Raw genomic sequence first — 57671 nt, 5'->3', positions numbered from 1 at the left:
GCGGAACGGCTGATATATTTTTCGATTTTAATCCACCAATTACGACGAATACAGTAAATACTGAAGTTGTTGAAACTTTGAGGATTGGTGAGTTTAATACACAAACTATTCAACTATATCCAAATCCGACAAACAACAAATTAGTAATCGCATCAAATAAAATTATTGATAGATTAGCTGTTATTGATATTAATGGTAGAACGTTAAATGAAATTGAATTATCTAACCTAGAATACAGTTTAGATGTTTCAAGTTTAATAAAAGGAGTTTATTTCTTAGAGATTCAATCTGGTGATACAAAAATGACTAAAAAGTTTATTAAAAATTAAGTCTAAATATTTTAATAGAACACAAAACCTTTCAAGATATAATTTTGAAAGGCTTTTTTATTGCGCTGATTTTCTTACTTTTAAGAAAACTAATCGTTTATGCTAAAAAAAGTATTCGCAAGTGCTGTCTTCGGTGTAGAGGCCTCAACTATAACTGTTGAGGTAAATGTAGATAAAGGTGTTGGTTACCATTTAGTAGGACTTCCTGATAATGCCATAAAGGAAAGTAATTATAGAATAGCAGCAGCACTTCAAAATAACGGTTACCGAATTCCAGGAAAAAAGATTACCATTAATATGGCTCCTGCCGATTTAAGAAAAGAAGGCTCGGCTTACGATTTAACTTTAGCCATAGGGATTTTAGCAGCATCTAATCAAATTAAAGCGGAAAACTTAGAGGATTATCTTATTATGGGGGAATTGTCCTTAGATGGAAGTTTGCAGCCATTTAAAGGTGCGCTACCCATCGCTGTAAAAGCGAGAGAAGAAGGGTTTAAGCATATTATCCTTCCCGTTCAGAATGCCAAAGAAGCTGCTATTGTTGATGAGATTGAGGTTTTTGGAGTTGAAAACATAATGCAGGTCATTAATCATTTTGATAAAGGCGAAACACTAGAGCAAACTATAATTAACACGCGAGAAGAATTTTATAAAAGTTTAGATTTTCCTGAGTTCGATTTTGCAGATGTCAAAGGTCAAGAATCTATAAAACGCTGTATGGAAATCGCAGCAGCAGGCGGACATAATATTATTTTAATAGGTCCACCTGGTTCGGGAAAAACCATGTTAGCAAAACGCTTACCGAGTATTTTACCACCAATGACCTTACACGAAGCTTTAGAAACAACAAAAATACATTCCGTGGTTGGAAGAGTAAAAGCGCATACGGGTTTAATGGCACAACGACCGTTTAGAAGTCCGCATCACACCATATCAAATGTAGCCTTAGTTGGCGGCGGAAGTTACCCACAGCCAGGTGAAATTTCCCTATCACATAACGGTGTGTTGTTTTTAGATGAATTGCCAGAATTTAAACGTGAGGTTTTAGAAGTCATGCGTCAACCTCTTGAAGATCGTGAAGTAACCATTTCTAGAGCAAAATTCACGGTGACGTATCCATCATCTTTTATGTTGGTAGCCAGTATGAATCCAAGTCCAAGCGGCTTTTTTAACGATCCTGATGCGCCAATAACATCATCTCCTGCCGAAATGCAACGTTATATGGGAAAAATCTCTGGGCCACTTTTAGACCGTATTGATATTCATATTGAAGTCACACCTGTGCCTTTTGAAAAATTAGCTGATGAGGGTAATGGTGAATCGTCTGTAGAGATTAGAAAACGCGTGACCAAAGCAAGGGAGCGACAAACCGAACGATTTATAGGTTTAGATAATATCCATTACAATGCGCAGATGAGTACAAAGCAAATTCGAAACTATTGTAAGCTAGATGAAGCGTCAATGTTGCTTTTAAAATCAGCAATGGAGCGCTTAAACTTGTCAGCGAGAGCTTATGATAGAATTCTGAAAGTAGCGAGAACTATAGCCGATTTAGAGGGTGCGGATGACCTTTCTGGTGCTCATATTAGTGAGGCGATTCAGTATCGTAGTTTAGATCGTGAGGGGTGGTTAGGTTGATCAATTCCTGTAGGCACAGGAATCTCTAATTTAATAAGCCAGTAAATCATTTTAGGCAATAGCTAAAGCAAAACATTTTTTTATTTTAGCTTGAGAAGCATTTGTCTTCAAAATAGCTTTATTTTTAATACATAAATAACACATGAAAAAATTATACACATTAGCCTTTATTCTTTTAGCATTCAGTTGTAATAATCCAAAAGAAAAACAAACTACAGAAGAATCAACTATTCAAGAGGTTGAAATCGTAGAAACTCCGACTTTAAATTTGGCTCAAGCGAATCATTTAGCGCAGTTGCCAATAAACTGTATTAACGTAGAATACCCAAATAAGCTTGGTCAAACTATTGGTAGTGCTGCAGATTTAAAATCACCAAAAGAATTGCATCCTGTGTTTTATGGTTGTTTCGATTGGCATTCGGCAGTGCATGGTCATTGGAGTTTGGTGAGTTTACTAAAACAGTTTCCAGAGTTGGAGCAAAGAGAAGCTATTGAACAACAGTTGCTTCAAAATATTTCAAAAGAAAACATCGAACAGGAAATACTGTACTTTAAAGGCGAACACAACGCGTCTTATGAGCGGACTTACGGTTGGGCGTGGTTATTAAAATTGGCGGAAGAATTGCATACTTGGGATAGCGATATTGCTCGAGAATTAGAAGGAAATCTTATGCCTTTAACAAATTTAATAATAGCAAATTACATTGAATTTTTGCCAAAACTAAAGTATCCAATACGTGTTGGTGAGCATACAAATACGGCGTTTGGATTGAGTTTTGCCTACGATTATGCGGTTGCAGTGGAGCAAACAGAATTAAAAACTGTAATTGAAAATAGAGCAAAAGACTTTTATTATAACGATCAGGATTGCCCTATAGCTTGGGAGCCAAGTGGATTCGATTTTTTATCCCCTTGTTTGGAAGAAGCGGCATTAATGAAGCGTGTTTTAGAAAAAGAGGATTTTAAAGACTGGCTAAATGATTTTCTACCAGAATTAAAGGCTAAAGATTTCGATTGGTCGGTTGGAGAAGTGTCTGATAGAACGGATGGTAAATTAGTGCATTTGGATGGTGTTAATTTTTCGAGAGCATGGAGTTTAAACTATGTGGCTAAAGATTTGCCAGAATATCAGCATCTTCAGAATTTGGCAAACAAGCACATTAATCATTCACTGCCAGGAATTGTTGAAGATAGTTACGAAGGTGGACATTGGTTAGGGAGTTTTGCTATTTACGCGCTAAATTCAATAGATAAAGAATGATAAAATTCTTCAAGAATATTGGGCCAGGACCATTAGTTGCAGCGGCTTTTATTGGTCCAGGGACAGTAACGGTTTGCACCTTGGCAGGTGTGAATTTTGGTTTCGCATTATTGTGGGCAATGGTATTGTCGATATTTGCAACTATTGTATTGCAAGAAATGGCAGCGCGATTAGGCATTGTTTCTCAAAAAGGTTTGTCTGAAATTATTAGAGAAGAAATAAAACATCCAATTGTAAAAGGAATTGCTTTGCTTCTAATTGTCAGTGCCATTGTTATTGGAAATGCAGCTTATGAAGCAGGAAACATTAGTGGAGGTGCTTTAGGGTTAGAAGCGATAGTTGGTGACGTAACTTGGAAAATAGGGCAGTTAAATCTCAATATTATAAGTTTAATAATTGGAGTTATTGCTTTTGTGTTGTTGTATATTGGAAATTATAAAGTATTAGAAAAAGCCTTTGTGTTTCTGGTGATTCTGATGAGTGTTGCCTTTATAACGACTGCAATTCTAACAAAACCTAATATTTTAGACATTCTTAAAGGTATAGTTATTCCTGTTGCGCCTGAAGATGGTATATTAACCGTAATCGCTTTGATTGGTACAACCGTTGTGCCATATAACCTCTTTCTGCATGCGTCATTAGCAAAAACGAAATGGAAGTCTAAGGAAGATTTACCAATAGCAAAGAAAGATACCCTAGTTGCTGTAATTTTAGGAGGAACAGTGTCTATGTGTATTATCATTGCGGCTTCAGCTATTCAGAAGCAAACGATTACAAATACAGCTGACTTAGCCTTAGGTTTAGAACCGTTATTTGGAAGTTTTGCGAAATACTTCTTGGCTATAGGTCTGTTTGCGGCTGGTATTACAAGTGCGATTACAGCACCTTTGGCTGCAGCATTTGTGGCTAGTGGTTGTTTGGGTTGGGAAGCGGATTTAAAATCTAAAAAGTTCAAATCGGTTTGGATGATTATTGTGGTTTTGGGAGTTGTGTTTTCGAGTATTGGATTTAAATCAATCGAAATTATAAAATTTGCCCAAGTAGCTAATGGGCTGTTGTTACCTGTTATTGCTGGTTTTCTGTTATGGGTAATGAATAAGTCTACTGTTTTAGGTGCTTATGTGAATTCTAAACTTCAGAATGTTTTAGGTCTTATAATTCTAGTAATTACCATCTTTTTAGGATTGAAAGGGATTCTGAGTGTTTTTAACGTTTTATAAAATGAAAAATGTAATTCAAATAGACATCAATGCAGATGTCGGCGAAGGAATAGGTAACGAAGCCGATCTTATGCCGTATTTATCGTCTTGTAATATAGCTTGTGGTGGACATGCAGGTGATCTTGCGAGTATGAGGGCTATAGTGAAACTTGCTATTCGAGATAACGTAAAGATTGGTGCGCATCCTTCGTTTCCTGATAAACTGAATTTTGGAAGAGAAATTATGGAGCTATCTGCTACAGATTTATACGCAAGTCTAAAGCACCAAATAAGGTCTTTACAAGCAGTATTGCAAAATGAAGGTGCGTGTTTGAATCATATAAAACCACATGGTGCACTTTATAATTTGGCAGCTAAAGATGAAAAAACAGCACGTGTAATTATTGAAGTGATTAACAGTATTGCGTCACCAATTAAGCTGTATGCGCCTTTTAATTCTGTTTTAGCTAAAGTAGCCAAACAGGCAGAAGTTGAAGTCTTGTTTGAAGCCTTTGCAGATAGAAATTACAATGAAGACTTGTCATTGGTTTCTCGTAAAAATAAAGACGCTATTTTGCATGAAAAAGAGGCTGTTTTAAATCATATTTTAAATATGATAAAACACCAAAAAGTGAAGTCCGTGAGTGGAGTAGAAGTGCCTATAAAAGCATCGACAATATGTGTGCATGGTGATACCGATAATGCTATTGAAATAGTGAGATATTTATCCGATAATTTGAAGAAATATAATATTCAAATTCAATAAAAAAAGTATGAGTTTTAAACTTCGATATTCGCAATATAATGAACGTTCTATTTTAATAGAATGGCCGGCAAGTATTGATGAAAGTATCCTTCAAGACGTGTTGTGTTTTAAAGGAATTATTGAAAAGGAATATGTTAAACAGAAAGTTTACATAATATCTGCATACAATTCATTGTTAGTAATATATAATTCAGCTATTGATAATGTCAATAGTGAATTTGAAGCGTTAAAAAGTCTATATGTAAGTCTAAAGGAGATCTATGAAATAGATTCTAATATTTTTAAAATACCTGTTTGTTATGAGGATGAATTTGCCATAGATTTAGTCTCATATTCTAAAAAAATAAAACGACCTAAAGACCATATTATAAGATTACATTCAGAACCAATTTACACCGTATTTTTTATTGGTTTTTTACCTGGCTTTTTATACTTAGGAGGACTGAATTCAGACTTGCATTTAGACCGAAAAACAACACCTAATCTCAACGTAAAAAAAGGCTCAGTTGGCATCGGTGGAAAACAAACCGGAATCTATCCGCAAGATAGTCCAGGAGGATGGCATATAATTGGAAATTCGCCGTTGGAATTATTCAACCCAAAACATAATCCACCATGTTTTTTAAAAGCAGGTGATAAGGTGAAATTTCATCCTATTTCAAAATCTGAATACGCAATGTTTCAAGAGCAGATTAAACATTCAAACTTCGATTTAAAAACCCTTTTAATTGATGATTAAAGTTTTAAAATCAGGATTCTTTTCTACAATCCAAGATGAAGGACGCTTTGGACACTTAGCATATGGTGTGCCTGTTTCTGGTGCAATGGACTCTTATTCGAGTCAATTTGCTAATGAGCTCATTGACAACACTATTGATGCCGCAGTTTTAGAAATGACCATGACAGGTGCAGAACTACTATTTTTAAAATCCACAACTATTGCAATTACAGGTGCTGATATGAATCCTGTTTTAAATGGTAACGCTATTGATATGTATAAATCAATTACCGTGAAACCAGATGATACATTGTCTTTTGGACGGTTAATTAATGGCTTTAGAACGTATATTGCCGTCAAAGGAGGTTTTTTATCTGAATCAGTTCTGGGAAGTAGGAGCATGTTAAAAGGAATTACAGACAACTCCCGAATTCACAAAGGGGATTATTTAGAAATCAATACAACTTCAAATGTCGTCCGCTCTAAAAATGCAAAATTAAAATTTAATCCTTCTCATTTGAATGCGGATATTTTGGATGTCACAAAGGGGCCTGAGTTCGATAGATTAACTAAATCCCAACAAACTTTACTTTTTAGTAAAACGTTTCAAGTTTCTAAAAACAACAATAGAATGGCTTACCAGCTAGATGCTTTAGTTCATAATAAGTTAGCGTCTATTTTAACATCACCAGTTTTACCAGGAACAGTGCAACTTACTCCGTCTGGACAACTCATTGTGTTAATGCGCGATTGTCAAACCACAGGCGGCTATCCCAGAATATTACAGTTACCAGAAAAATCAATTAATATGTTGAGTCAGAAAACCGCTAGAAGTAGCTTCAAACTAAGACAAAGTGTATTTTAAAGTGAGAAAACATTTAATATATTAAATAAAATTAATAATTTACACACAGTATTAACTAACCAACCTTTAATCATGAAAAAACTCGTTTTACTTGTCTTGGGAATACTGTTAGGAGCATTAGCAATGTATTTTTTCAATAACAACAATCATCAAGACATGTCAACAAAACCACCGAATATTAAGCCTCCTAAAGGTTTAATTTCACCAGAACAAATTAAAACTTTAGACCAAGCTTATAATGAGCGTTATAACATTATAAATGATTCTTTATTTAAAGGTTCTAAGACTGGAGATAATAGATCGTCTTGGTATAGTTTAGAAGATATTGAAAACTATATAGCTCACGCAAAAAAACAAGCAAATGACAATGGCAACACCTTAGACGGATTACGCCTGTATTTAGGTGCAAATCCAGATACGAACAAAGAAAAAGGGTTAACCACTTTGTTTTTTGTGCCTACAGGTTATAAAAACACATCCGAAGGTGGTCTGTTTTCGTTGCAGGATGGAGGTAATGATTTAGGTGATTCTGATGGATTGGATATGGCTAAAAGTGGAATGCCACCTGGAGCTAATTATCCTCAATAAACATAATTAAATGCATGAGTTTTTTAAAGAATATTATTCCGTAATTTCACATTCAATAGAATTTTTGGCTGCTTTAACAGGGGTTTTGTATTATAAAAAGTTCAAATTTACAGTAGCCAAATATTTAATCTTTTTTTTGATTTATGCCTTTTTAGTCGATTTAATTGGTAGTTATCCAGAGTATTTATATAATCTGGATTTGTATTATTTAATTGAAGGTACACTAATTGAAATCAATTATTGGTGGTTTACGATATTTTGGTTTTTTGGTATTGTAACGTTTATCTCATTTATTAACTACAACATCTTAAAAAAGAATATTTATAAAAAAACAGTGAAATATGTGTTTTATATCTACACGAGTTTATTTCTCATTTACTGTATTGTAAATTTTGAAAAGGTATTTTTAATGTTAGACCCTTTTTTAATGACATTGAGCCTTTGGGCCATTTTTGTCTGTGTCTGCGTTTATTTAGTAGAAATACTGCAAAGCACTAAGATTATTTATTTTTATAAATCTATTTACTTCTATATAAATGCCGCATTTTTATTTTGGATTTTACTCTTAGGACCAATGGTCTTTTATGAAATATATTTTTCAACAGCAGATTGGAGTTATATTATTTTAAAATATCAAATTTATTTAGGAGTTAATGTTCTTTTTTATTTAACCCTTACTATAGCCATAATATGTTGCGAACCAGAGACCATTTAGTTACTTCAGATGCAGAACGTTATCTGTTAGTTTATATGATTAGTGTCTTATTAGTTGTAGTTGCGCTAGTTATTATTTTCTTTGTGGTTTTTCAGAAACGAAAAAACCAACTACTCATAGATAAAGTTAATCAACAACGAAAGTTTGATGAAGAGCTTGTTAAAACCCAACAAGAAATTCAAGAAGAAACTTTAAAGCATGTTGGTAGAGAGTTGCATGATAATGTGGGGCAAATGTTGATTTTGTCAACTATGCAAATGAATGCAGCTGCAAGTGTGGTTAAAGACGACGCAAAAGCTAAGGTAGAAAATGCAGCTAGTGCCTTAAGGGATTCATTAGAAGAAGTTAGAGCGCTTTCAAAATCATTGAATAGTGACGTTATTTTTAATCTAGGTTTCGATAGTACGGTTAAAAATGAGGTTGCACGGTTAAATAAATCAGGATTAATTGAATCTAAATTATTAATACAAGGTGAAAAGGTGAATTTTGAAAATAAAAAAGATGAAATTATTCTATTCCGAATTCTTCAAGAGTTTTTCTCAAATACCTTAAAATATGCCGAAGCTGAACAATTAGTGGTGTCTTTAGATTACGAAGAACAATTCTTAAATATTATTGTAGAAGATAATGGAAAAGGCTTTGATGTTGATAAAGCAGAAAAAGGATCTGGATTACTTAATATGGAAAAAAGAGCTGAATTACTGAACGCAACATTTCAATTAACCTCACAGTCGGAAAACGGTACAGTCTTAACATTACAATATCCGTATAAGAATAGTTTTAGCTAAGGGTTGCAGGCATTCCAAAGTGGGTCTTCAGGTAAAGGCGCGGTAATAAAAACGTCTTCTTTTTTTACAGGATGTATAAAACGTAACGTTCGGGCATGCAAACTAATACTTGCGTCTTTGTTGCTACGATCAAAACCGTATTTTAAATCCCCTTTTATAGAACAACCTATGGAGGCCAATTGTACTCGAATTTGGTGATGTCTGCCGGTTTCTAAATCAACTTCCAATAGATAAAAATTATCTAGTTTTTGAATGACTTTATAATGTAGAATCGCTTTTTTACTACCTTCAACTTCCTTTTTAAACGCTGTAGATTTATTGTTTTTAGGATTCTTTTTTAGCCAATGAATTAATGTGTCTTCAGTTTTAGGTGGTTGTTTTTTAACTAAAGCCCAGTACGTTTTTTTAGCAGATTTTTCAGCAAATAATTTGTTTAGTCGCGGTAATGCTTTGCTCGTTTTAGAGAACATAACAATACCTGTGGTTGGTCGGTCTAAACGATGAACAACACCCAAATAAACATTACCTTCTTTGTTGTATTTGTCTTTTAAAAACGATTTAACGACCTCACTCAAGGGTTTGTCACCTGTTTTGTCACCTTGTACAATATCACCTGCACGTTTATTAACGACGATGATGTGATTGTCTTCATGAATGACTTGAAGGTTGTTTTTATTTGAAAGGATTTTATTAGACATTTTAGATCTTTAGAAAATATTAGATTAATTTAAATTTTGAAATCATTTTGATAATTTCATCTGATTCAGAAAGGCATGATTGGAGTTCTTTATCTAAAATAAAATTTAAATCAGGGGAAATAAGAAGCTGAGTTTCTATTTCGTAAGTTGAACCTATTGATATTTGTGAAAACCGAGCGAAATCTTTATTAGAATTTCTGGAAGATCCTTCAGCTATATTTGAAGGAATTGAAACTGATGCTCTTCTCAATTGATTGGTTAGACCAAATTTTTCTGAATCTGGAAACTTTGAAGTAATAGCATAAATTTCAGAGCAGAATAACCTACTTCTTTTCCAAATCAGCAATTCTTTAAATTTATGAGCCATACTCTAGGTTCAGTTATCTAACAATCTAATAATGTCTAGATATCTAACAATTTAAATTAATACTGTTCCTCATCATTCGGAAAATCTTCAGACTTAACGTCATCTACATATTGACCAATAGCCGTTGTCATTTCCTCATAAAGATTCATATAGCGACGTAAAAAACGTGGATTAAACTCATGCGTCATTCCTAGCATATCATGTAATACTAAAACCTGACCATCAACATCTGCACCAGCGCCAATTCCGATAACAGGAATAGAAACGCTTTCTGCCACTTCTTTAGCTAATGCTGCAGGAATTTTTTCTAAAACAATCCCAAAGCAACCTGCTTTTTCAAGCATTTGGGCATCTTGTTTTAATTGTTGTGCCTCAACTTCCTCTTTTGCTCTTACCGTATAAGTACCGAATTTATATATAGACTGAGGTGTTAATCCTAAGTGTCCCATAACAGGAATTCCAGCGTTCAATATACGTTTTATGGAATCTTTGACTTCTTTACCACCTTCCATTTTAACAGCATGGCCTCCAGATTCTTTCATAATTCTTATGGCAGAACGTAAGGCTTCTTTAGGATCACTTTGGTAACTTCCAAAAGGTAAATCAACCACAACTAAAGAGCGATCAATACCTCTAACTACAGAAGAGGCATGATAAATCATTTGATCTAAGGTGATGGGTAACGTTGTTTCATGACCAGCCATTACATTACTCGCAGAATCACCAACTAATATAACATCAATTCCGGCACCATCAACGATTTTTGCCATGGTATAATCATAGGCGGTAAGCATGGATATTTTTTCGCCTTTAGACTTCATATCTACTAAAGTCTTAACCGTAATTCTTTTGTATTCTTTTTTTGCTACTGACATTGTGTTTTTATTAGTTGAATGTAAAAATAATGAGATTTGTTAAGTTTCTAATTGATTTACACCATAAAATTCTAGAATCAGTATTTTATCTTCATAAATTTTATTGAATTCTAAAAACAAGAGAATTGTATTACACCTTCAAAAATGACATTTTAAATATAGGTAAATGGTGTGACGTTAACAGTCCGTCAAATGCACTCCAACAGCCAAGCCTCCTTCTGAAGTTTCTTTGTACTTAGAGCTCATATCTTTTGCGGTTTCCCACATGGTCTGTACTACTTTATCTAGAGGTACTTTTACATTCTTCGGATCCGTATCTAATGCTAATTCTGCAGCGTTAATGGCTTTAATCGCTCCCATAGAATTTCGTTCAATACATGGAATCTGTACTAAGCCACCAATGGGGTCACAGGTTAAACCTAAGTGATGTTCCATCGCGATTTCAGCGGCTACTAAAACTTGTTCTGGTGTGCCGCCAAGTAATTCACATAAAGCACCTGCAGCCATAGCTGAAGAGACTCCGATTTCGGCTTGGCAACCTCCCATTGCAGCACTAATAGTCGCATTCTTTTTAAAGATACTACCAATTTCGCTTGCGACTAAAAGGAATTTTTTAATATGCTCAAAATCGGCATCATGGTTTTCTATCACCAAATAATACATTAATACCGAAGGAATAACACCAGCACTTCCGTTGGTAGGCGCAGTGACCACACGACCTAAAGAGGCGTTTACTTCGTTTACAGCCAAAGCAAAACAACTCACCCATTTTAAAATCTGTCGGAATTTAACTTCAGTCTGTCTTATGGTTTCTAACCATTCTTCAGGACTGTCATACGAACTATTGACATCAATTATATTTTTGTGCATGTCGTAAGCACGTCGTCTTACATTAAGTCCGCCAGGTAAATTACCTTCCGTATGGCAACCCGTGTACATACATTCTAACATGGTGTTCCAGATGCGTTTTAATTCAAAATCTATTTCAGTTTCATCTCTTATAGATTTTTCATTTTCTAAAACCACACCAGAAATTGGGAGTTGTAGTTGGTCACAAAATTTCAATAGCTCTTCACCGTAAGCTACAGGATAAGGAAATGTGCAATAGAATATAATCTTATTGGCCTTAGACTTTTTTCGTTCTTCTTGCACTACAAATCCGCCACCAATAGAGTAGTAGGTGTATTTATAATTTCTACCATTGATTAACGCTGTAAAAACCATGCCGTTAGAATGAAAAGGAAGCGATTTACGATTAAAGACAATATTTGATTTAAAATCGAAAGGAATCGTTCTTTCATTATTGAACATTAAAACGTTGTTTGTTTTAACATCATTAATTATAGTATCAATGTCTTCAATAGGCATGCGTTCTGGGTCAGCACCAGTTAAGCCTAAGATTACAGCTAAATCAGTAGCATGCCCTTTTCCTGTTAAAGATAAAGAGCCATAAAGGTCTACGGTTATTTTGTCTACTTTATCGAATCGTTTTTTATCCTTTAACTCTTTAATCCAACGTTCTGCTGCTCGCCAAGGGCCTAAAGTATGAGAACTCGATGGTCCTACACCAATTTTTAGCATGTCGAAAACTGAAATACACTCCATTTACGAAATCGTTTTTGTTGGTTGCAAATATAGGCAGATGTTCATTCAAAGCTGAAAATTTCGACAATAAAAAAAGCTTGAAATTGGTTTCAAGCTTTTTAATATATTTCATGTTAATTTCAAGGTTTTATTGAACGTATTCCATGACATCATCATAATTTGTAATATCTAAATTATTACTACTAATATATTCGATAGGTAGCACAACAACTCGAAACACCTGGTTTAAAGTGTCACCAGATAATAGCGTGTTAAAATCAAAATCTGAAGGCGCATCAAGAAAAATTGTTACATCAGTGAAATTATCTTGGAAGTTGTACTGAAACTCACCACTATCCGTGTAAATTGTTTGAGGTAATAGTCTCCATGTATCAGGGTTTTCATCCCAAAGCAAATATACTAACACCATGTCATCGTCATCTATTTCTATGTTTTCAGGAAAAAGAACTGATTGTTCAAAGCTATTGTTAGCGGTAAAATCAAGCGGTAAAGTTTCAAACGACTGTCCGACAAAATTGACTCCATCTTGTCCGTCAAATCCAGGAGGGCCTTGTTCGCCTTCGCAAGAAATTATTAAAAATGTAAGTGCAAATACTAAAGAGGCTATTTTTCTCATGATGATATAAATTTTAATTAATTACTAATGTATTGCTATTTATTATCAAACAGTATGCCTTTTTATAATTTAACTTTCAAAATGATAAAAATTAATCTTCATAAAATTAAAAAAAGCACCTTTAGTTAAAGGTGCTTTTCAGGAAAATAAATTAGCAGATTTATTTGATTAAAAGCTTAAAGCTTCCTCCATTTTTTGTTTTCAAGATATAAGTGCCAGCAGTTAAAGTTGGCAATTGAAAATCCAGAGCATCTATTTTTGAGGCTATTTCACGACCTTGAAGATCATACAAAGTAACCGAAACCGCTTGATTAAAGTGTACCGTCTGATTAGATGTTGTTGGATTTGGGTACATCTTAAATTCAGTTACTGTATTGAATTCATCCGTACTTAAAGTGTTATTATTAAGTGCATAGAAACTTAATGTAGAACTTACTTCGTTAGCCATAATTACTAAACCTTTGTTGTTAGGACTGTCTTCTGGCTTTACATAAATAATGCCTTCAGGACCTAAATCTCCACCTTCATCTTCACCTAAATCTCTATTGTTAATGTATTTTTCAAAAACAGCATTATTAGGATCTGTAATGTTATAGGTCATGAAACCACCAACACGCTCTAAAGTTAGAAAGGCATAAAATTCACCGTTAATTTCTGCGATAGTTACACCTTCTGGCTCAGGACCTTTATTATCACTTCTGTTTTTAAATTTGTTATTACTATTACTCACGTTAAATAAATCCCCATAAGTTGGGTCATTTGCAGTAAGACGTTCAAAATCATCACCACTATCAAATACCAAAGCTCCAGTCACTGTATTCCATATACTGAAAGAACGAGATCCAAATACGTGAATTTCATCAATATCTCCATCATTGTCTAAATCACCTGTGGCAGTTGTAGCTGTTAATCGACCTAAATTGCTATCTAACTGTAAGAATTCAGCATTAGGAAAAACGGTAGAATCTAAGTTTAAATCACTAACACGTTCTTCTTCCTCAAACGTGGCGTATTCTCTAGCGTCACCTTCGTTAGCAGTTACTAAATAGGTGACTCCACCAACTTCATAAGACGCCATGGCATCTGGCATATACATCCCTTTGATTGGCCAATTAGCTAGAAAAATGAAATCTGTCTTATCAGAAGCATCTAAAGTGTTTCCTGCTAAAGCATGATCTTTTAAGCCTAAAGGTAAAATATCGGTAATCGTATTTGTTGTTAAATCAATAATTCCAATGGCATTGTTTTCTTGAAGCGTCACATAAGCTGTTTGAGAATCGTTAGAAAACGTAATGTATTCTGGTTCCATATCTTGAGAAACGGTTGCATTAGGACCAAAGACTCTAATGCCTTCTTCTTGTAAAGTCGCTAGTTGACTATCAAAACTATTAAAGTTAATACTTAAAACATCAGCTTGAGAAATATGTCCTAATCCGCCAGTAACGTCAATAACAGAAATACTTCCTTCTGGATCAACAGAATAATCGTCATTTGGTTGTCCTTCGTTAGCCACTAAAAGTTTGGTGCCATCTGGTGTAAAACCAACCATATCAGGAAGATTTCCTGCAGTAACCACAGATAGGTTTGCACCATCAATATCGCAAAATACAACAACGCCATCTTCTAATGGTCCTTTTGAAATCCCTAGAGCAACTATATTATTCATATAAGCCACACTTGTTGGATCACCATATGTAGATAAATCAATAGAGCTAATTGTTGAAATCGCATTGATATTAGAGAAATCTATAATCTCTAATTTTTGACCTGTTGAATTCAATACAAATAAACGTTCTGAAACCGGATCGTGAGCAACTATTTCTGCAGAACCAGCACCATCCACTAAATAGCTAGAGAGGTATTCAATATCTAATACATCTGTTGGTACAGGAATTATATTGTCGTCATCTAAAATGTAAACTCCAGTAGTTTCATAAGCACCAAGTACTGCATTAACCGGATTAGAAATTTCTAAAATAAAAAGTTCATCCATTTCTGCTAAAGCATCATTTACAACAGGAATAGTTATTGTAATTGCATCAGTAGCATTTGCAGGGAAATCTAAGGTTTGATTTGTAAACGTGAAATCATCAGTCTCAGTCGCAGTTAGTAATTCAGTTACTAAGCTCACATCAATTGAAACAGCTGCATTGGGTACAGCAGATAATTCAACAGTAACGTCTATTGATGTTCCATCTTCATTAACAGCATAAGTGCTTTCTGAAAAACTTATTTGTGGTATAACGTTCGTTATTGGTGTAAAACTTCCTGGAGATGCAAATACATCGTCACCTAAAGATTGTCCAACTAAGTTGGTTGCTGGTGTCCAATTTGTGCCGTCATTAAAATTAGCATCAGGATTTAATAACTCTAAAGATGGACCATCACCATCTGCAGACGTTGGCCAAGGTACATCATCACTATATTCAACTTGTGAAATAACACCCCCATTAGAATTTTTAATTTCTAATAATTCTCCACCATTTCCTAAAGCATTAGAGATAGCCTGTGGCATATCTAAAAATGTTTCACCATAAAAAGCTTCAGCAGCGGTTTTGTCAGTTGCTAATAATACAATTTCACCGGTAGCAAGTGTCATTTCAGGAAATGTAAAGATAAAATTCCCTTCGTCGTTAACCGTAACTCCTCCTAAATTAATAGAAGCTGAACTGCTATTATAAATTTCTAAAAATTCAAGAGCATTAGAATCATCAGAAGGTGCATTATACATTATTTCTGTGATCATTAATCCAGAGGTTAAGGCATTGTAAAATAAATCTTCACTGATATAAGCCGTTGTCTGTGTGTTAGAAAATACATCTTCTAGATTATTAATAGAGACATTATATGCTAACCCTTCAGTAAAACCTGAATGTGTTACAGTTGCTGTTAAAGTCGCATTATCATATGTCACTGAATTGATGGCTAAAGCAGGAGAGAACGCATAATTAGCAGTAGCTTCTGCCGTAGCAGGTGTTACCGCTTCAGTAAAGATAACTTCTAAAGTCGTTTGATCTATTGAATTAATATTAGCAACACTTGGAGGATTAGTATCTGTAGTTGAGATTACAAATGGAGTCGTATCAAAAGGTAAACTAGCATCATCCTCAAAAATGTAGTTGCTCATAGTGTTTAATGCTACGATATAGCCATTAGCAGTAAAACCAGTTCTTGGACCATTATATGTGGCTAAAGATGTTCCGTTGGCATAGGTGATTGCTGTAGAGCCTTCAGTTAATCCAGTACCTGCAAGTCCAGTGCCAGCACCATCATCATAAGCAGACGATGAATTTGCAACGGCAGTAATAAAAGTAGTTGGTGAATCTACATCTGGTCCTTGATAAACAAATATGGCTTCAGATGAAGCGGAAATTCCACCAGGCTCACCAACTATATTACCATGTGATACACTTGGTGTTGCGCTAATAGTGTAAAACGTAATAATTGTTCCTGCGGAAATTATTGAAGTACCTGTCTGCCATTCATAATTAGCTTCACCAGAATTAAATTCGGTTTCTTCCCATTCTTTATCAGAAAAATAAATGCTGCTATTTGCAGGAATATCAACAAATGTTACCATAGCAAAATCGTCATCATCATTGGCATGGAAAGCTGTAAATGCCATGTCTCCAGTATTCAATTGAGCACTGATTGTACATGTGAAAAAGATAAATAATAATTGTAAAATGTGTTTCATAATATTTGATTGTTTTTAGTTGATGTAAAACTATCACGGCTGTGTTCCTTTATTATATACTGAGTATTATGAAAGCATGAAGAATTTTTTAAAAACGTTAAGCTGAAGTTTTCTTAATGTTGTGGGATATATTATGACTTAACAATTTGTTAAAGTGACATCATGTCATATTTTTTGTCATGGCATAATCATTGACTTATACAAACCGAGTATAAAAATAATAATAGTATAATTTCCGTGTAGACGGAAAACGATTAACAAATAAAAATTATGAGTAAGATTATTGGAATTGATTTAGGTACAACCAACTCTTGTGTTTCCGTAATGGAAGGTAATGAGCCCGTTGTAATCCCAAACGCTGAAGGTAAAAGAACAACACCTTCGGTTATCGCTTTCGTAGAAGGTGGTGAAATTAAAGTTGGAGATCCAGCAAAAAGACAAGCAGTAACTAACCCAGAAAAAACGGTTTATTCTATTAAGCGTTTTATGGGGAATAAGTATTCTGAGTCTAAAAACGAAGCAGAACGTGTACCATATAAAGTGGTTAAAGGTGATAATGATACACCACGTGTAGATATTGATGGTCGTTTATATACACCACAAGAATTATCTGCAATGATTCTTCAAAAAATGAAGAAAACTGCTGAAGACTATTTAGGTCAAGATGTATCTGAGGCTGTAATTACAGTACCAGCATATTTTAATGATGCACAACGTCAGGCTACAAAAGAAGCTGGTGAGATTGCAGGACTTAAAGTTCGTAGAATTATTAACGAACCAACGGCTGCAGCATTAGCTTATGGTATGGATAAAAAAGGTACAGACCAAAAAATCGTAGTATTTGATTTTGGTGGTGGTACACATGATGTCTCTGTATTAGAATTAGGTGATGGTGTTTTTGAAGTATTATCTACAGAAGGAGATACACACTTAGGTGGTGATGATGTTGATCAACGTATTATCGATTGGTTAGCTGAAGAATTTATCGCTGATGAAGATATGGACTTACGTAAAGACCCAATGGCTTTACAACGTTTAAGAGAAGCAGCTGAAAAAGCGAAGATAGAGTTATCATCTTCTGCGCAAACAGAAGTTAACTTACCTTACGTTACAGCAACAGCTAGTGGACCTAAGCACTTAGTACGTACATTATCGCGTTCTAAATTTGAACAATTAATAGACGATTTAGTAAAACGTACTATTGAGCCTTGCCAAACTGCATTAAAAGCAGCAGGTATAACTAAGAGTGATATTGATCAAGTTATTTTAGTAGGTGGATCAACACGTATTCCTGCAGTACAAGAAGCTGTAGAGAAATTCTTCGGAAAAGCACCAAGTAAAGGTGTAAATCCTGATGAAGTTGTGTCTTTAGGAGCAGGTATCCAAGGTGGTGTATTAACAGGTGATGTAAAAGACGTTCTTTTATTAGACGTAACACCATTATCTCTTGGTATTGAAACGATGGGTAATGTAATGACCAAGTTAATTGAGGCTAATACAACGATTCCAACTAAGAAATCGCAAGTATTCTCAACAGCAGCAGACAATCAGCCATCAGTAGAGATTCACGTATTACAAGGTGAACGTCCAATGGCAGCAGATAACAAAACAATTGGTCGTTTCCATTTAGATGGAATTCCACCAGCAAAACGAGGAACACCTCAAATTGAAGTTACCTTTGATATTGATGCCAATGGTATCATTAAAGTATCTGCTACAGATAAAGCGACTAACAAGTCTCAAGATATCCGTATTGAAGCATCATCTGGATTAACAGAAGAAGAAATCCAAAAGATGAAAGCAGAAGCAGAAGCTAATGCAGAATCTGATGCAAAAGCAAAAGAAACAGCTGATAAATTAAATGAAGCTGATGCTATGATTTTCCAAACGGAGAGTCAGTTGAAAGAATTTGGTGATAAATTATCTGATGATAAAAAAGCACCAATTGAGTCAGCACTTGAAGAGTTGAAAAAAGCATACGAAACAAAAGATATCGCAGTTATTACACCAGCTTTAGAGAAAATCAATGAAGCATGGAAAGTAGCAAGCGAAGAAATGTACAAAGCACAAGCAGAAGCTCAAGGTGGTGCACCAGAAGGTGGTCCAACTGATGCAGGAGCAGGTGCAAAAGGACAAGCTGCAGATGAAGGCAGTGATGTTGAAGATGTAGATTTTGAAGAAGTGAAGTAAGCAGAGAACCAACTTTAGCTTTTTGCTAAAGTTGTGTGAATCGCTTATGCCAACGCAGGTGGGCATCTCAAATTAAATACCTTATTCCGAACTTAATTCGGAATCTCTTTAAGAGATTCTTCACGATGTTCAGAATGACAAATAAAAAAACGCAATCATTAATTTGGTTGCGTTTTTTGTGTTTTACAAATATTTTAAACTTTTTTTTTAATTCTCATCCAACCCTTTTTGTTTTAAAAGCGTTTTTACTAATAGAAGCGAAAACCTAGGAAAGTTTCAATTAGAAAAAATAACCTTTTAAAAACAAGAATCATGAAAAAAGTAAACTACATTTTAATGTTAGTCTTAATTTTAAGTGTCAATTTAGTTGCAGCACAAGACGAAGAAACCAATAGGTCAAAGTTTTCGATTGGATTTACATTAAGCGAACAGTTGGTCGGTAAAGACTCAGGAGAAAACATCGAAGGAACTTTAGGGTATGCTATAAATTCTAATATGAGCTTATATTTATCAGCCGCAAATGCTACCATGAGGAGTGATGCGTTAGATACCAATTATAAATTAGATAAATATGCAATTCAAGTGGCCTATGATTTTTTAAAATCTGAAAATACCAAACTCGAATCTATAGCTGGATTTTCATTTATAAATTTTGAAAAAAAGATACTTGAAGACGATAATAATGGGTTAGGGGTAGATTTAGGAATTCAAACCACCTTTAATTTAAGTGGACGACTTAATTATGGATTACGAATAGTGTCTACGTACAGCAGTTTTTCGCCAGGTGGAATTTTAAATGCGGGCATCAATTTTACGTACAGAATATAAAATCACTTTTAAAGTAGTCGTTTGTAACCAACTTTACTAAATTACAAGTATAAAACCATGTCAAAACTAGTATCTATAAACCAAAACGTGAGTGATTTGGTTGGATTAGCACAAGCATCCAACCAAAAAGCACAGCTGGCACTTTATGATATGTTTTCGGCAAAGATGCTTGGTGTGTGTAGGCAATATATTAAAGATTTACAATTTGCTGAAGATGTAATGATCACAGCATTTCATAAAGCTCTTCAGAATATTCATAAATACGAACCTTATGGTAGTTTTGAAGGTTGGTTACGGCGTATTATGGTCCGTGAATGTATTTCGTATTTACGTATTCAGAAAAACAAATTTAATGTGGTAGAAATAGGCGATTACTATTTCTCACAGGCAGCGACCACTTCTGATTATTCTACCTCAGAGCTTATACAAAATGCCATAGATCAACTTCCGGTGGGATGTAAAACCATATTTAATCTTTATGTGATTGAAGGTTATAAGCATCGTGAAATAGCAGGCTTACTAAATGTTAGTATTGGGACATCAAAATCACAACTAGCACATGCTAAAAAATTGTTGAAAAATAGGCTTTCGCAATTAAATTTAAAAGACAATGGAACCAGATAATATAGAAAAAATAATTCAGGATACCTTTAAAGAACGGGAGATTTCACCTTCTTCGGAAGCTAGAGAGCGCTTAATTGTGGCCTTGAATACGAAACCTAAAAAGAAACGAAAATTGTGGTTGCGTTATGCAGTAGCAGCTTCTTTATTATTAGGATTCTTTGTTGTAGCTAGCCAATTTGTATTAAAAACGGACAGCAACGAGCAACCTTTACAAATAGGTTATGATAATGAGACTTCAGTAGAACCAGATGAGGTGAACCAAAATGTAACACCCAAACCTAAAATAACTAAGGAGGTTTTAGTTTCTGAAACAGAAGAAGACTCACGGAATACTGTTCAATCGAAGAAAGAGGAGCAACAGCCCATATTAAATTCTAAAGTTAAACCTTCTAATCAGCAACTGGCCGAAGCATCAAATGGTATTAAAGCAAAAAAAGAATCACTTTCTGTTGAAGAACTTAATGATAAAAGCGCTACGGATGAGCTGAGGACAACAGACAATAAAGAACAATTAGCAAATGCTAATACGTTAAATCCGATGCCATATATCACCGCAGAAGAACTTTTAAATCAGACGGTAACAGAGCGTTCAATAGAACAGCAAAAAAATAAAAAAGCGCAATCAAAACCCTATTTAGAATCCGATGCACTTTTAGTAGAAATGGAAAAGGAATTATTTGATGAAAAAAACAAGAGTATTTTTAAGCGAGCATCCAAACAGCTAAAAGGATTTAAGGAGGCTGTTGCGAATAGAAATTACAAACCTAACCACTAATTATTAATCATTAGTTTATTATGAAACATTACATTTTAATTGTCGTCCTGCTATGCTGTACAACATATACAATGGGACAGACTAACACTTTTGAAGCTCAGGCAGCACTTATCGCTTCCAGAATTGACTCTATTACTACGGTTGAAAAGAGCACCTTAAAAAAAGCACTTCAGAAGCTTGATGAACAGGTTGAAAAAAAGGAAATGACTTTTGAAGCTGCTGAGGTTGAAAAAAAGAAACTCGCAAGCTACCACGCAAAACGAATTAATGATGCTGTGTCTAATGAAGAGCAAAAATTACAAGCTTTAATTAGAAATAAAGTCAGCGGTAAATTTGATTTGTATGCCGAAGAAAACGAACAGAATAGACCATTTATATCGGTTTTTGAAGATGAGAATTTTTACAATGATTCTATAAGTGGGTTAAAAGTAGAAAAACGATTAACCACACAATTTGTAGTCGCTTTTGGTATGAATACAATTCTAAACGATGATAGTGGTTATTATGGTGATGGCTTTAAATCGAATCTTCTTGGAAATAGCGAATTGGGTTTCACTTTTAAATATAAACTTAAAGAAGAGTCAATCTTCTGGAACTTAAAATTTGGACTTTCTATGATGGTTGATTCTTACAAGCCGAAAGAAGATAATTTAATATTGGTTAAAAATGATGATGAAACCACGCTTCAAGATAGTGGTTATGAGCTTAAACGTTCTCGGTTAGATAACATGGCAATTGCGCTTCCAATACATATAGAAATAGACCTATCAAAACCACAATACCACAGTAAAACTGAGCAAACTTATTTGCGTTCGCAACGTGGTTTTAGAATGGGATTAGGAGGTTATTTTGCCGTTAGAATTTATACCTCGCAATTTATAAGATTTGACGATGAAAATGGTTTAAACACACAAGTAACACAGCAAAATAATTTTAATTTGAACAATATTAATTTTGGACCAAGTGCTTATATTGGTTATCGAGATGTGAGCTTTTATGCAAAATATGACGTAAATCCAATTTTTAAAAATAATCCTGATGATATTAATACAATTTCTTTTGGACTGCGATTAGACCTAAATTAAAGCACATAAAACGATATAATAAGAAAACGCAACCTCAATTAATTCAGGTTGCGTTTTTAATTTAGAGTATTTGGATTTAATCGGCTATAAATCAAAATTTAATTAATTTTACAGAAACGCATTAAATTGAATTTGAGACGACAGATATTTTGGCTGCTAGATGTTCTTAAAGGTAGTCCACTAAAAAAGATATATCAATACACCATAACTATTTTAGAAGCTAAAGATAGGAGTTGGGTTGCAGGTCAAAATTCCAAACGACTAGATGAACTTTTAATGCATGCTACTAAAACCACGCCTTTTTATAGGGACAAAGCATTTAAAACTTTAGAAGATTTTCCGGTGGTGAATAAAAATATGATCCGAGATAATTTTGAGGACTTCTTTTCGGATAAGTTTCAAAAAAACGCTTGTAAATTAGTGGCCACTAGTGGATCAACGGGATCGCCATTTCGTTTGTATCAAAATAAGGAAAAGGTCCGAAAAATTCAGGCCGATAATCTCTATTTCTCTTCAAAATCAAATTATGAATTGGGGCAATATTTGGTGTTTATTAGAATATGGCCAAAATTATTTTCTGTTAAAGCAAAGTTGAATTTTTTAATTAAGAATTTTAAGCCATGGAATATCCTAAATTTATCAGATGAAGCTATTGCGAAACTAATTGTGGAACTGAACCAGAAAGAGAAAACAATTAGTTTTTTGTGTTATCCGACAGCTCTAGAAAAAATGTGTGACTATATCGCTACTTTAGAGGAAAATCCCATCCGATTTAAGTCCCAATCTATTATTACTATTTCCGAAAGTTTAAAAGCAACTACTAAAGCTGAGGTGAAAAAATATTTTGGTGTTACGCCCTTATCGCGTTACTCTAATAATGAAACCGGGATTATGGCACAGCAAATTCAGGATAATACTTCTAAATATCGAATTAACGATTCTAGCTATGTAATAGAAATTCTAGACTTGTACGAAGATCGGGTTTTGCCCTATGGTGAGCGTGGTCGTATTGTTATCACTGATTTATACAATAAGGCTACCTTATTAATTAGATATGACACCGGAGATATTGGAAGTATGGAACGAGATGAAAATGGCGTCCCATATTTTACCGAAATTTCTGGACGAAAAATAGATCAGCTTTACAATACGAAAGGGATGTTAATTTCATCACATTTGTCTTTAAGAGTTTTAGATTATGGATCATTTAAACAATACCAATTGGTACAGAAAAGTAAAAAAGAATACCATTTTAACTTAAATACGGAGGAGTTGGTAGACGAAGTAAATTTAATCTCAGATTTTAAAGCACATTTTGGAGACGATGCTGTTATAAAAATTAATTATGTCGATGAGATACCATTATTGGCATCAGGAAAACGCCGTGAAGTTGTGAATGAATATTATACATAGATTAGCCTAAATATTTTGAATCTTTAGCTCTATCTTTAATGGTGTGAATAGGATTTCCGTAGACTAATTTGAGGTCTTCAATAGATTTTAATACAAGAGAAGCTGCACCAACAATGGTGTATTTACCAATGCTTATATTTTGTATTACAGTAGCACCAAGGCTTATAGCCGAACACGTTCCAATCTGCGTATTTCCACCAATATTAACACCTGAAGCTAAACTTGAAAAGTCAGCCATCGTACTATCATGGCCGAGTGTAGAAGCCGTATTAAGTATGCAATTTTTGCCTACTTTGGCGCTAGAATTGATGACGGCATTGGCCATTATTACGGTGCCTTCTTCAATTATTACATCGTTTGCAATAACAGCATTGGGATGAATAACGGTTATAAATTGTAGCTGTGGCGCAATATTAGTAATGTTTTTGTAGGCTTGTTGCCTGTCATAGTTATCGCCGACAGCAATAACGATGCCTTCAATATGTAAAGTGTTTATGAGCTCAGGAAGCATGTCTAAATTTCCAATGATCTCATAATTATTTATAACTTCATGTAAGGGTTTATAGGAATCAATAAAACCTTTTATGTTGTAATTATTTTGTTTTTCAATACTGTCAATAATCATTTTAGCATGACCAGAAGCACCGTAAATTAGAATGTTTTTCATAAGAATTCATGAAGGTTAAAGTTGAAAAGCCCGATAATAATTTTTAAAGATGAAATGCTAATATAAGAATTTAGCTACGAACTTACTCATTTCGTAGCTGTTAACTTGGTGGTGTTCTTATGTCTGGTTTCATTTTATTAAAGTTATTTTTGTGGTCTTCAAATTAATATTTGATTTTAATTATGACATTTAATATTGCTTTACCTAAAATAAAGGTTAAAAATTTAGCCGTTAAACTTAATGCCAAAGGCGAACAATTTGTGGTCAAAGGCCATCCTTGGGTGTTCTCTAACAGCATCGTAAAAATAAATGATAATGCAAAAACAGGTGATTTAGCTATAATTTTTAGTAAGAATAAGAATAAGGTGGTTGGAATTGGCCTTTATGATGAAGAGTCGCCAATTCGAATAAAAATAATTCATAATGCGGAAACTAAAGTTCAAATTAATGCTGACTTCTTTCATCATAACATAGCATTGGCTTTTGATAAACGATCAGAATTACTTCAAACGAATACCAATAGCTACCGACTTTTATTTGGCGAAAATGATGGTTTTCCAGGTTTGATTGCAGATGTTTATGATTCTGTTTTAGTTGTAAAACTATATTCTGAAATATGGTTGCCTTATTTAGCTTCTATTTTAGAAAGTTTACAACAAATTTCAAAAGCTCAAACTGTGGTCATGCGATTAAGTCGGTCTCTTCAAAATAGTGATAAGCATAACTTAACAGATGGAGAGGTAATTTATGGTAAATTAGAAAATGATGTCGTTACATTTATTGAGCACGATGTTAAGTTTAGTGCAAACGTTATAAAAGGCCATAAAACAGGCTATTTTTTAGACCATAGAGCCAACCGAAAACGCGTTGGAGAGCTGAGTAAAGGTAAAACCGTTTTAGATGTGTTTTCTTATGCTGGTGGATTTTCGGTGCATGCTTTAGCTAATGGCGCTACCGAAGTTACAAGTCTAGATATTAGTAAACAAGCGCTAGATATAGCGCGCGAAAATGGAAAACTGAATCCGTATTCTGGAAAACATAAAACCATTTCTGGTGATGCGTTTGATGAGATGAGAGCGTTAATTTCGAAAGGAAAAACCTATGATGTTGTGATTATAGATCCGCCGAGTTTTGCAAAACAACAATCTGAAATAGACTTAGCAAAAAAGAAATATGCGCAATTAGCCGAATTAGGTGAGAAGTTAACAGCTAAAAATGGACTTTTAGTATTAGCGTCATGTTCTTCTAGAGTGCTGGCACAATCTTTTTTCGATTTAAATGAACATGTTTTAAACACGCAATCTCGACTTTTTGAAACTGAACTTAAAACCAAACACGATATTGATCATCCAATTTCTTTTCCTGAAGGAGCGTACTTAAAATGCGGTTATTACAGATTTCTGGAATAGTTTGTTAGAATGAGCTAGTTTTCTATATGACGGTCGAGTTGAAAGTGTTATGCGCGCATAATAAAATTTAGTATATTCGCATTATTAATATTCATCGAATTATGGAAACCCAACTAACACAACTTCTCAAAATAAAACATCCTATTATACAAGCACCAATGTTCTTAGTTTCTAACGTTGCTATGGTAACAGAAGCTATGAAAGGTGGTATTGCAGGCTGTATTCCAGCATTAAATTACAGAACTTTAGAAGAGCTAAGAGCTGCAATTAGAGACTTAAAAGCTCATAAAGTTGAAGGTGGTTCTTTTGGGTTTAATTTAATTGTAAATAAATCTAACGTCAAATACAAAGGGCAATTAGAAGTGTTGTGCGAAGAAGGTTGCGATTTTATAATTACATCTTTAGGAAGTCCGGAGGAAACCATAAGGCAAGCTCATGCTGCTGGTATTAAAGTGTTTTGTGATGTAACCGATTTAAGGTTTGCGAAGAAGGTTGAACAATTAGGTGCAGATGCTGCCATTGCAGTAAATAATGAAGCAGGTGGACACAGAGGAAATCTATCACCAGAAGAATTAACAAGTCTTTTAAATAAAGAATTATCCATACCAGTAATTTCTGCAGGTGGAGTAGGTTGCAAAGCAGATATTGATAAAATGATTAGCTATGGAGCTGCTGGTGTGTCTGTTGGTAGTCCGTTTATTGCGTCAGTAGAAGCAGGTGTTACAGAGGACTATAAACAAGCTTGTGTCGATTACGGAGCCAAAGATATTATAATGACCGAACGTATTTCTGGAACACCATGTACCGTTATTAATACACCTTATGTTCAGAAAATAGGAACAAAAGCCACATGGATTGAAAACCTTTTAAACAAGAATAAAAGTCTTAAAAAATGGGTAAAAATGATTCGTTTTTCAATAGGGATGAAAGCAACAGAAAACGCAGCTAAAAAAGCCACTTATAAAACCGTTTGGGTTGCTGGTCCTAGTATTGAGCATACTACAGAAATTCTTCCGGTTAAAGCTATTATTAAAGGCTTAACGTCTTAAATGCCAATTCTTTTTTAAGTTTTTTCTTTCTGGTAAAAATATTGAAGCTATTGCAAATACCTTTGCTTTGATAAATGTGTTGCGCATTTATAATTGGTGTAATCTAAAGTTTTGAGTTTTTGCAGATAAAATTCTAACTTAGCATATTGCCAGATTTAAGTTTTTTAAATCTTAACAAATCACATCGTATTGAAAATTAAACAGGATTATTTAAAAGGCAAATCTCTATTTATAGTGTCATTAATCGTCATAGGAATTACGATTCTGACCGTTTATTTTACAGGAATTAACTACAACCGAAGCCTAACGTCTAATCTATATTTGTCTTTAGGAATTATTGCAACAACACTGTTTTTATTCATGACTTATGGACTTTACAAAGGCATTGGACTTGTTGATGATTTTCCAAAATTCAGAAGTTTTAAAAAAGGAGATTTTCTAGGAACGGCGTCACCATCTTTTGATACACCAAGTATTTCGGTAGGAGATGGTATTGGTGGATTGGTAGTATCTATTCTACTTTGGATTGGAATGACAATTTTAATAATTGTATTTCTAGTCGTTTTGGAGGCCGTTTTTTGGTTTTCACTTTTTATAATTTTAGCGATGTTATATTGGGTGTTTTTCAGAGCATTAAAGTTTGTTTTTAATAAATCGAAGGACACAAAAGGAGACATTGGAATCTCGGCAGTTTACGCTATAACCTATACATCACTTTATGTTGGTTGGATTTTTGGAATTGTTTATCTTACAGAAATCTTATATTAGAAATGACCTACACCGAAATTATACAACGTCTATACGATCTTGAAGATAAACAGAAGGTTAAATTTAAGGAGAAAAAGTTCGGTATCATCTCAAATAATGCTTTAGGAATTTATCACAAGGATTTAAAAGTAATAGCAAAAGAGATAGGCTCTAATAACAAATTGGCTTTACAACTTTTTGATAGTGGTATTTACGAAGCGCGTTTACTATGTAGCAAACTTTTTAAACCCAAAGATGTCTCTGAAGAACAAATGGAAAAATGGGTTATAACGTTTGAAAACTGGGAGATTTGCGACAGTTTTTGTATGGGTTTATTCTCAAAAAGTGAATTTGCAATTCCCAAAATACATGAATGGAGTAAAAGATCATCTGAATTTGAAAAACGAGCAGCTTTCGCCACATTAGCATCGTATTGCATGGCAGATAAAACTTCAGATAATGAGGTGTTTCAACAATTCTTTACAATTATTAAACAAGCGGCAATTGACGATAGACTGTACGTTAAAAAAGCTGTGAATTGGGCTTTAAGAAACATAGGAAAACGAAATAAAGACCTCAATAGAAAAGCCATAGAAGTCGCTAATGAAATTCTAGAATTTGAAAGTAAATCTGCTAAATGGATTGCAAAAAATGCCTTAACAGAATTGCAGAAAGAAGGTATTAGAATGTCTGATTATCCACGTTCAATTTATCGTGTTACTGATTTGAATTCTTCGTTGAAAGCATAATTATATCTAACGATTATAAACAAATTCGAAATTTATAAAATCTACATAACAGTATGGTATTGAAGTTGTTTGTAACAAAACTGTATGTTTCACGACCTATAAATAAACACGTTTAATTAAAAAGAAAAAAGTTATGATTAATAAAGGAACATTTGTATTAGGAGCATTAATTGGAGCAGCAGCTGGCGTTTTGTTAGCACCAGATAAAGGAAGTGTAACAAGAGACAAGTTAAAAAAAGAAGGTAAGGTGATTAAAGATCAATTGACTAGCGATTTTAGTGAGGTAAAGGAAGACTTATCTAAAGCGGCATCTTCTGGTAAAGACAAGTTTAAACAAGATCTAGAAGATTTTGCTTCAAAATCGAGTTACAAAACAGAACAAGCCATTACATTTTTAGAAAAGCAATTAGCCATATTAAAGGATAAAAATAAAACTTTACAGAAGTCTTAAAATCTATCTTTAAAAATTAAATTAGAGAAAATTGTATCGAGACACTTAAGTAAATTAGGTGTTTTGCTACAATTCTTCATTTTGTAGAATGATTACATCTAACTTTCTTAGCTGACTAAATCATTGACATAATCTACATTAACCACATGCTTTCCTTCAAAAGGAAGTATAGTCAATTTCTTGCCAAAAATAGAACGTGCTTTATCTGTTTCTAATTGAATTCTATTCTCATCCAAATATTCATCTTCAGTTCCGTAAATCATTTTCACTTTTGTATTATGAGACAAATACTCAAAATCTTTACCAGTTAATTCAATAGGAATTGCGCCCGAATGCAGTACAACTTGCGAACAATGAAGTTGACGTCTCGCCAAATAGCGCATAGCCACACTCACACCTTGAGAATATCCAAAAACGATAAAGTTAATAGCCTTAGGAATTTGTTCTGCCTCTAAAACGGCGTCTAAATAGTTTATAATATTTTCAATTCCAGCTTCAGTGTCTACTCTTGTGAGCCAATTGGCACCAACATGCATTTTAGGTTGAATGTAATACTTACTCGGAGCCTGAGGAGCAATAATATAATTCTCTTCGGCATTTAACGCTTTAAAGTATCTTAAAAAATAACGACTTAAATACCCCATGCCATGACAGACCAACCAAACCGTTTTTGTATGTTCTGTGAGGGTATTTAAAGTAGAGTAGGAGTTACTGGTTTTATATGATATTTCTTTCTCGTCTGGAATCATTTTTTCTAAGTGGTTTCTGTATCTTTGTTTACGATTACAAAATTTATAACGGTCTAAAATTACAGTATTCTATGCAATTATCTAAGAAAGAATATATGGCTAAGCTAAACGAAGCTAGTAAAAATACCTTATTGGAAACCCTAAGTATTGAAATTGTTGATTATGGAGATGATTTTTTAGTTGCTAGGATGCCAGTGACACCAAAAGTTCATCAGCCAGATGGTGTTTTACATGGAGGTGCAACGGCAGCTTTGGCAGAAAGTGTAGGTAGTTTTGCATCACATATTTTTACCGATATAGAAAATTATTTTGTTAGAGGCATAGAAATCACTGCAAACCACCTTAAAAGTATTAGTGAAGGATTTATTTATGCCAAAGCCACTTTTTTACACAAAGGAAGAACCACACAACTTTTAGATATCAGAGTTACGGACGATGCCGATAATTTAATTTCCATATGTAGACTGTCTACTATTTCTCTGCCAAAAAAGAAGTAAAGAATGGATGAGTTTTCATTTTTTGAAGCTATAGAAATTCAGTATGCAAATCAATTACCATTTGTAGTTTACAGTAGACCTATAAATGCTGTAATTAAATGTTGGTTGCAACACGATGAAAAGCTTCATCATACCAAAGATTTTTCAGAAAGTGGTTTTGTATTTGCGCCTTTTAATCTCGAAGAAAACAGTATTCTTTTTCCCAAAGATAATTGTTCATATTCAGAAATTGAATGTCGTGATTTAGAAACACAACCTTTTACAACATCTGAGATTCAGCCGAATTCAACAGAAAGACTTCAACATATTGAATTAGTTTCAAAAGGTATTAATAGTATTGAGCATACCGATTTACAAAAAGTGGTTTTGTCACGATGTGAAAAAAAAGCACTTCAAGATACTAATCCAATAAGCATATTTAAACATCTTTTTAATGCGTATAAAAATGCAATGGTCTATTGTTGGTTTCATCCTAAAGTAGGACTCTGGATTGGTGCCACACCAGAATTGTTATTTAAAGTGGAAGGCAAACGACTCACCACTATAGCTTTAGCTGGTACGCAGCCTTTTAACGCAAATGAAACCGTAAAATGGACACCTAAAGAATTTGAAGAACAGCAAATTGTAACTGATTATATTACAGAACAAATACAACCATACACAGAGCAAATTAATGTATCTGAGGTTGATACAGTTAAAGCAGGAAGTTTACTACACCTTAAAACCAAAATAACGAGTTTAATTAAAGACGCATCGGATTTAAAATCAATTATAGACGCTTTGCATCCAACACCAGCTGTTTGTGGATTTCCAAAGGCAAAAGCAAAAGATTTTATTCTTCAACATGAAAACTATAACAGAGATTACTATACTGGCTTCTTAGGTGAATTAAACTTAAAACAAGCCACAACTAGAAATACAAATAGGCGTAATGTTGAAAACAATGCATACGCTGTGATAAAAACGCAATCTAACTTTTATGTGAATCTACGTTGTATGCAACTCAAAGAATCTACCGCTAAAATCTATGTTGGAGGTGGTATTACTAAAGGGTCTAACCCAGAACACGAATGGGAGGAAACGGTGAATAAAACAAAAACAATAAGTACGGTTTTAGAATAAAAAAATATTAATTTTCGAAAAAATGAACACCATCCATTACTAGTTGGATGTTGAGCCTATGATATATTCAAAAATACCCTTATCACAAACCATAGTGACGTTGTGTAAAACACATAACGTAAAGCATATTATTATTTCACCTGGTAGTAGAAACGCACCTTTAACTATTGGTTTTACACACGACGATTTTTTTAAGTGCTACAGTATAGTTGATGAACGTTGTGCTGCATTTTTTGCTCTAGGAATTGCTCAACAACTACAAGAACCGGTGGCTGTAGTGTGTACTTCGGGTAGTGCGCTGTTAAATTATTACCCAGCACTATCAGAGGCTTATTACAGCAATATTCCATTGGTAGTAATATCTGCAGATAGGCCTAAACACCTTTTAGATATTGGAGATGGACAAACTATAAAACAAAAAAATGTTTATGGAGAACATGTATTGTATAATGCCCATCTAAAACTAGACTTAAAAGAAGGTGAAAATGCTATTTTAGAAAACGAAAGGCCAATCCTTAAAAGTATTGAGAATAAACTAGAACGTTTTTTAGGGCTACAAAAAGATATTCAAACACATAATGAATCTGAAATTCATGATGCACTTACAATTTCAAAATTAAACTCAGGACCAGTTCATATTAATTGTCCGTTTGATGAACCTTTGTACGATACAACAACGGAATTATTTATAAATCCGAAACCTTTTAAACTTCAAAATAGAGAAGAAAAGATAGATCGTTTTGAAATTAAAAGTTTATTAGATGTCTGGCATAGTGCGAAACGAAAAATGATATTAGTTGGTGTTTTACAACCTAATTCTATTGAAGCACAATGGATTCAAGAAATTGCGGACGATGACAGTATTATCGTTTTAACAGAAACAACATCTAATCTACATCATCCCGACTTTTTTCCAGGAATAGATAAATTAATTGCACCTTTAAATGATGATGATTTTAAAGCACTTCAACCAGATCTATTAATCACGTTTGGAGGTTTAATTGTATCAAAAAAGATAAAAGCATTTTTAAGAACTTATAAACCCGAGTTTCATTGTCACGTTGGATTAACACGCGCAAATGATACTTTTTTCTGTTTAGAAAAGCATATAAAATTGCGACCAAACACCTTTTTAAGCACCTTTTTACCTCAAGTAACACATCATACAAAAAGTACATATAAAAGCTCGTGGCTTACAGTACGCCAAAAACGACGAAAACTACAAGAGGAATATATACAAAAGCTTCCGTTTTCAGATTTTAAGGTATTTAATACAATTATAAAAAGCATTCCAAAACAGAGTCAGCTTCAAGTAGGTAATAGTTCTGCCATTCGCTATACGCAGTTGTTTCAATTACCAAAAAGTATCGATGTGTTTTGTAATAGAGGTACAAGTGGTATTGATGGGAGTACGAGCACAGCAATTGGCTCGTCTATTGTAGCCGAAAAACGAACGACGTTAATTACAGGAGATTTAAGTTTCTTTTACGATAGTAATGCACTTTGGAATAATTACATCCCAAAAACGTTTCGAATTATTGTAATAAATAATGAAGGAGGTGGCATCTTCAGGATTTTACCAGGTGATAAAAACACAGAAAATTTTGATCGCTTTTTTGAGACCAAACATCACTTATCTGCCAAGCAATTATGTGATATGTATGGTTTTGAATATGTTTCAGCTAATAACGAACAAGATTTAGACTTACAATTAGAATCGTTTTATAAAGGAAATAAAAATCCGAAGCTATTAGAGATTTTTACACCATCTCGCAGTAATGATAAGATTCTTATAGATTTTTTTAAGTTTATCAAATAAAAAGATAAAAAATAGTAAAGATGTGACTTTTCGATTTTAATTGTGTCTAAAAATTAGTACCTTTAAGGGGATAATTTATTAACTTAAAACAAATATAAAAATGAGTAAAAGAGATGATTTAATCGTAAAGTATGCGGCAGATTTAAAAGACAAATGTGGTGTGAATCCAGATATGGATTTATTAACTAAAGTAACTGTAGGTTTAGGTCCTTCAATTTATAATGCAGACTCATCAACAGTTTCTGGTTCAGATGAAAAAGAATTAGCAACTGTAAAGAATAACTTTTTAATTAAGAAATTAGGTTTAACAGAAGGTGCTGAATTAGATAAAGCTATTGATTCTGTAATGGAAACTTATGGCCGTTCTAACAGATCTAAATATAGAGCAGTAGTTTACTACTTATTGACTAAACACTTTAAAAAAGAAGCTATTTATTCTTAAATAGAATTATATATATTGTAAAGCGTTATAATTTTAAAGTTGTAGCGCTTTTTTTATGCTTTTATATTTCACTATCCATTCAATTTCCTAGAATATCTTGTAAAAATATATTTACCTTTGCATTATGATAAACTTAGGCGAATACAATACATTAGAAATATTAAGAGACACTGAACCTGGATTGTTTTTAGGTGATGGTGAAGACGGTGAAGTACTTTTACCTAATAGATATGTGCCAAAAGTTTTTGAAATTGGTGATAAAATTGAGGTTTTTGTTTATTTAGACAACGAAGAACGACCAGTAGCCACTACAGATCAGCCTTTTATTAAAAAAGGTGATTTTGCTTTGTTACGCTGTAATCAAATTACGGATTATGGAGCCTTTTTAGATTGGGGTTTGGTAAAGGAATTGTTTTGTCCTTTTAGAGAACAAGCTTTTAAAATGAAATCTGGTGGTTGGTATTTAGTGTACTGCTATTTAGATGAAGAATCTGAACGTTTGGTAGCATCTAGTAAAACTAACAGCTTTTTAGATAATAAAGAATTAACGGTTCAGCAATTTGACGAGGTAGATCTTATTGTTTCTCACCCTTCAGAATTAGGCATGAATGTTATTGTAAATAAAACGCATTTAGGTCTCGTATTTAATGATGATATCTACAAAGACTTAAGTGTTGGTGATAGGCTTAAAGGAATTATCAAAAAAGTGAGACCAGATAATAAATTAGATATTTCATTAAATCAAATTGGTTATAGAAATATTGAACCTAATGCAGAGTTTATCCTTAATGAACTACATGATAATGGTGGTTTTATACCACTTCATGATAAATCCAATCCTGAAGATATTAAGAATCAACTTCAAATGAGTAAAAAAAGTTTTAAAAAGGCGATAGGTTCATTATATAAGGAGCGCCAGATAGACATAAAAGAAGACGGTATTCATTTACGATAAAATTCTATGCTGTTTTTGATAAGGTTTCCTCAACCCAATTTAGTGCATTTTCAAAATTATTGAATACTTTTTTATTAAATTTAAAGAAGTGATCTTCTATTTCAATAATACGTTCTGTACGCTTGCTGTAAGCGACTATAGCATAGGCTTTTGCATTAGTGAATGTTTTATTAAATAACTCAGCATCATTAAGATTTATTGAATACGAATTGGTTCTATTAGCAATAAAACCAAAAGGCTGATCTTTAAAATTATGTAGAATAATCTGTGAAAGTTCATCAAAGTTTTCAAAATTAATATCAAGACCTTCTTTAAATTCGGTCACAACATAATCTTTATATAAAAATATTCTTCCTAAGTTTATATGATATAATTTATAGTCTTTATTATAAATTGTAGGGTCGTAATTCATTATAAATTAAAGTTATGGCTGCAAAAATACTGTAGTTACATAGTAAAATCAAGTAAAAAATAGGCTTCATTTTATTATTATTAATTTCTTATTTTTACGCTCTAAACAATGATAGATATGAGCCATATTGATTGGAAAGTTGCAAAGTCTTATGAAGATATAACGTATCATAAATGTAATGGTGTTGCCAGAATTGCCTTTAATAGACCAGATATAAGAAATGCTTTTAGACCAAAAACAACTTCAGAACTTTATGATGCATTTTATGATGCAGGAGAAGATGTAAATATTGGTGTTGTTCTTTTAAGTGCTGAAGGACCATCTTCTAAAGATGGTATTTGGAGTTTTTGTTCTGGTGGAGACCAAAAGGCGAGAGGACACCAAGGCTATGTCGGTGACGATGGTTACCATCGATTAAATATATTAGAAGTTCAACGTTTAATTCGTTTTATGCCAAAGGCGGTAATAGCGGTTGTGCCAGGTTGGGCTGTTGGAGGAGGACATAGTTTACATGTGGTTTGCGATTTAACTCTAGCGAGTAAAGAACATGCTATTTTTAAGCAAACGGATGCCGACGTAACAAGTTTTGATGGAGGTTATGGTTCTGCTTATTTAGCAAAAATGGTAGGTCAGAAAAAAGCTAGAGAAATCTTTTTCTTAGGTAGAAATTATTCCGCACAAGAAGCTTATGACATGGGAATGGTAAATGCTGTAATTCCTCACGAAGCATTAGAAGATACAGCCTATGAATGGGCACAAGAAATATTAGCGAAATCGCCAACATCTATAAAAATGTTGAAATTTGCCATGAATCTTACTGATGATGGCATGGTAGGCCAACAAGTATTTGCTGGTGAAGCTACACGATTAGCATACATGACAGATGAAGCAAAAGAAGGTAGAGATGCCTTTTTAGAAAAGAGGAAGCCGAACTTTCCTAAAAAATGGATTCCTTAATCTAAACCTAATTACATGAATAAAATTAAACCATGGCTTAGTGCTATGCGATTAAGAACACTACCGCTTTCTGTTTCAGGAATTATTCTAGGTGGATGTTTTGCCTATTATAACGGTCGTTTTAACATATGGGTTTTCTCCTTTGCTATTTTAACGACTATTAGTTTACAAATACTGTCAAACCTAGCAAACGACTATGGTGATGGAGTGCGAGGTACAGATAATGATGAACGTGTAGGTCCAATGCGTGCAATTCAAAGTGGAATTATTTCGCCTGGTAAAATGATGGACGGCATTAAGCTTAATATCATAGTGGTTATTATATGTACAGTGGCGCTTATATGGAATGCTTTTAATCCTGGAAATATTCTTTATATTCTGTTGTTTATAATGCTTGCTGGACTTTCAATTTACGCAGCGTTAAATTATACCATGGGTAATTCACCTTATGGGTATCGTGCTTTAGGAGATGTTTTTGTATTTGTTTTTTTTGGACTCGTTAGCACCTTAGGTAGTTATTTACTGTTTGTGCACAGTATAGATCATGTCGTTATATTACCAGCGATTTCAGTCGGTTTATTAAGTGTTGGTGTATTGAATTTAAACAATATGCGAGACATTGAGTCGGATACGAATGCAGGGAAAATTACATTAGCAATCAAGTTAGGAAAAAAACGTGCTAAACGGTATCATTTTGCGCTTATCATTGGCGCTATGTTCGTTACTGTTTTGTTTTCATTATTGTATTATGTAGAACCTTATAATTTTTTATATTTAATTGCTTTTATCCCTTTATTAATTCATGTTATAAGAATAAAACGAGCAAAATTGCCACAAGATTTTGATAGTCAATTAAAGGTATTGGCATTATCTACATTTCTAATGGCAATACTTTTAGGAGTTGGTTATATTTTATATTAATTTTAAGGAGATTTTAGCCTTAAAATTATAATGATATGAAAATTACATTCTATGGTCATGCCGCATTAGGCATACAAATAAAGGATATTCACATTTTAGTCGATCCTTTTATTACAGGAAATGAAAAAGCTTCTAAGATAGATATAGATTCATTAAAAGCAGATTATATTCTAGTTACGCATGCACATCAAGATCATATTTTAGATGTTGAAGCCATAGCGAAACGAACAGGCGCTGTAATCGTATCTAATTTTGAAATTGCAACGTATTACCAAAACAAAGATTTAGAAGGTCACCCAATGAATCATGGTGGATCTTGGGAATTTGAATTTGGAAATCTTAAATATGTCAATGCCATTCACTCATCTTCTTTTCCTGATGGATCTTATGGCGGTCAACCTGGCGGATTTATTATTGAAGGAGAACACAAAACCATTTATATCGCTGGTGATACTGCCTTAACTATGGATATGAAGTTAATTCCGTTGCAAATTAAACTCGATTTAGCCATTTTGCCAATTGGTGATAATTTTACAATGGGAGTTGAAGATGCTATCCTGGCAAGTGATTTTATTGAATGTGATAAAATTCTGGGTTACCACTACGATACTTTTGGTTATATTGAAATTAATCATGAAGACGCTAAACGAAAATTTTTCGAAAAAGATAAGGATTTAATGTTGTTAGAGATTGGAGAGCATATAGAGTTATAGTTGTAACGCTATTATGACAAATATAGGAGGACCTAATCATTGAGTGGTCTGCGCATTGGTTATTTTTCAGTTCCATGTCAAAAACTGAAAATGGTAAAAACAATTAGACGTTATGAAAATTGTTTTCTTTGCAAGATATTTACCAGCTGAAGGTTCTACAACGCATATTTATGCGGTTGCTGAAAATCTTATAGCTAGAGATCATACGGTCAATATCTTATCAAAAGGACCAGGTGAAGACGATAGTGCAATTAGGTTATTTGAAAAAGCGAAATCAAAAGGAATTAAATTTGTAAAGCTGCCCTTTCCACTTCACGGCAAGATTAGATTACTGACGCGGTTTCGACAATTAGCTACATATCTATATGTCATTCCGTTCGCATTATATCAATTACATAAAATTAAACCCGATGTTATACATGCACATTATCCTGTAACTACATATTTGGCTGCGATTTATAGGTTTTTAACCGGCAAGAAATTTATTGTTACGTATCATAACATGAAAATTCCTCAGCATATATTTAATAGAAAAGCAGATTATGTAATAGCTATCAGTAGGGAATTAGAAAGAGATTTAGTGTCTAATTATAACTATAAAAAGGATGAAGTAAAACGTATTTTTAATGGTGTAAAAGAGCAGGATAACGTAGTAGATGAACAAGCTGTTAGAGGATTAAAGGAAGTCAACAAAATACCAAAAGACCGACTAATTTTGGGATTTGTTGGTAGCATAAGTTACCGAAAAGGCATTGATATTTTAATCAAAGGCATTGAACGTTGTAAACACTTAAAAATTCATCTAATCATTCTTGGAGATGGAAATATTGAATGGCTAACTAACTTAATTAATGATTCTGAGGTGAATGAGCTGGTTACCTTAATTCCTTTTAGAGATCCAAATGATATTTATAATATGATTGATGTGCTCATTCTGCCTTCTAGAGTAGAAGGTTTTCCTTTAGTACCATTAGAAGCCATGATGATGAAAAAACCTGTTATTCGGTCAAATATTCAAGGAGCTTACGATCAAATTATTGAAGGTGAAAATGGTTACTTGTTTGAATCTGAGAATCCTATTCAATTAGCTAAAATTATTGAAAGAATAACATTAAACCCAGACGTATTGAAGGTTATGGGGGAAAAAGCATACCAACATGCTAATCTTAATTTTTCTGAAAACATGATGGTTGATAAACTACTCGACGTTTATAAACTGACGTGCATGACTTCAAACCACTGAGTTACTCAATAAAGACGTTATAAAACTTCAAAATTACCGTGCTCTTATTTGATCTAGCGTCGTAATATTTTACAGTGGAGTAACGAACCAAATTTAACTGTATCTTTGCAGCACTATGAAAATGAATAAACTTACAGATTGGTTACCAACAACAAACAAGGAAGTGAAAATCCGTGGTTGGAAAGAACTAGATGTTATACTGTTTAGTGGAGATGCATATGTAGATCATCCTTCATTTGGGCCAGCAGTAATTGGCCGAATTTTAGAAAGCTATGGCTTAAAAGTTGCCATTGTTCCGCAACCAAGTGTTAATGATAACTTACAAGATTTTACAAAATTAGGCATCCCAAAATTATTTTTTGCGGTTACTGGTGGTTGTATGGATCCTATGGTAAGTAATTATACGGCAAGCAAAAGGCGACGCGATAAGGATGCTTACACACCAAATGGAGATAAAGGGTTTAGACCTGATTATGCAACTTCTGTGTATTCAAAAATTTTAAAAGAAAAATTCCCAGATGTTCCTGTTTTAATTGGTGGTATTGAAGCGTCTTTACGTCGTGTTACGCATTATGATTATTGGAGCGATAAACTCATGCCAACCATTTTAGAAACGTCTAAAGCAGATATGTTGGTTTACGGAATGGGCGAACAACCTTTACGTGAAATTGTAGAATTGTTACAAAAGGGAGTACCATTTTCTAGCTTAACCACGGTAAAGCAAACGGCCTTTCTTTTAAATAAAGGTGAGGCTATTCCTAAGAATAAAAACTGGGAAGATATCGAAATTCAGTCGCATGAAGTTTGTTTAAAAGACAAGAAAAAATTCGCTTCGAACTTTAAAACGATTGAACAAGAATCTAATAAATTAAGAGCAAAACGAATTTTTCAAGATGTTAACACACGGAAACTGGTCATAAATCCACCATTTCCAACAATGTTAGAAGAAGAGATTGATGCGTCTTTCGAGTTACCTTACACACGTTTACCACATCCAAAGTATAATAAACGTGGGCCTATTCCTGCGTTTGAAATGATTAAATTTTCCATTAATATTCATCGTGGTTGTTTTGGAGGCTGTAGTTTTTGTACCATTTCTGCCCATCAAGGAAAATTTATTGCGAGTAGAAGTAAAGAGTCTGTTTTAAGAGAAGTAGATAAAGTGGCTAATATGCCAGATTTTAAAGGCTATTTATCAGATATTGGTGGTCCTTCTGCTAATATGTATAAGATGCAAGGAAAAGTACAGTCCATTTGCGATAAGTGTGTGGCACCTTCATGTATTTCACCTGTGATTTGTAGCAACTTAGACACCTCTCATAAGCCATTAACGGAATTATATCAGGCTGTTGATAGTCATCCTAAGATTAAAAAATCCTTTATTGGTAGTGGAATTCGTCATGATATGTTAGTGCCAGAATTCAATAAAAATGCTGATCCTAAAGAATTAGATGACTATACAGAAGAGGTAATGACTAAACACATTTCTGGTCGCTTAAAAGTAGCACCAGAACATACGTCTGATCCTGTTTTAAAGTTAATGCGTAAACCGTCGTTTAAATATTTCCATAAGTTTAAAGAGCGTTTTGATAAGATTAATATTAAGAAGAACCTAAAGCTTCAATTAATACCTTATTTTATTTCAAATCATCCAGCTTGTGAAGTGGAAGATATGGCAAATTTGGCTGCCGAAACAAAAGATATGGGGTTTCAGTTAGAACAAGTTCAGGGATTTACACCAACACCAATGACAGTTGCAACTGTTATTTATTATAGTGGTTATCATCCTTATACGTTGAAACCGACGAAAACACCAAAATCGAGAAAGGAAAAAGAGGAACAACATCGCTTCTTCTTTTGGTATAAAAAAGAAAACAAAGATTGGATTAGAAAGACCTTGAATAAAGTGGGTAGACAAGATTTATTGAACGTTTTGTTACCTGAAACGAAAGAAAAAGGATGGAAGAGTGTAAATCTTAAAGCGGTGAAAAACACTTTTGATGATGCCATTCCGTCTTATGAATCTAATGCTTCTAAAGGTTCTCGTCGAAAAAAGAAATATAAATCGAAACGTAAACGACGTTAATAAAGTCTATATTAATGCCAAACCTTGACGTTATTGAGGAAACTAACGATTATATCGTAGTTAATAAATCAGCAGGACTCATTACTGAAAAAAGTCCGTACGAAAAGCATACCGTAGAAAATCAGGTGTTCGACCACTTCTTAAAAACCAAGCGAAAGCCCTATGTTGGTGTTATTCATCGCTTAGATCGAGTCACAAGTGGTGTGCTTATATTTGCTAAGAAGAAGAGTATTCTTGTTACCTTTAATACGTTGTTTAGTAGTAGAAAAGTAAGAAAAACGTACTTAGCCATTGTTAAGAATAAACCTGAAAAAAACAAGGGCAACTTAGTTAATTTCCTTGTGAAAAATAATAAGTAAAAACGAGCAGATATTGTGCCATCAAAATCAAAAGGCACTTTAGACTGTATGTTGTCTTATAAAGTAATTGATCAAAATGAACATGGTTATCTTTTAGAAGTAAGGCCAAAAACAGGACGATTTCATCAGATAAGAGCACAATTGGCACATATTGGATTGCCTATTATTGGTGATGATAAATATGGATCTGGTGAAAGCTATTTTCCTTTAGCTGTTTGTCTTCATGCGTGGAAAATTTCATACAAAGATTCAAATACGAATAAAATAAACACTTTTGAAGCACCTTTACCAAATAACAAGTATTGGAAATTTAATTCTATGTAAAATTAAGTCACGTTGCTCTTCAATATAACCTTGTGAAGTAATCGTGGAAAAAAACGTTTTAGATAAACTCCCATCGTTTCACTTTTTCCAATATAAGCTTCAAACTTTTCTTTTTTAATTGCCTTAAGCATTCGTTTCGCAAATTCTGAAACTTCTAATCCGTTTTCCGTGGCTTTATCTTGTGTGCTTTGGGTAGAACCATCACCAGTTAAAGCATTTTTAGCCACATTGGTGTTTACAAAACCCGGGCAAATCATCGTGACTTTTATAGCGTTTTTATCATGTTCTAATCGCAAAGCATCAAAAAATCCATGCAAGGCATGTTTAGCACCACAATATGCTGAACGATAAGGGGAACTAAATTTACCCATAAGGCTTGTAACGGTAACAAAATGACCAGATTGCTTTTCTATAAAATGAGGTAATAGGGCTTTAGATAAGGCAATCGTACCGAGGTAATCAATCTCCATAAGCTTCTTATCTACTAAAATGTCTGTATCAATGATTAATGATCGTTGACTTATACCACCATTGTTTATAAGGATATCTACCTGACCAAAAAATGATAGTGCTTTTTCCGCGATTGGAGTCATATTTAAATAGTCCGCCAAATCAAAAGGAAGAATTTCAATAGATTTAGCATTCGAACATTTAGCTTTAACCTCTAACAATACGGCTTCACGTCTTGCAGACAAAATTAACTTACAATTCTGTTCTGCTAATTGTAGCGCTAAGGCTTTACCAATGCCACTTGAAGCACCTGTAATCCAAACAACTTTATTTTCAAATGTCATATAACTACTGTTTTTCTAGGTCTTACTTTTTCATTGAGCGTAACCATTCATCGCGCAAATCATCGCTAACTTTACCACTTCCATCATGTTTCCAACCTGGTGGTTTAAAAAGGTAGAGTAGGCGGTCTTTTAAAGACATTTTTCCTGTAAAGGCATCTTTTAAGAGTTGCCACCATTCCATAAAGGCAATTTTAATAGGGTTGTAGCTTTTAATATTTGTAACTAAACCATAGGTTACTTTTTCGTCAGCTAGTTCTGGTTGAAATGTTCCAAATAATCGATCCCAAATAATCAATATTCCGGCATGATTGCGATCTAAATAAATTGGGTTACTACCATGATGCACTCTATGATGTGAAGGTGTATTAAAAACCGCTTCAAACCATTTTGGCATTTTGTTTATCGCTTCAGTATGAATCCAGAATTGATACAGTAAACTAATAGACATCTGTAACAATATCATAGCAGGATGAAATCCTAACAACGGTAACCAAAGCCAAAATATAAACGTATAAAAGCCACCAGACCAGGTTTGTCGCAACGCTGTACTTAAATTATAATGTTCTGAAGAGTGATGAACCACATGTGATGCCCAAAATAAACGACATTCGTGCGACACACGATGAAACCAATAATAGGCAAAGTCGTCTGCGAAAAATATCAGTAAAAACGACCACCAAGCTACAGGAATTGTAAACAACCTAAAGTTGTCATAGACCCAAAAGAATACTAATATTACTACAGCTTTACTGGCAAAACCCACTACCACATTACCTAATCCCATGGCTATAGATGAGAAGGCATCTTTAGTTTCGTAGGTGTTAATGTGTTGTTTTGTAGTGACATATAATTCTAATATCATAGCCAATATAAAAAATGGAATGGCATAAAGAATGATATTAGGAAAATCGGGCATTAGAGTTGTTATTTGAGCTCTAATTTACGAAAATATTTAAGTATTTTTGATTTCTATGATGAAAGCAAGCTACCATAAATATATTCTAAACTTTAAACGTCCAAGTGGCACCTCGAGAGGCGTAATGACCACAAAAGAAACATGGTTTATTGTGTTAGAAAACGACGGTAAAACTGGAGTAGGGGAATGTGGTATTTTACGAGGCTTATCTATTGATGATAGACCCGATTTTGAAGATCAATTGAAATGGACATGTCATAACATTCATTTTGGTTTAGAAAACCTTTTAACTGAATTAATTGAATTTCCAAGTATTCAATTTGGATTGGAAACGGCTTTTAAGTCATTAGAAAGTAAAAATCAATTTGAATTGTTTCCTTCAGATTTTACAAAAGGAACCCAAGGCATTCCTATAAATGGTTTAGTTTGGATGGGTGATGACGATTTTATGCGCACTCAAATCAAAGAAAAAATTGAAACAGGGTTTGATTGTATTAAATTAAAAATTGGAGCGATTGATTTTCAAACGGAGTTAGATATTTTAAAATCTATCCGAAAAGAGTTTTCAGTGTCTGACATTGAACTTAGAGTAGATGCTAATGGTGCATTTTCACCTAAGGATGCTCTAGAAAAATTACATCAACTGTCGGAATACCAATTACATTCCATAGAGCAACCCATTAAACCAAAACAATTTGATGCAATGGCAAAACTTTGTGAAGACACTCCGTTGCCTATTGCTTTAGATGAAGAATTAATTGGTGTTTTTTTAGAAGAGAATAAACAAGAATTACTTCAAACTATAAAACCGCAGTACATTATTTTGAAACCAAGTTTAGTTGGTGGTTTTACAGGAAGTCAACAATGGATTAACATTGCAGAAAGTTTAAATATTAATTGGTGGATAACCAGCGCTTTAGAAAGTAATATTGGTTTAAATGCTATTTCGCAATGGACCTATACATTAAAAAATACAATGCCTCAAGGTTTAGGAACTGGCAGTTTATTTACTAACAATTTTTCTTCTCCATTACGTGTAAATAACGGAACTTTGTATTACGATTTAAAAGAGAATTGGAATTTTAGTATATGAATTATATTCAACAAGCTTATAAAGGTCAGCGTGAACTTTGGATGTTTATATTAACAACGGTTTTAGTAGCAGGTATTTTTATCAGTAATTTTGTGTTTTACGTGTTTGCTGATCCAGCAGATTTAGAAGCTGCAATGAAAGCGATGGATCACTGGAATTTGCCAGCAAATGTAGTTTTAGCTATCAACTTGTTACCGTTTACATTTTTGATAGGACTCTTATTTGTGTTAGTGAAATTTGTACATCAACGAAGTCTTTTATCATTAACAACAACACGATTAAAAGTTGATTTTAAACGCATATTGTTTTCGTTTTTAATGATTACTATTTATACGGTTGGAACGTTTTTTCTAATGTACTATATAGATTCGTCTGAAATAGTATTTCAATTTAATCCAGGAAAATTTGCAGTGCTGTTTATCATCAGTATATTATTATTTCCATTTCAAATAGGTTTAGAGGAATATCTTTTTAGAGGTTATTTAATGCAGCATATTGGTGTTCTAGTTAAAAATAAGTGGTTTCCTTTAATTTTTACATCTATTTTGTTTGGAGTTGCGCATAGTGCAAATCCAGAGGTAGGAGCAATTGGATTTTGGAAAATGATGATTTTTTATATTGGAACTGGATTGCTTTTAGGAATAATGACCTTGATGGATGAAGGTTTAGAGTTGGCTTTAGGGTTTCACTTAGGGAACAATTTAATTGCTTCGTTATTAGTAACGGCAGATTGGACAGCACTTCAAACAGATGCGCTTTTTAAAGATACATCTAGCCCAGAATTAGGGTCAATTTCTGAAATTATATTACCAGTTTTAATTGTATATCCTATAATGCTATTAATTCTTTCAAAAAAATACGGCTGGACTAATTGGAAGGATAAATTATTCGGAAACGTTGAAGAGCCACCAAAAGAGAATTATAAAATAATTGATTAATTATGACACCAGAATACAACAAAGTACACAACCGTTTTAAGTTTAATGGACTTCACTTTAGTCATGAAGAATTAAAGGAAGTTGCTTATAGTCTTATAAAAGAAGGAGAACCTTATGAAAAAGTCACTGGAAATTTTTTAATCGATTGGTTAAATAACAAAGATTTTTTATATGTAACCACTTCGGGTTCTACAGGTGTTCCTAAGGAAATTAAACTCATGAAACAAGCTATGGTTAATTCGGCCATTGCTACAGGTAATTTTTTCGGTTTAGAGCCAGGCGATAAAGCTTTACATTGCTTACCAAGTCATTTTATAGCAGGTAAAATGATGTTTGTACGTGCTTTAGTTTTGGGTTTAGAAATTGATTTTGTTGAGCCATCTGCACAACCCATTTTTGACTATGAAAAATCGTATGATTTCTGTGCTATGGTTCCGTTACAGTTAAAACATACACTTAATTATATTTACAACATAAAAACAATTATTGTTGGTGGCTCTAAAGTGACTAAGCCACTTTTAGAACGCATTGCGCATTGCGAACCTAAGTTTTTTGAAACCTATGGTATGACAGAAACTGTAACCCATGTTGCTGTTAGGAGATTACAATCTAAATCTGCAGAAAAGGAGCAGTATTTTAACGCTTTACAGAATGTGAAATTTGAACAAGACGATAGAAATTGTTTAATTATTCATGCACCAAAACTAGTAGAAGAGGCTTTAATTACTAACGATATTGTTGAATTAAATTCAGAAACTAGCTTTAAATTGCTTGGTCGTTATGATAATGTGATAAATTCTGGTGGAGTAAAGTTGTTTCCAGAACAAATTGAAGACAAACTACAGCCTGTTATTAAACAGCGTTTCATAATCGCAGGAGAAGATGATGTTACTCTCGGTGAAAAGCTAATACTAATTGTTGAAAATCCAACAGAATCTAAAGACGCTATTTTAAAGGTTATTAAAGAGCTTAAAACTGTTGAGAAATTTGAAATACCTAAAACTATTTATACTGTAGATAAGTTTTCGGAAACCGTTAATGGTAAAATTCAACGTAAAAAAACGATAAAAGCTATTTTAGGGGCTTAACTCATTCAAATAGGTCGTTTACTCATTATTGGTTTTACATAGTAGTGTTTGTTTATAGGTTTACATAAACTTATAAATCAACTATTATGAAAAATCTAGTACTTATGTTATGCTTTATGTTATCCTCTGGATACATAATAGCTCAAGAAAAAACAATTTCAGGAACTATAACAACTGCAGCTGATGGTTTGCCATTACCAGGAGCAAGTGTCATTATTAAAGGAAGCACTGTTGGTGCTCAAACTGATTTTGATGGTAATTATAAACTTAAAGTTAAGGTTGGTGATGTAATCGTGGCATCATATATTGGTTTAAAGCCTCAAAGCGTCACTATTGGTTCTGCTTTAGTTTATGATATCGCACTCAAGTCAGATAACAGATTAGAAGAAGTTGTTATCATGGGTTACGGAACTTCTAACAGACATAATTATACACACGCTGTAAAACCAAGACCAACAATAGCCTCTAAACTTTCTGGAAAGGCAACAGGAGTTTCAGTCACACATTCAAACGTAACACAAAGGTCTTCACCAAATGTAGTTATCAGAGGTGTGACTTCAATCAATTCAAAAGAACCGCTTTATATTTTAAACGGAGCACCAATTTCCGAAAGTGAGTTTAGAAATATTAATGCAGATAAAATTAAGCATATTGAAATCATTAATGCGAGTCAAGGCAAAGCTGTTTTCGGTTATAAAGGAACCAAAGGTGTAATCATCTTAAGAACCAAAGGCCATAAAAACAAGGTTAATTTTGAAGACATAGATAATTTTTTGAACGAATCATACACTCAAATTGAAGAGAATGCTTTTAAGCGAACTAATCTTGCTGCACTTTCAACGTTTTCGATAGACGTAGATAAAGCTGGTTATAGTAATGTAAGACGTATGATAAACAATGGAGAAACCATTCCTGCAAATGCTGTAAAGCTCGAAGAGATGGTGAATTACTTCAATTATAATTATCCGCAACCAACCGATGAACATCCTTTTTCCATTAATACTGAAGTTGTAACAACACCTTGGCACAAAGACACACAATTGGTTAGAATTGGGTTACAAGGTAAAACTTATGACAATGCCGAACTACCAGCATCTAACTTAACCTTCTTAATAGATGTGTCTGGTTCAATGCGTTCACAGAACAAATTACCATTATTAAAAAGTGCATTTAAATTGTTGGTTAATCAACTTCGGGAAAAAGATAAGGTATCTATTGTGGTTTATGCTGGTGCTGCAGGTGTGGTCTTAGAACCTACGTCTGGCAATAACAAAGAAGCCATTTTAACGGCATTAAATAATTTAAGTTCAGGAGGTTCAACTGCTGGTGGTGCAGGTATTGAATTAGCTTATAAATTAGCCGAAAAGAATTTCAAAAAGAATGGAAATAATCGTGTCATCTTAGCTACAGATGGAGATTTTAATGTGGGAGCTTCAAGTGATAATGATATGAAAACCCTAATTGAAGAAAAACGAAAATCTGGAGTATTCTTATCCGTTTTAGGATTTGGTTACGGCAATTATAAAGATTCAAAGTTAGAAGTTTTAGCTGATAAAGGCAATGGTAATCATGCTTATATAGATAATATGCAAGAAGCACAAAAGGTGTTTGGTAAAGAATTTGGAGGAACACTTTTCACGATTGCAAAGGATGTAAAAATTCAAGTAGAGTTTAATCCTAAGAAAGTTCAAGCTTATAGGTTAATAGGCTACGAAAATAGATTATTAGCCGATGAAGATTTTGTAGATGATACCAAAGATGCTGGGGAATTAGGAAGTGGTCATACAGTTACAGCCTTGTATGAGATAATTCCTGTCGGTATTAAAAGTGATTACTTAAAAAAAGTGGCAAAATTAAAATACACAAAGTCTGAAGTTACCTCTAATTACGAAGATGAATTATTTACGGTAAAATTCAGGTATAAAAAACCAAATGAAGACAAGAGTATTGAAATGGTGCATGTTCAAGATACTAAAATAGTGGAGGCTTCTGATGATATGAATTTTGCATCAGCTGTGGCATTATTCGGTATGCAACTGAGAACTTCTAAATACTTTAATAATGCATCAACATCAAAAGTCATTGAGTTGGCAGAAAGTGGAAGAGGAGTGGACAAAGATGGTTATAGAGCGGAGTTCATTAGATTGGTGCAGTCTTACGATACTCTGAAGTAGAGAGGTTATAAAAACCAAAAAACCCAATGCAAACGCATTGGGTTTTTTTATATCTAAATATTATAAAATTAGTCTTCAGTTCCTTCAGACAAATTTTTCATTTCATTTTCTACCATTTCGTAGAACTGATCAATTTTAGGCATTACAACAATACGAGTACGTCTGTTTTTTGCTTTGTTTTGAGCAGTATCATTTTCTACTAAAGGCACGTAGTGACTACGACCAGCAGCAATTAACTGTTGTGGGTTTACTTCTAAGTTTTCTAAAACTCTAACTACTGAAGTAGCACGTTTTACACTTAAATCCCAGTTATCAACTAATGGTGGCTTGTTATAAGGTACATTATCTGTATGAGACTCAACCATAGCTTCAAAATCAGGCTTACTGTTAATTACCTTAGCAACTTTAGCTAAAACTTCTTTAGCTCTACTAGTTACATTATAACTACCACTTTTGAATAATAACTTATCTGCAATAGAAATAAATACAACACCTTTTTCTACATTAATTTCAATATCAGGATCATTGATTCCAACAGCTTTTTTAAGACTCGTAACAACAGCAAGGGTTACACTATCCTTTTTTGTTAAAGCATCTTGTAATCTTGTGATTTTTAAGTCACGTTCCTTTAAACTTTCTAAAGACTTTTCAAGATTTTCAGATCCTTTTTTAGTTAAGATAGTTAAATCACCTTTTGTATCAATTAAATCCTGATTAGCTTTACGCAAATCTGCTAATTGATCTTTCATAGTTTCCACTCTAGCATTAGCTGCAGCAACATCAGATAAACAACTATTTAGTTTAACGGTTGCAGTATTTAATAAATCTTGGGTCTCTTTTTGTTGTGCTTCAAGGGCTAAGTAATCTTTTTTAGACACACATGATGCTAAAAACACCATTGAGCATACACTTAATAACATTAATTTTTTCATAATTGAACGATACAGTTTAAGTTGTTAATTTTAACAACACAAAATTATGGAAAACTAATGCGCGTACGATATGGATTAACATAAATTTTAACAGTTTTATAAACAATTAAAATTGTGTTCGATTTTTTATAAAATAAGACCAAACAATAGACGGTGTTTCGTAATATCCAGAACGTTTAGGTAGTTGTTTACGCTGTTTTATAAGTCTAGGTAAGTGGTAATAAAATGACATATGTGCTTTTAAAATTGCCATAAAAAATGACGGTTTTAGTTGAAACAAGAACCTTAGACCAGCTATGCCGTCTAAACTCATTTTTAGTAACACTCTAAATACCACATGGGAATCCGTATGTTTTACTAGTGTAAACAAACTATTTCTAAAATTAAGATAGGTTTTCTTAGGGTTGGTATTTGTTAACGTTGCGCCACCGACATGATATACGGTTGAAGCTCCAATATATTTGGTTACATAATTAGAGTTAAAAGCCCTCCAACATAAATCAATTTCTTCCATATGAGCAAAAAAAGACTCGTCAAATCCATTTAAGGTTTTAAACACCTCATTTTTAATAAAAAAGCAAGCACCTGAAGCCCAGAAAATAGTTTTAGTATCGTTGTATTGTCCGTTGTCTTTTTCAATAGTATCAAAAATTCGACCTCTACAATAGGGAAATGCATATTTGTCTATAAATCCACCAGCAGCACCTGCATACTCAAAATGAGATTTGTCTTTATAGTCTAAAATTTTGGGTTGAATAATCGCTGTTGTAGGATTACTATTAAATTCAGACATTATAGGTTGAAGCCAATTTTTGGTCACTTCAATATCACTATTTAATAAGCAGAGTAGTGGTTCTTCAACATGTTTTAAAGCATCATTATACCCTTTTGCATAACCACCATTTTCTGTATTTTTTATAAGCTTTACCGAAGGAAATTTTTTCGTTACAAAAGCAACAGACGCGTCAGTTGAAGCATTATCAGCTAAATAAATTACAGCCTCGTCGGAATATTTTATAACAGATGGTAAAAACTGTTCTAATAAGTCTTTTCCATTCCAGTTTAAAATAACAATTGCTAAGTCTTTGGTTTGTAGCATTTACTTCTTAATATAGTTAGGTATGTCTTTTAAAAACGAAAACCGTTCAGCATCCATATCCATTTCACAATAATAATGATTTAAACCATTAGTTACCATTAAAAACGATGCATTTAAGGCCAGGTTATACCGTGCAATTTGGTCGAAAGTTGTTTGATCAATTTGTATGGTGTGCGATTTGCATTCAACAATTAAATGAATACTACCATCGGAATTAAAAATAACAATATCGTAGCGTTTTTTTAAACCGTTTATAATTAGCTCTTTTTCAACGTTAATCAATGATTTTGGGTATTGTTTGGTTGTCATTAAATAATGAACACAATGTTGCCTTACCCATTCTTCGGGCTGGAGAATGATGAATTTTTTCCGAATGACATCAAAAATAGATACTTTATTTTCTGTACTTTTGAAACGGTATTCAAACTTTGGAAAGTTGAGTTCTTGTAACACTTAGAATCGTTAATTTTTTCAAAGTTAAAGCAGAATACTACAAATCACAATTTTCGATTACCAAAATCCATATTATTTAATATCATGTTGAATATTAGTCTTGGAATTTGGAATCTCATTTTTGGAATTTATATCAATTTTGGACGACGTAAAACAACTTGTAGCGGCAATAAAAAAAGGTGACCTTAAACCTATTTACTTTTTAATGGGTGAGGAAGCTTATTATATCGATAAGATTTCGGACTATATTGAAGACCATGTTTTGGACGACACCGAAAAAGGGTTTAACCAAATGGTTCTTTACGGAAGAGATATCACTATAGATGATATTGTGAGTAATGCCAAGCGTTTTCCGATGATGGCAGAACGCCAAGTAGTCATTGTTAAAGAAGCGCAAGACTTAAGCAGAACTATTGAGCAGTTAGTGAAATATGCTAATAATCCGCAACCATCAACGGTTTTAGTTCTTAATTATAAATACAAAAAATTAGACAAGCGAAAAGCACTTTATAAAGCAATTAGTAAAAATGGCGGTGTTGTTTTTGAAAGTAAGAAAATGTACGACAACCAAGTTGCCGATTGGATTAGACGTGTCTTAGCTGGTCAGAATTATAATATTTCACCTAAAGCGGCTCAGATGTTAGTAGAGTTTTTAGGCACCAATCTTAGTAAGATAGACAACGAACTTAACAAGCTTAAAATCGTATTACCCGAAGGAACTCAGATTACACCAGAACATATTGAAGAAAACATAGGGATCAGTAAGGATTTTAATAATTTTGAATTACGAAAGGCTGTTGGACAACGCAATGCTTTAAAAGCGCACCAAATTGCAAAGTATTTTGCAGAGAACCCAAAGGATAATCCAATTGTTGTTTCGGTTGCTTTGTTGTTTAAATTCTTTTCAGATTTATTGCACCTTCATGGCATGTCTGATAAAAACCCACGTAGTGTAGCATCTGCACTTAAAGTAAATCCATATTTTGTAAACGAGTATATTGATGCGGCCAGACATTATCCGATGAAAAAAGTAAGTGCTGTTATCGGTTTGCTTCGTGAAACTGATGTAAAAAGTAAAGGAGTAAGTGCTAATGCAGTACCTCAAGGCGACTTGCTTAAGGAGTTGTTAGTTAAGATCATAGGCTAATTACTATTATTTATTTGCTGCTTTTTAATTAAAAAGAAACGAATCAGAGGAAAATTCGCAGGTTTTACTAAGGAGGAGCGTACTAAGCAATTAATTTTATACGGTGTTGTGTGTAGTGCTTATAAAAAGTTAAATTTTATATTCAAGTATTTTCGTTCAATTCTGTTCCAATTTTGTTACGTTATCTTTCAGGATTCTTTTCGTTTTTGTATCAAACCTCCCCAGAATCTCTTGACAGTGTTTGCTCTAGATTAAATTTATCTTTTTTACATTTGGACTTTAAGATAAAGAGCAAAAAACTTGAGCAAGTCAACTGAAATTTGATCAATTTTTTTTAAATCAATTGTAAAAAAATGAAATTAAAATCCACTTTAAGTAAAGGTATTTTTATTCCAAGTATGATATTTATCATTGGGATTTGTGTTTTATCTGCCATTTTTCCAGAAGCAACCAATTCAATCCTTGACTTTGTGAAGAATTACATTTTTACCAACTTGTACTTCATTTTTGTTTGGTCAGTGACGGTGTTCGTTCTGTTTTTAATTATTTTGCTTTTCACTAAGCATGGAAACATTCGGTTAGGAAAGAACAATAGCAAACCAGAATATTCTTTTTTCTCTTGGATTTCAATGCTTTTTGCGGCAGGTATGGGAATTGGCTTGATGTATTTTAGTGTTGCCGAACCTATGCAGCATTACACACATACAGCATTTTCTGAAAATTCACCCGTTCAAAGGGCAAATGACGCACAGCTATTCACTTTCTTTCATTGGGGTGTTCATGCTTGGGCTATATATGGAGTTGTGGGTTTATCACTTTCTTATTTTGCATATCGTTACCGTTTACCTTTATCCTTACGTAGTTGTTTTTATCCACTTTTAAAAGATAGAATTAAAGGGAAATGGGGAAATATAATTGACATATTTGCACTGTGTAGTACATTCTTCGGAATTACAACCACACTTGGTTTTGGGGTACTACAATTAAATTCAGGATTAGAAAAATTTAATATTGTTCCAGATACCAGTTTCTTGTATCAAGCTTTAATTGTTATTGTTTTGGTGTCAATTTCAGTATTCTCGGCGGTTAGTGGAGTTGATAAAGGAGTTAAAGTTTTAAGTAGGATCAACATATTGAGTGTGGTTGTACTCTTGCTATTTGTACTTTTTTTGGGCCCAACAGTGTATTTAATTGGAACTTTCACGGAAGGACTGGGCAGCTATGTTTCTAGTTTTTTCGACTTAACGTTTTCAACGTATGCAAATGAAGAAGCAAAGCAACCTTGGTTCTTTGATTGGACAATTTTATATTGGGCATGGTGGATTTCATGGTCTCCTTATGTAGGAATATTTATAGCAAGGATATCAAAAGGACGTACGATTAGAGAATTTGTTTCAGCAGTACTGATAATCCCTACTTTGTTCAATTTTATTTGGATGTCTGTTTTTGGGAATAGTGCGGTTTGGTTTGACCAAAACATAGCAGATGGTGCATTGAGTTTGCTCGCGGATAATCCAGATGCGTTGATGTTTAGTTTTTTAGAATATTTACCATTTACAGAAATCACGAGCTTTTTAACCTTAGCCATTATCATTATTTTCTTTGTGACGTCTGCCGATTCTGGAATATTTGTAATGAATGGGATCGCAACAAGAAATGCACCTAAATCTCCAAAGTGGCAAATTGTAACGTGGGGAGTTTTACTCGCATCTCTTGCTCTCATGCTGTTACGTGCCGGTGGTTTAGAAGCATTGCAATCCATGACCTTAATAACAGCCTTACCCTTTGCTATTATCATGCTTCTTTTTATAATAAGTTTTGTCAAAGCCTTAATCATTGATCAAAATTATTACGAACGTGACTATTCAATTTCTACAGTTCCTTGGTCAGGGCAATCATGGAAATCAAGACTCGGACAAATTATTTCATTTAGCGATAAAAAAACGACAGATGAGTATATTGATAAGACGGTAAAACCAGCTTTTGAAAATTTACAAAAAGAGTTTTTAAAGAATGGTGTTAATGCTAAACTCAATTCCTTTAAAGATCCTAATAAAATTGAAATCGAGGTTGAGTATGATTTAGTCAATAACTTTATTTACGGAGTTAGAAATGAGTCTAAATTGGTGTCCGATAGTTTGATGAATGAACAAAATATAAATGTTGTAGAAAATAATCATGTATTTTTCCCGAAGTCTTATTTTGGTGATGAGCGAGAAGGTTATGATGTTCAGTTGTTTACTGAAAATGAATTGATTTCAGATGTTCTAAAGCATTATGAACGCTTTTTAGGCATTGTTTCAGATGAGAAAAATCAATTGTTTACAAGTCGTAACATAAATAAAAGAATGACTTAGTCGTTTTTGTTTTTAATCGTTCATTTAGAATTGTTGCGTTAAGATATTGAATAAGTGTGTGTAAGGGGTTAAGTGTTCCAATGTTTAAATCTTCAAATAGTTTTTCAAAAAATTTAGATACGATTCCAATTCATTTTCCCGTTCCGTTTTCCACACCAATTTCATATCCAATTGGTATGGCAAATCAGAAAGTTCTATACTTTTTAGGTCAAGCGAAAACCCTTTTAAGGTCGATTTTCCCATCATCGTGATTCCAAGTCCTGCTGAAACCATTCTTAGGACTGTGGATGTATTCGGCGAACGATGCACGATTTTTGGGGAATATCCATAATTTCCAATGATTTTCAGAATTTCTTCCATATATCCAACTCCCTCGGGTTGTGGATTCAAGACCCATTTTTCGTTTTTACAGTCCCCCAAATCCTTAAAATTAGAGGTGTTCAACCGATGATCTTCGGGTAAAATTAAAAGATAGTTTTCTTTGTAAATGGAAAGGCTCGAAAGTCCATCGGGAATAAATGCGTTCGGAACAAAACCAAAATCCACTTCGTTGTCGTTCAATTTGTCGAATATCATTTCATTAGTTCCCTCCACGAGACTTGATTTTAAGTCGGGCAGATTTGTTTCCATATATCGTAGCAGTTCTGGCAAGACAGTATGCATCGCCGAACTTGCGTGTCCAATTTTAATTTCGCCTGCCTTTCCTTGATTAATCAAAACTCCTTTTTTAATGGATTGGTCGAGTTGATTCAAAATTTTGGAAACCTCCGTTTTAAAGAATATTCCCGATTTAGTCAACGCAATTTGCTTTCGTGAACGGTCGAATAATAAAAAACCCAGTTCTTCCTCAAGCACCTGAATCTGCCTACTTAAAGCGGGTTGGGCAATAAAAATCCGTTCCGATGCTTTTCTGAAATTCAATGTTTCGGTCAATACCAAAAAGTTTTGTAATTGCGTAGTTGTCATTTCATTGATTAAAATATGTTATCAATTAATCAAAATTAAGTATTTTTTTTAATTGATAGAGTATCCTTCCTTTGTATTTCAATTTATATTAGAGATGAAACGAGCATGCTGAAATTTTCATCATCCAATGGAATGATTATTAGCGAACAGCATGTGACCTATTAAAACAATAAATAAAGACACATGAAAGTAAAAAATAATTATAAAGTTTGGTTCTATTTTATAGCGTTGGTTTTAATTTGGGGTAGTTCGTTTATTTTGATTAAAAATGGATTAAATGGTTATACGGTTTGGCAGGCTGCAACTATCCGGTTAGTATCTGCTTTTTTTGTAATGTTTTTTTTTGCCATTCGGCATATTAGAAAAATACCAAGTGAAAAAGTTCCAGTAATTTTACTAGTAAGCTTGTTGAGTATGGTTTTTCCATCCTATCTGTTTAGTATCGCACAATCTCAAATTAGTAGTGCACTTGCAGGAATATTAAATGCTTTAGTTCCTATGTTTACAAGTGTTCTTGGACTACTATTTTTTAGAAAATCTATTAATAAATTACAATGGTTGGGTCTTGCTATAGGTTTTATTTCTGCTAGTTTTTTAATTTTGATTACTACTGGAAGCACATTTTCGTTAAACGAATATGCTTTATTAATCATTGTCGCAACTATTTGTTACGGATTGAATTTTAATATTGTAAAAACGTATCTATCTGATGTGAATTCACTTCACGTCACCACAATTGCTGTTTCTTTTTCAGGAATATTCGGCTTTCTTTTTTTATTTTTTAGTGGATATGATTCCTATATCAACGTTAGTGAGCAACAAGTTTTTCCTTTACTATCATTAATTACATTAGGTGTTTTGGGAACAGCTTTGGCTCAGTTTATGCAGAATCAATTAATTCAAAAATCTTCAGCTGTTTTTGCTAGTTCGCTTACATACCTAATTCCCGTTGTTGCTGTGCTTTGGGGTGTTTTAGATGGCGAAAAGTTGGTTTTTTGGCATTATTTAGGGATGTTAGGCATACTTATAGGTGTTCTGATTTTGAACAAGTTTGGAAAGTCTAAAAACAATTTGGCTTATGATAAAAAAACGAAAGTGTTGAATGCTTAATTGAAGTACAGAACGAGTAAGGGCATAGACATTTTTGTATGGATGATGAGTTGGAAAAGTTTTATGCTCTTACGGCACGTTATTTTAAACTATCATATTACAAATCTATAAATTTAGATTTGTTGCGTTAAGTTATTGAATAGAGTTTCACTTTCTTAACTGTTTGCCAACGTGTTTGTGTATGGTTAGTTGTGTGGTTAAGCAACTAATTTAGCAAACTTTTACGAACCAGAGAAAATTCCGCAGGAATTTTTGCAAGTAAGCAGAAAAAAGCAATTAATTATACACGGTGTTGGCAGCCAGTTTTTTTAATCTACACCATGAAGCCATTCCTTTATAGAACTTATAAAATTATCTTGTTTTCCTTTCGGATAATCATCAAAGAATGTTACCTTATAAATGTCATTAACTTTGGATGTGTTAGATTTTTTTAATTTTAAACTTCTTGAATGTAAAACACCTTTTAATTCACTTTCCTCAAACAATAACAATATTCTGAATCCTGGGGAAGGGTCAGTTATCCAATTTTCATATTTAAAATAGCTTTCGTAATTCAAAAATGATTCCTTAAGCTCAAGGTCAAAATTATTTATAAAGAAATCAAAGTCTGATTTTTTTCTAGAATTGTTATTAATGTATGATTCTAATTCTTTTTCTAGAAGATATTTTTCTTTAATATTATTTTTATGTGTAAACCCTGATATAAAACCAAAATATTTTCCATCTTCTTCTCCATCAAAAACAATGTCGACTGAATCTTTTGTTATTCCTATCGTTTTATTTCTTGAGTTTTTAATTTTTCTATTAGGGTTTAATTGACCATTTCTATATTCAGTCTCTGATATACCAATAAACAATCCAGCTTCACACCACTCTTTCCTAAAATCAGTAATTTGAACACCAATACTATCATTTAGTTCAAATATTAATTTACCATTTATTTTATCACGGAAATTGGCAGGTCCATCGATTATCTCTTGGTAATGAGTTCTTTTATTTTCGGTAACTTTTCCTTTGCAGGAAATCATAAAAATACAAATGAATATGAGTGGAAGGTTTTTTTCATTAGTATGGTTTAATTGGCTACAACGTCTACGTATATGAGAAGTAGCAGATAAATAGGTTGTTACTTTTCAGATTATAAATAAAGATAGCAGAAAAGAACACAACTTCTGGTTTAGCTCTTAACTGTTATTTTTTATATACATCTTAAGTTTACAATTCATTAATTTAGAGTTATAAACAGAAAAGACAAAAGAGAGGAATAAGGTTAATATATACGCAGAAGCTTTA

At 33.3% G+C, this 57671-nt stretch carries 54 protein-coding genes and 1 pseudogene (1 of these 55 running past the window's edge); 39 read left to right on the top strand and 16 right to left on the bottom strand.

The window, feature by feature from the left end; translation table 11 throughout:
- The 10 genes from ITJ86_RS08605 to ITJ86_RS08560 form a co-directional block, all read left to right on the top strand.
- A protein-coding gene (locus ITJ86_RS08605; protein WP_195871233.1) for a T9SS type A sorting domain-containing protein crosses the window boundary here: on the top strand, positions 1-329 show its 3' portion. Its footprint begins 3208 nt before the window's first position; the window shows 329 of its 3537 coding nt (coding positions 3209-3537); the start codon falls outside the window, past its left edge; its stop codon occupies positions 327-329.
- A gap of 99 nt (positions 330-428) precedes the next feature.
- Positions 429-1967: a YifB family Mg chelatase-like AAA ATPase gene (locus ITJ86_RS08600; protein ID WP_195871232.1), complete on the top strand. Its 1539-nt coding sequence runs from the start codon at positions 429-431 to the stop codon at positions 1965-1967.
- Between the two features lie 142 nt (positions 1968-2109).
- The gene (locus ITJ86_RS08595) at positions 2110-3228 is read left to right on the top strand and encodes a DUF2891 domain-containing protein (protein ID WP_195871231.1); all 1119 of its coding nucleotides are present in this window, start codon (positions 2110-2112) and stop codon (positions 3226-3228) included.
- A complete protein-coding gene (locus ITJ86_RS08590) occupies positions 3225-4448 on the top strand; it encodes an Nramp family divalent metal transporter (protein ID WP_195871230.1) in 1224 nt (407 codons plus the stop codon). Before ITJ86_RS08595 ends, ITJ86_RS08590 begins: the two co-directional genes overlap by 4 nt.
- 1 nt (position 4449) lies before the next feature.
- Positions 4450-5193, top strand: coding sequence for a 5-oxoprolinase subunit PxpA (gene pxpA, locus ITJ86_RS08585; RefSeq protein ID WP_195871229.1), 744 nt, complete (start codon positions 4450-4452; stop codon positions 5191-5193).
- 7 nt (positions 5194-5200) lie between these two features.
- Positions 5201-5932, top strand: a complete 732-nt coding sequence (gene pxpB, locus ITJ86_RS08580) for a 5-oxoprolinase subunit PxpB (protein WP_195871228.1) — start codon at positions 5201-5203, stop codon at positions 5930-5932.
- On the top strand, positions 5925-6776 hold the full coding sequence (locus tag ITJ86_RS08575) for a 5-oxoprolinase subunit C family protein (protein WP_195871227.1): 852 nt from the start codon (positions 5925-5927) through the stop codon (positions 6774-6776). Before pxpB ends, ITJ86_RS08575 begins: the two co-directional genes overlap by 8 nt.
- A gap of 72 nt (positions 6777-6848) precedes the next feature.
- Positions 6849-7364: a hypothetical protein gene (locus tag ITJ86_RS08570; protein ID WP_195871226.1), complete on the top strand. Its 516-nt coding sequence runs from the start codon at positions 6849-6851 to the stop codon at positions 7362-7364.
- A gap of 10 nt (positions 7365-7374) precedes the next feature.
- Complete coding sequence (locus tag ITJ86_RS08565; RefSeq protein WP_195871225.1) at positions 7375-8079, top strand: hypothetical protein; 705 nt, start codon at positions 7375-7377, stop codon at positions 8077-8079.
- Complete coding sequence (locus ITJ86_RS08560) at positions 8055-8867, top strand: sensor histidine kinase (RefSeq protein ID WP_230080258.1); 813 nt, start codon at positions 8055-8057, stop codon at positions 8865-8867. Before ITJ86_RS08565 ends, ITJ86_RS08560 begins: the two co-directional genes overlap by 25 nt.
- Here the strand turns inward: ITJ86_RS08560 and ITJ86_RS08555 are convergent.
- The 6 genes from ITJ86_RS08555 to ITJ86_RS08530 form a co-directional block, all read right to left on the bottom strand.
- Positions 8864-9565, bottom strand: coding sequence for an RluA family pseudouridine synthase (locus tag ITJ86_RS08555; RefSeq protein ID WP_195871224.1), 702 nt, complete (start codon positions 9563-9565; stop codon positions 8864-8866). The two genes, ITJ86_RS08560 and ITJ86_RS08555, sit on opposite strands and share 4 nt — an antisense overlap.
- Positions 9566-9584: 19 nt before the next feature.
- Positions 9585-9932 (bottom strand): four helix bundle protein, encoded by a 348-nt coding sequence (locus ITJ86_RS08550; RefSeq protein WP_195871223.1) that lies wholly within the window; start codon positions 9930-9932, stop codon positions 9585-9587.
- A gap of 56 nt (positions 9933-9988) precedes the next feature.
- Positions 9989-10807, bottom strand: coding sequence for a 3-methyl-2-oxobutanoate hydroxymethyltransferase (panB, locus tag ITJ86_RS08545; RefSeq protein WP_195871222.1), 819 nt, complete (start codon positions 10805-10807; stop codon positions 9989-9991).
- A 177-nt stretch (positions 10808-10984) separates the two neighbouring features.
- On the bottom strand, positions 10985-12412 hold the full coding sequence (locus ITJ86_RS08540; protein ID WP_195871221.1) for an L-serine ammonia-lyase: 1428 nt from the start codon (positions 12410-12412) through the stop codon (positions 10985-10987).
- A gap of 127 nt (positions 12413-12539) precedes the next feature.
- Positions 12540-13028, bottom strand: coding sequence for a dihydrolipoamide dehydrogenase (locus ITJ86_RS08535; protein WP_195871220.1), 489 nt, complete (start codon positions 13026-13028; stop codon positions 12540-12542).
- Positions 13029-13188: 160 nt separating this feature from the next.
- Complete coding sequence (locus ITJ86_RS08530) at positions 13189-16725, bottom strand: choice-of-anchor I family protein (protein WP_195871219.1); 3537 nt, start codon at positions 16723-16725, stop codon at positions 13189-13191.
- Between the two features lie 270 nt (positions 16726-16995).
- On the opposite strand from ITJ86_RS08530, the gene dnaK reads away from it, so the two are divergent.
- The 6 genes from dnaK to ITJ86_RS08500 all read left to right on the top strand — a co-directional run bounded on the left by dnaK (position 16996) and on the right by ITJ86_RS08500 (position 23640).
- Positions 16996-18915 (top strand): molecular chaperone DnaK, encoded by a 1920-nt coding sequence (gene dnaK / locus ITJ86_RS08525; protein ID WP_195871218.1) that lies wholly within the window; start codon positions 16996-16998, stop codon positions 18913-18915.
- Positions 18916-19227: 312 nt separating this feature from the next.
- On the top strand, positions 19228-19743 hold the full coding sequence (locus tag ITJ86_RS08520) for an outer membrane beta-barrel protein (protein ID WP_195871217.1): 516 nt from the start codon (positions 19228-19230) through the stop codon (positions 19741-19743).
- A gap of 57 nt (positions 19744-19800) precedes the next feature.
- Complete coding sequence (locus ITJ86_RS08515; protein ID WP_195871216.1) at positions 19801-20367, top strand: RNA polymerase sigma factor; 567 nt, start codon at positions 19801-19803, stop codon at positions 20365-20367.
- Positions 20354-21142, top strand: coding sequence for a hypothetical protein (locus ITJ86_RS08510; RefSeq protein ID WP_195871215.1), 789 nt, complete (start codon positions 20354-20356; stop codon positions 21140-21142). Before ITJ86_RS08515 ends, ITJ86_RS08510 begins: the two co-directional genes overlap by 14 nt.
- Before the next feature lie 20 nt (positions 21143-21162).
- The gene (locus ITJ86_RS08505; RefSeq protein WP_195871214.1) at positions 21163-22227 is read left to right on the top strand and encodes a hypothetical protein; all 1065 of its coding nucleotides are present in this window, start codon (positions 21163-21165) and stop codon (positions 22225-22227) included.
- 132 nt (positions 22228-22359) lie between these two features.
- Positions 22360-23640, top strand: a complete 1281-nt coding sequence (locus tag ITJ86_RS08500; protein ID WP_195871213.1) for a phenylacetate--CoA ligase family protein — start codon at positions 22360-22362, stop codon at positions 23638-23640.
- Between the two features lies 1 nt (position 23641).
- Here ITJ86_RS08500 and ITJ86_RS08495 read toward each other — a convergent pair whose 3' ends face one another.
- Positions 23642-24307, bottom strand: coding sequence for an acetyltransferase (locus tag ITJ86_RS08495; protein WP_195871212.1), 666 nt, complete (start codon positions 24305-24307; stop codon positions 23642-23644).
- A 182-nt stretch (positions 24308-24489) separates the two neighbouring features.
- Here ITJ86_RS08495 and ITJ86_RS08490 point away from each other — a divergent pair, with 182 nt between their 5' ends.
- The 5 genes from ITJ86_RS08490 (at position 24490) to ITJ86_RS08470 (ending at position 28712) form a co-directional block, all read left to right on the top strand.
- Positions 24490-25716, top strand: a complete 1227-nt coding sequence (locus tag ITJ86_RS08490; RefSeq protein ID WP_195871211.1) for a class I SAM-dependent rRNA methyltransferase — start codon at positions 24490-24492, stop codon at positions 25714-25716.
- 101 nt (positions 25717-25817) lie between these two features.
- The gene (locus ITJ86_RS08485) at positions 25818-26765 is read left to right on the top strand and encodes an NAD(P)H-dependent flavin oxidoreductase (RefSeq protein WP_195871210.1); all 948 of its coding nucleotides are present in this window, start codon (positions 25818-25820) and stop codon (positions 26763-26765) included.
- A gap of 189 nt (positions 26766-26954) precedes the next feature.
- Positions 26955-27533: a hypothetical protein gene (locus ITJ86_RS08480; RefSeq protein WP_195871209.1), complete on the top strand. Its 579-nt coding sequence runs from the start codon at positions 26955-26957 to the stop codon at positions 27531-27533.
- Positions 27534-27535: 2 nt separating this feature from the next.
- A complete protein-coding gene (locus tag ITJ86_RS08475) occupies positions 27536-28261 on the top strand; it encodes a DNA alkylation repair protein (RefSeq protein ID WP_195871208.1) in 726 nt (241 codons plus the stop codon).
- A 133-nt stretch (positions 28262-28394) separates the two neighbouring features.
- Positions 28395-28712, top strand: coding sequence for a YtxH domain-containing protein (locus ITJ86_RS08470; protein WP_195871207.1), 318 nt, complete (start codon positions 28395-28397; stop codon positions 28710-28712).
- 107 nt (positions 28713-28819) lie between these two features.
- Here ITJ86_RS08470 and ITJ86_RS08465 read toward each other — a convergent pair whose 3' ends face one another.
- On the bottom strand, positions 28820-29461 hold the full coding sequence (locus tag ITJ86_RS08465) for an alpha/beta hydrolase (RefSeq protein ID WP_195871206.1): 642 nt from the start codon (positions 29459-29461) through the stop codon (positions 28820-28822).
- 71 nt (positions 29462-29532) lie between these two features.
- Here ITJ86_RS08465 and ITJ86_RS08460 point away from each other — a divergent pair, with 71 nt between their 5' ends.
- From ITJ86_RS08460 to ITJ86_RS08440, 5 genes are all read left to right on the top strand, one after another.
- Positions 29533-29958: a PaaI family thioesterase gene (locus ITJ86_RS08460; RefSeq protein ID WP_195871205.1), complete on the top strand. Its 426-nt coding sequence runs from the start codon at positions 29533-29535 to the stop codon at positions 29956-29958.
- Positions 29959-29961: 3 nt separating this feature from the next.
- The gene (locus ITJ86_RS08455) at positions 29962-31080 is read left to right on the top strand and encodes a chorismate-binding protein (protein WP_195871204.1); all 1119 of its coding nucleotides are present in this window, start codon (positions 29962-29964) and stop codon (positions 31078-31080) included.
- 58 nt (positions 31081-31138) lie between these two features.
- On the top strand, positions 31139-32899 hold the full coding sequence (menD, locus tag ITJ86_RS08450; RefSeq protein ID WP_195871203.1) for a 2-succinyl-5-enolpyruvyl-6-hydroxy-3-cyclohexene-1-carboxylic-acid synthase: 1761 nt from the start codon (positions 31139-31141) through the stop codon (positions 32897-32899).
- 100 nt (positions 32900-32999) lie between these two features.
- On the top strand, positions 33000-33341 hold the full coding sequence (locus ITJ86_RS08445; protein WP_195871202.1) for a DUF2853 family protein: 342 nt from the start codon (positions 33000-33002) through the stop codon (positions 33339-33341).
- Between the two features lie 124 nt (positions 33342-33465).
- The gene (locus tag ITJ86_RS08440) at positions 33466-34296 is read left to right on the top strand and encodes a CvfB family protein (RefSeq protein ID WP_195871201.1); all 831 of its coding nucleotides are present in this window, start codon (positions 33466-33468) and stop codon (positions 34294-34296) included.
- 4 nt (positions 34297-34300) lie between these two features.
- Here ITJ86_RS08440 and ITJ86_RS08435 read toward each other — a convergent pair whose 3' ends face one another.
- On the bottom strand, positions 34301-34708 hold the full coding sequence (locus ITJ86_RS08435) for a hypothetical protein (RefSeq protein WP_195871200.1): 408 nt from the start codon (positions 34706-34708) through the stop codon (positions 34301-34303).
- A gap of 117 nt (positions 34709-34825) precedes the next feature.
- On the opposite strand from ITJ86_RS08435, the gene ITJ86_RS08430 reads away from it, so the two are divergent.
- From ITJ86_RS08430 to ITJ86_RS17620, 6 genes and pseudogenes are all read left to right on the top strand, one after another.
- Positions 34826-35665: a 1,4-dihydroxy-2-naphthoyl-CoA synthase gene (locus ITJ86_RS08430; protein WP_195871199.1), complete on the top strand. Its 840-nt coding sequence runs from the start codon at positions 34826-34828 to the stop codon at positions 35663-35665.
- Positions 35666-35680: 15 nt separating this feature from the next.
- On the top strand, positions 35681-36586 hold the full coding sequence (menA, locus tag ITJ86_RS08425) for a 1,4-dihydroxy-2-naphthoate octaprenyltransferase (RefSeq protein ID WP_195871198.1): 906 nt from the start codon (positions 35681-35683) through the stop codon (positions 36584-36586).
- 35 nt (positions 36587-36621) lie between these two features.
- The gene (locus tag ITJ86_RS08420; protein WP_195871197.1) at positions 36622-37299 is read left to right on the top strand and encodes a metal-dependent hydrolase; all 678 of its coding nucleotides are present in this window, start codon (positions 36622-36624) and stop codon (positions 37297-37299) included.
- Positions 37300-37411: 112 nt separating this feature from the next.
- A complete protein-coding gene (locus tag ITJ86_RS08415; RefSeq protein ID WP_195871196.1) occupies positions 37412-38542 on the top strand; it encodes a glycosyltransferase family 4 protein in 1131 nt (376 codons plus the stop codon).
- Positions 38543-38657: 115 nt separating this feature from the next.
- On the top strand, positions 38658-40628 hold the full coding sequence (locus ITJ86_RS08410; RefSeq protein WP_195871195.1) for a YgiQ family radical SAM protein: 1971 nt from the start codon (positions 38658-38660) through the stop codon (positions 40626-40628).
- Positions 40629-40642: 14 nt separating this feature from the next.
- Positions 40643-41311, top strand: a pseudogene (locus tag ITJ86_RS17620) (RluA family pseudouridine synthase).
- Positions 41312-41313: 2 nt separating this feature from the next.
- On the opposite strand, the gene ITJ86_RS08400 reads toward ITJ86_RS17620, so the two are convergent.
- Both ITJ86_RS08400 and ITJ86_RS08395 read right to left on the bottom strand, forming a co-directional pair.
- On the bottom strand, positions 41314-42105 hold the full coding sequence (locus ITJ86_RS08400) for an SDR family oxidoreductase (protein WP_195871194.1): 792 nt from the start codon (positions 42103-42105) through the stop codon (positions 41314-41316).
- Positions 42106-42127: 22 nt separating this feature from the next.
- Positions 42128-43021 carry a sterol desaturase family protein gene (locus tag ITJ86_RS08395; protein WP_195871193.1) on the bottom strand — a complete coding sequence of 298 codons (894 nt, stop codon included), beginning with the start codon at positions 43019-43021 and terminating at the stop codon, positions 42128-42130.
- 58 nt (positions 43022-43079) lie between these two features.
- Here ITJ86_RS08395 and ITJ86_RS08390 point away from each other — a divergent pair, with 58 nt between their 5' ends.
- From ITJ86_RS08390 to ITJ86_RS08375, 4 genes are all read left to right on the top strand, one after another.
- The gene (locus tag ITJ86_RS08390) at positions 43080-44114 is read left to right on the top strand and encodes an o-succinylbenzoate synthase (RefSeq protein ID WP_195871372.1); all 1035 of its coding nucleotides are present in this window, start codon (positions 43080-43082) and stop codon (positions 44112-44114) included.
- On the top strand, positions 44111-45052 hold the full coding sequence (locus ITJ86_RS08385; RefSeq protein ID WP_195871192.1) for a CPBP family intramembrane glutamic endopeptidase: 942 nt from the start codon (positions 44111-44113) through the stop codon (positions 45050-45052). Before ITJ86_RS08390 ends, ITJ86_RS08385 begins: the two co-directional genes overlap by 4 nt.
- Positions 45053-45054: 2 nt before the next feature.
- Positions 45055-46140, top strand: coding sequence for an AMP-binding protein (locus ITJ86_RS08380; protein ID WP_195871191.1), 1086 nt, complete (start codon positions 45055-45057; stop codon positions 46138-46140).
- Positions 46141-46226: 86 nt separating this feature from the next.
- Entirely contained in the window at positions 46227-48314 is a 2088-nt protein-coding gene (locus ITJ86_RS08375; RefSeq protein WP_195871190.1) for a VWA domain-containing protein, read from the top strand.
- Positions 48315-48382: 68 nt separating this feature from the next.
- On the opposite strand, the gene ITJ86_RS08370 is transcribed toward ITJ86_RS08375, so the two are convergent.
- The 3 genes from ITJ86_RS08370 to ITJ86_RS08360 all read right to left on the bottom strand — a co-directional run bounded on the left by ITJ86_RS08370 (position 48383) and on the right by ITJ86_RS08360 (position 50798).
- Entirely contained in the window at positions 48383-49246 is an 864-nt protein-coding gene (locus tag ITJ86_RS08370; protein WP_195871189.1) for an OmpA/MotB family protein, read from the bottom strand.
- A 106-nt stretch (positions 49247-49352) separates the two neighbouring features.
- Positions 49353-50345, bottom strand: a complete 993-nt coding sequence (locus ITJ86_RS08365; protein WP_195871188.1) for a glycosyltransferase family 2 protein — start codon at positions 50343-50345, stop codon at positions 49353-49355.
- Positions 50346-50798 carry a type I restriction enzyme HsdR N-terminal domain-containing protein gene (locus ITJ86_RS08360; protein ID WP_195871187.1) on the bottom strand — a complete coding sequence of 151 codons (453 nt, stop codon included), beginning with the start codon at positions 50796-50798 and terminating at the stop codon, positions 50346-50348.
- 139 nt (positions 50799-50937) lie between these two features.
- Here ITJ86_RS08360 and holA point away from each other — a divergent pair, with 139 nt between their 5' ends.
- Together holA and ITJ86_RS08350 are read left to right on the top strand one after the other, a co-directional pair.
- Positions 50938-51945, top strand: coding sequence for a DNA polymerase III subunit delta (gene holA / locus ITJ86_RS08355; RefSeq protein ID WP_195871186.1), 1008 nt, complete (start codon positions 50938-50940; stop codon positions 51943-51945).
- Between the two features lie 353 nt (positions 51946-52298).
- Entirely contained in the window at positions 52299-54302 is a 2004-nt protein-coding gene (locus ITJ86_RS08350) for a BCCT family transporter (protein ID WP_195871185.1), read from the top strand.
- Between the two features lie 84 nt (positions 54303-54386).
- On the opposite strand, the gene ITJ86_RS08345 is transcribed toward ITJ86_RS08350, so the two are convergent.
- Positions 54387-55268 carry a LysR family transcriptional regulator gene (locus ITJ86_RS08345; protein WP_195871184.1) on the bottom strand — a complete coding sequence of 294 codons (882 nt, stop codon included), beginning with the start codon at positions 55266-55268 and terminating at the stop codon, positions 54387-54389.
- 183 nt (positions 55269-55451) lie between these two features.
- Between ITJ86_RS08345 and ITJ86_RS08340 the strand changes: the two genes are divergently transcribed.
- Positions 55452-56378: a DMT family transporter gene (locus ITJ86_RS08340; protein WP_195871183.1), complete on the top strand. Its 927-nt coding sequence runs from the start codon at positions 55452-55454 to the stop codon at positions 56376-56378.
- Between the two features lie 308 nt (positions 56379-56686).
- On the opposite strand, the gene ITJ86_RS08335 is transcribed toward ITJ86_RS08340, so the two are convergent.
- Positions 56687-57406, bottom strand: coding sequence for a hypothetical protein (locus tag ITJ86_RS08335; RefSeq protein WP_195871182.1), 720 nt, complete (start codon positions 57404-57406; stop codon positions 56687-56689).
- Between the last annotated feature and the right edge of the window lie 265 nt (positions 57407-57671).

It is taken from the genome of Winogradskyella marina, from assembly GCF_015645385.1.
Taxonomy (GTDB): domain Bacteria; phylum Bacteroidota; class Bacteroidia; order Flavobacteriales; family Flavobacteriaceae; genus Winogradskyella; species Winogradskyella marina.
Note: the sequence above shows the minus strand (reverse complement) of the source record. Positions and strands in the feature narration are given on the sequence as shown.

Coding starts and splice junctions, on each gene's coding strand:
- ITJ86_RS08600 (WP_195871232.1), top strand. CDS start 429: ATGCTAAAAAAAGTATTCGCAAGTGCTGTCTTCGGTGTAGAGGCCTCA.
- ITJ86_RS08595 (WP_195871231.1), top strand. CDS start 2,110: ATGAAAAAATTATACACATTAGCCTTTATTCTTTTAGCATTCAGTTGT.
- ITJ86_RS08590 (WP_195871230.1), top strand. CDS start 3,225: ATGATAAAATTCTTCAAGAATATTGGGCCAGGACCATTAGTTGCAGCG.
- pxpA (WP_195871229.1), top strand. CDS start 4,450: ATGAAAAATGTAATTCAAATAGACATCAATGCAGATGTCGGCGAAGGA.
- pxpB (WP_195871228.1), top strand. CDS start 5,201: ATGAGTTTTAAACTTCGATATTCGCAATATAATGAACGTTCTATTTTA.
- ITJ86_RS08575 (WP_195871227.1), top strand. CDS start 5,925: ATGATTAAAGTTTTAAAATCAGGATTCTTTTCTACAATCCAAGATGAA.
- ITJ86_RS08570 (WP_195871226.1), top strand. CDS start 6,849: ATGAAAAAACTCGTTTTACTTGTCTTGGGAATACTGTTAGGAGCATTA.
- ITJ86_RS08565 (WP_195871225.1), top strand. CDS start 7,375: ATGCATGAGTTTTTTAAAGAATATTATTCCGTAATTTCACATTCAATA.
- ITJ86_RS08560 (WP_230080258.1), top strand. CDS start 8,055: ATGTTGCGAACCAGAGACCATTTAGTTACTTCAGATGCAGAACGTTAT.
- ITJ86_RS08555 (WP_195871224.1), bottom strand. CDS start 9,565: ATGTCTAATAAAATCCTTTCAAATAAAAACAACCTTCAAGTCATTCAT.
- ITJ86_RS08550 (WP_195871223.1), bottom strand. CDS start 9,932: ATGGCTCATAAATTTAAAGAATTGCTGATTTGGAAAAGAAGTAGGTTA.
- panB (WP_195871222.1), bottom strand. CDS start 10,807: ATGTCAGTAGCAAAAAAAGAATACAAAAGAATTACGGTTAAGACTTTA.
- ITJ86_RS08540 (WP_195871221.1), bottom strand. CDS start 12,412: ATGGAGTGTATTTCAGTTTTCGACATGCTAAAAATTGGTGTAGGACCA.
- ITJ86_RS08535 (WP_195871220.1), bottom strand. CDS start 13,028: ATGAGAAAAATAGCCTCTTTAGTATTTGCACTTACATTTTTAATAATT.
- ITJ86_RS08530 (WP_195871219.1), bottom strand. CDS start 16,725: ATGAAACACATTTTACAATTATTATTTATCTTTTTCACATGTACAATC.
- dnaK (WP_195871218.1), top strand. CDS start 16,996: ATGAGTAAGATTATTGGAATTGATTTAGGTACAACCAACTCTTGTGTT.
- ITJ86_RS08520 (WP_195871217.1), top strand. CDS start 19,228: ATGAAAAAAGTAAACTACATTTTAATGTTAGTCTTAATTTTAAGTGTC.
- ITJ86_RS08515 (WP_195871216.1), top strand. CDS start 19,801: ATGTCAAAACTAGTATCTATAAACCAAAACGTGAGTGATTTGGTTGGA.
- ITJ86_RS08510 (WP_195871215.1), top strand. CDS start 20,354: ATGGAACCAGATAATATAGAAAAAATAATTCAGGATACCTTTAAAGAA.
- ITJ86_RS08505 (WP_195871214.1), top strand. CDS start 21,163: ATGAAACATTACATTTTAATTGTCGTCCTGCTATGCTGTACAACATAT.
- ITJ86_RS08495 (WP_195871212.1), bottom strand. CDS start 24,307: ATGAAAAACATTCTAATTTACGGTGCTTCTGGTCATGCTAAAATGATT.
- ITJ86_RS08490 (WP_195871211.1), top strand. CDS start 24,490: ATGACATTTAATATTGCTTTACCTAAAATAAAGGTTAAAAATTTAGCC.
- ITJ86_RS08485 (WP_195871210.1), top strand. CDS start 25,818: ATGGAAACCCAACTAACACAACTTCTCAAAATAAAACATCCTATTATA.
- ITJ86_RS08475 (WP_195871208.1), top strand. CDS start 27,536: ATGACCTACACCGAAATTATACAACGTCTATACGATCTTGAAGATAAA.
- ITJ86_RS08470 (WP_195871207.1), top strand. CDS start 28,395: ATGATTAATAAAGGAACATTTGTATTAGGAGCATTAATTGGAGCAGCA.
- ITJ86_RS08465 (WP_195871206.1), bottom strand. CDS start 29,461: ATGATTCCAGACGAGAAAGAAATATCATATAAAACCAGTAACTCCTAC.
- ITJ86_RS08460 (WP_195871205.1), top strand. CDS start 29,533: ATGCAATTATCTAAGAAAGAATATATGGCTAAGCTAAACGAAGCTAGT.
- ITJ86_RS08455 (WP_195871204.1), top strand. CDS start 29,962: ATGGATGAGTTTTCATTTTTTGAAGCTATAGAAATTCAGTATGCAAAT.
- menD (WP_195871203.1), top strand. CDS start 31,139: ATGATATATTCAAAAATACCCTTATCACAAACCATAGTGACGTTGTGT.
- ITJ86_RS08445 (WP_195871202.1), top strand. CDS start 33,000: ATGAGTAAAAGAGATGATTTAATCGTAAAGTATGCGGCAGATTTAAAA.
- ITJ86_RS08440 (WP_195871201.1), top strand. CDS start 33,466: ATGATAAACTTAGGCGAATACAATACATTAGAAATATTAAGAGACACT.
- ITJ86_RS08435 (WP_195871200.1), bottom strand. CDS start 34,708: ATGAATTACGACCCTACAATTTATAATAAAGACTATAAATTATATCAT.
- ITJ86_RS08430 (WP_195871199.1), top strand. CDS start 34,826: ATGAGCCATATTGATTGGAAAGTTGCAAAGTCTTATGAAGATATAACG.
- menA (WP_195871198.1), top strand. CDS start 35,681: ATGAATAAAATTAAACCATGGCTTAGTGCTATGCGATTAAGAACACTA.
- ITJ86_RS08420 (WP_195871197.1), top strand. CDS start 36,622: ATGAAAATTACATTCTATGGTCATGCCGCATTAGGCATACAAATAAAG.
- ITJ86_RS08415 (WP_195871196.1), top strand. CDS start 37,412: ATGAAAATTGTTTTCTTTGCAAGATATTTACCAGCTGAAGGTTCTACA.
- ITJ86_RS08410 (WP_195871195.1), top strand. CDS start 38,658: ATGAAAATGAATAAACTTACAGATTGGTTACCAACAACAAACAAGGAA.
- ITJ86_RS08400 (WP_195871194.1), bottom strand. CDS start 42,105: ATGACATTTGAAAATAAAGTTGTTTGGATTACAGGTGCTTCAAGTGGC.
- ITJ86_RS08395 (WP_195871193.1), bottom strand. CDS start 43,021: ATGCCCGATTTTCCTAATATCATTCTTTATGCCATTCCATTTTTTATA.
- ITJ86_RS08390 (WP_195871372.1), top strand. CDS start 43,080: ATGAAAGCAAGCTACCATAAATATATTCTAAACTTTAAACGTCCAAGT.
- ITJ86_RS08385 (WP_195871192.1), top strand. CDS start 44,111: ATGAATTATATTCAACAAGCTTATAAAGGTCAGCGTGAACTTTGGATG.
- ITJ86_RS08380 (WP_195871191.1), top strand. CDS start 45,055: ATGACACCAGAATACAACAAAGTACACAACCGTTTTAAGTTTAATGGA.
- ITJ86_RS08375 (WP_195871190.1), top strand. CDS start 46,227: ATGAAAAATCTAGTACTTATGTTATGCTTTATGTTATCCTCTGGATAC.
- ITJ86_RS08370 (WP_195871189.1), bottom strand. CDS start 49,246: ATGAAAAAATTAATGTTATTAAGTGTATGCTCAATGGTGTTTTTAGCA.
- ITJ86_RS08365 (WP_195871188.1), bottom strand. CDS start 50,345: ATGCTACAAACCAAAGACTTAGCAATTGTTATTTTAAACTGGAATGGA.
- ITJ86_RS08350 (WP_195871185.1), top strand. CDS start 52,299: ATGAAATTAAAATCCACTTTAAGTAAAGGTATTTTTATTCCAAGTATG.
- ITJ86_RS08345 (WP_195871184.1), bottom strand. CDS start 55,268: ATGACAACTACGCAATTACAAAACTTTTTGGTATTGACCGAAACATTG.
- ITJ86_RS08340 (WP_195871183.1), top strand. CDS start 55,452: ATGAAAGTAAAAAATAATTATAAAGTTTGGTTCTATTTTATAGCGTTG.
- ITJ86_RS08335 (WP_195871182.1), bottom strand. CDS start 57,406: ATGATTTCCTGCAAAGGAAAAGTTACCGAAAATAAAAGAACTCATTAC.